Here is a 57,671-nt window from a genome sequence, read left to right on the forward strand (position 1 = left end):
GTGCTAAGTGCCCATTGTTTACTTGCCGAATAATAACCAGACACCGCTTCGATCCACACATAAATTTTCTTCATTTCATACCCTTTTACTGGTACGCTTACTCCATTTGGCAAATCCCTTGATACCGCTCGGTCATGAAGCCCTTCTTTTAAATATCGTTCTGTTAATTGGATAGCATTCGAACGCCAGCATCCGCTCATTTTAGCAAAATCAAGATATTCCTTTAGCTCATCTTGTAACTTGCTCAATGAAAAATAAAAGTGCTCTGTATTTTTTACGGATGGAGGATTTCCACATAGCTTACATGTTTTATTTAATAAATCTAAAGGATCTAAAATAGCAGAGCAATAATCACACTGATCTCCACGCGCGTGTTGACCGCAATTTGGACAATTCCCTTCTACATAACGATCAGGTAGAAATTGTTCAATTTCTTCACAATAGCATTGTTCAATTTCTTTTTTATAAATTAAGCCATTTTGTAATAAAGTTAAGAAAATTTCTTGTACAGTATGATGATGATGCTCTGCGTCTGTCCTTGTATAAAAATCATAGGTAAATCCTAATTTCCTAAAGTTATCCTCGAATTCAAAATGGTAACGATCTGCAATTTCTTTATAAGTTAAATTTTCTTGTTTTGCTTTAATAGCAATAGGTGTGCCATTACAATCACTTCCTGAAACGTATAATACATTCGCTTTTTTTAAACGAAAATAACGAGCTAGAATATCGCCTGGTAGTAAAGCTGCAATATGCCCCAAATGTAATGAACCATTTGCATAAGGCCAAGCTCCTCCAATAAAAATATCCATTCCAATTCCTCCTTATTATTAAATGCAAAAAACCTCGCCCCTATCTATAAAAGATAAGGACGAGGTTTCATATCCACGTGGTACCACCTTAGTTCACAAAGTATTTGCATACATTTGTCTTTGCAAGTACGAAAAGCATAAAAATGCTCATATACTGTGACTTTGATAACAAGTGCCAACTCTTGTCGTAGCCTACTAATATGAAATATACGTTCAGTACGAAGCTCCGAGGCCATTGTTCAATTGAGTATTTATGCTTCTTTTCAGCTACCAAAGCTCTCTGTAAAAAATAACATCAATCTACTTTTCCTCTTCATTGCCTTTATTCAAATGTTAAAAAAATTTTATAAAAAAGATATTGAAAAGTCAATCTATTTCAAAAAAATTATTAGTTCTTTTTATATAGTATAAATTACAAAATAAAAGTTGATTCATTTATAAAGTTATTTTGTCGAAAATAAAAATGATTAAGAGTGAAGGGATTCTCACGAAAAAAGTTAAATATATTCAATTATCAAAGCTTTAGGGGGAGAAAAAATGTCTAATTGGAAGACTGCATTATTTGAGTTACAAAAAACGGATATGTCTTTTTCAACATTTAATGAAGTAAGAGCCGAAAACTTAGACTTTAATAATGTAAGCTTGGCGAATTCGAAATTTACAAATGCAAACATGAGAAATCTTGAATTAAATGACGTGAATTTATTTGGAGCTCGAATTTCAGATGTTAACTTATCTAATACTAAAATAACAAATGGTAATTTAAGAGATTTAATAATTGATCATGTTCATTTAGCAGGTACAAGCATCCGAAATATTGTCATTCCGGAAGATCTAAATCTTGAAGATCATTCAAATTCTATTAAATTTGAGAAAAGCAATTTAACAAATACTCAGTTCACGGACTGTGATTTAAGTCATGTCGAAATCAATAATTGCAATTTATCAGGATTGAAAATTAATGGCATTTTAATTGAGGATTTGTTAAAGAGCTATAGCCAGAGAAAATAATTCATGAGTAACCTATACATTTCAACGCACAGTAAAAAAAGAATCTTTAATGAGATTCTTTTTTCGTGTCTATTTTGTTAGCATGCGTTGTTCTTAATGGTCGTCCAGTACAATATTTCTGTTTCCATTCCCTGTTAACTGTGCTTCGAACGCGTCAATTATATGCAAAAATCGATCTGCTTCTCTAAATACATGGTCTGCTAGCAATGGGTGAATGATACTTTTAATTCTACAAGCTTCTATTAGATCTCTAGCTGTTTTCTTAAAATCTCTAAGGGATTTTACGGATACACGGTTTTCATCAAGGAATTGGTCAAGTATAGGAACTGTTTCCGATTGTGGTCTCATTGATTCTAAATCTACGGCTTGGTATAAAAGTTGATCAAAATCATGACTAAATTCCCTCGCTTGATCTACTAATTTTCTTTCTGATGGATCTAATAGATGTCCAATAAATTTTGCATGGTCTGCCATAATTCTTAAAAAGAAAACATTTTCCTGGATAATTGCAGCAGGTAGCGGTTGGAGTTGACCATTATTTAGTTCAGTCAAGCGGTTTGCAAAATAAGCTGCTTCCCTACTTGTATGGTCAACTAATAAAGGAAAGTTATTGCCTGTTATTTTACACGTAAGGAGTAAATTAAGAATTTTCCGCTTATAAGCCCATATCATGGAAGCTGCTTGATGAACCTCATTATTAAACTGTTTAATTTGCTGAGGATCCGTTTGAGGCGAAAATGATTGAGCCTTATTTCCAATTGCTTCAAATACTTGATAAAATTGATCTGCTTCTTGAATTAATTCAGTATCATCACAATTAAATCCTAATTTCAGGAATAGGGAATGCTCTTTCATGATCCTAGACCAAAACAGAATCTCATCTAAAGAACGTGCTATAAATGCATCCGACAATCGGACCCCTCCTAACATAATTCATTTCACTTTCTAATATATTGATGAAAAAATGAATTATTACAGATACATCTTTATTAAGTAGAATAGCTATTAGGCTACTAAAATTTTAGTTAATTAAAAAAGCATTACTTCAATAGAAGTAATGCTAAAGTATTTATTTAAACATAGCTTATGATTTCAAAACATCATGATCAACATATCGTTTACCATCTAATTGACTAATGACATTAATCGCAACTTTTGCTCCGTCACCTGCTGTAATAATCGTATGAACACTTGTTCCTGCAACAGTTCCCGCTGCCCATACTCCATCAATATTTGTTTTACCAGTCGAATCTACATCAAGTACGGTCTTTATGCGAGGTTCTGTTCCAGCTTTTGTGTTTAGCCCTACTTTTTCAGCTAATTCCACACTTAAGCCTGTAGCTAAAATCACTTGATTTGCTTCATAAGTTGCTGTTTCAGTTTCAATATTGAAGCCATTTTCTGTACTCACAATGTTACCTACAGTACCTTGGATTATTTCAGCGCCAAATTTTCTAACTTGATTTTTTCCCGTTTCTATTAAATCTGGGCCTGTAATTTCTGAAACCCCATAATGATTTTCAATCCATGCTTTTTTCGTTATACTCTTGTCATTATCAAGAACTAAAGTTTTTTTACCAGCTTTTGCTGCAAATAAAGCAGCACTTGCTCCCGCCGGTCCGGCGCCGATAATTACGATATCATACATTATTAAAATCGCTCCTTTTTACATATAAGATTGATTTAAGTACTGTAATTATTATTCTGTCGACGCCTTATTAATCCCTGCATAAATTGATCGCAAATTAATTAAATCCCGGGAAACTTGAAAGATCAGAATAATTAATCCATAAAAGTACAAACGCAATAATACCTAATAATAATATTGTAAAAGTTTGTTTAAACGAATCCTTGACACGGATATGTGCTATTATTCCACCGATTGCCACAACTCCTAATAATAAACCACCCGCTGGAACCCAACTTTCTTCCCAAAATCCAATAATCAGTGAAGCTACCCCAATCAATTCTACTAATCCAGTAATTACTCTGAACCATTGTGCTAATTTCAAGTGATTAAAACTTTCAACACTCGTTTTTGAACCAAAAACTTTACCTAACCCAGCAATTAAAAACATAAGAGCTAATAAAATTTGCAAGATAATTGATAAAATATCCATTTTTTATCACCCCTTTACTAATATATATGCAATTGAAAAAAGCACATATTACTCCAAAAGTAACTATTCAATGTAAAATTTTGATTAGAATATTTACTTATATCAGTAAAAATAGTTAGAGGTTTTTTAATTAGTTCATTATTCATCTTTTTTATTAGTAATCAATTTAAAATAATAATTTAGACAAAATAAAAAAGCAGTCTTACCTGCTATATTATTTAGCACTTATCAAGCTATTAAACTGCATTTTAATCCTTAAAAAAGTCAATTCGATTCATAACATCTTCAATTGTAAATTGCTTTAAATAATCTAAAGCCTGGCGTTCGGCTTCAAATAATATTCTTTCTATTTCTAAATCTAACTGCTCTCCAGCTTCACCACAGTCAACTGCCATTTCTTGTTCTATGGGACCCTTATTAACAGCAGTATAGATTTCACCTAATGTAATTAAATCAATCGCCTTTTTTAAAATATAACCGCCTTCACGGCCACCTTTGGATTCTACAATACCTGCTGAGGATAAAGATTGCATTACTCTTCGCATGAATGTCGCATGAGAATCCACTTGCTCTGCGATCATTGCACTTGATAACATACCACCACTATTTGCCAACCAAACTATTGCATGAACTGCTATTTTAAAACGAGGAGGGCCAATATTGACACCTCTGTTTACACTACTCATTGCTTTTCACTCCTATAATTACTTGGTTGAATACTTATTAAGCAAATGATAGAACATTAAATTTTCATAGGCAATAGAATGGTTAGAAGAAAGTTATTAACAATTTTTACCATTAATCACTCAACCATTTTTTCAAAGGAGACGTACTACTACAAAATCGTAAATCGATTAATTTTAAAGCCCAAAATGTTGCTTTGCTAATTCCTTATATCTCATTTCATCAATATCCTCTTTCGTGACTACACCGTTAATCCATTGTGTAAAAGAAGTATTCGTTAAAGTTTTATTCCCCTCATTTGTCAGTTGAGTTATTAAAGGATTTTTATTAAATGGTGATTCCTTGTGCTCAGCAATAATTGTTTGAATCTCATTAAATTCGGACACATCCGAAATCACATCGTGTGAATCAAATGCATATCCAATTCTCCAATTAGGATCTTTATGTTTTAGTTTTAACATCAATACATAGTCCCCGAATTCTGTGTCCTCTTTTTTAATTCGAAACTCACCATTACTAGAAGTTATCTTCTCACCGGAAAAGGAAACTGCTTTTAAAGGAAGATTCGCTCCAAATCCCGTATCAATTAAGTATGTTTCTTCATTTTGTGTTAATAGGATTGTGACGTGTGTTCTTCCAAAAGTAGGATATTTTTGAGCTATATTATCATAAACAACCCCTCTTGCTAATCTCACGTTAAACCCATTTTCAAGAAGAAATAAATAAAGCAGTGAATTCAATTCATAGCAGAGACCACCTTCACTTTTTACTAATAATTTACTAATTAAATTTTCTCGGGTGATCTCATTCGTTTTATTTCCTATAATACAAAGATTTTCAAAAGGTATATTTTTAGCTGTTTTTTCAAGAACGTCATTTAAATTATTAAAGTTAATCACTTCATTATCACGTAATCCGATTCTTTTTCGAAACAATAAATTAAGTTCGCTCATTAACGATTCCTCCTGTCTCATCAAACTTTTAATTAATCATATCATTTAAGTTTATAAGCTAAAAAAAATAAGCTGCAAAAGCAACTTCATGTAGTCACAAAAATTAGTTTGTCTTTTATAATCTTTTTTCAAAATAATATTGATTATACCCTTTTGGATGATTCTCAATTACTCCAAATACTTTAAAACCATGCTTCTTATAAAATTTTGGAGCTTGAAAACTAAAAGTATCTACTTTAATTAGGCGACATCCACTTTCGATTGCAAATTCTTCCATTCGATTGATTAGTTGACTACCAAAGCCTTCATGTCTATACTCCTCAGACACCCACAAGAAGTCTATCGATAAATGGTGCCAAAACATCCTTCCTGTAATTCCACCTACTATTTCCTCTTGATCATTTCTAACGACAAAGCTTATTTCTTCAGACGGTGCTCTTTTCTCATCTGGAAGGTTTTTAGCATTATATTCAATTACTTTTTTTCTAATAAAATCACTATCTTCTTGTACCCATTGTTTTACTATTTTCATTTTTTTCTCCCATTATTATATTCGACTTATAGCAACTAAATTTACTTATTGAATAGTAAATTCTCTAAATAACGTTATTTTCCTTTTAAAACCATTCTTAACCAAGAACTCTACTGAATAAGATATAAACAAAAAAACCTTCAAAAATTAGAAGGTTTCAATCTAAATGTTATGGTATAATCTTCCAAAAGGAGTGAAATTATTATGCATAACGTGTTTTTTCCTCTATTTTCAATCATACCGATTTTGTTTTACATAGCACCTTTTGTTTTTATGATTTGGTTCCTTTTAAAATTCCTAAAAATTCAACAAGAAAAAAATCAAATTCTCAAAAGTATTTCAGATAAACTAGATCACTTAAATAACAATCATTCAGAAACTTGAAAGAGCGTATGTCTCTTTCTTTTTTTATTTTTTAGAGATTGGTATCCATATTTCGCCCTTAAAATTTGGTGATGTGATGTCTTTCTGTTCATTCCATAAAATTTCAGGACCTTCTACTTGATGGTAATTTGAAGATGGAAACCATTCAGAATAAATTCGTCCCCACACTTCTTGCAATGCATCTGGAAATTTTCCAATTGCTTCGAATACTGCCCATCTAGATGCAGGAACTTCAAGTTGAATTAACTCATTTGGACAGTCATTTGTAGTGGCAACACCAATATAATGATCAAGCTCTCCTCTTTCTTCCATTCTACCTTCAGAAAAATTGGTTGATGCACTTATTATGCCAATCGGCTCAACATTGGAGAGTTCTTTTAATTTCGTTATTTTTTCCATCGTTAAAGTTTTCCACATGGATGCAATTTCCGGATTAACTCCATTAAAAATAATCGGAACTCTCTTTTTTATACCTACGATTCGAAATGCTTCTTTTTCTTCAATACGATAGTTCATTTCATTTTCCCCTTTAATTGATAATTGGAAGGTCATTCGTGGAAATGCTTTAAGCGAATTACCGTTATTTCTAGCTTCTGACGGAGTAATTCCATGTAAATTTTGAAAGGCTCTCGTAAAGGAATCTGGAGAATTGTATCCGTATTTTAAAGCAATATCAATTATTTTCTTGTTATGATCCTTAATTTCAAACGCTGCAACGGTAAGACGGCGACGACGAACATACTCTGAAAGAGAAATTCCAGCTAGAAACGAAAACATTCTTTTAAAGTGATACTCAGAACAATAAGCCCGTCTAGAAAGTTCTTTATAGTCAATTTCACTTGTCAGATTTTCTTCAATATATACTAAAGCATCATTCATATTCTTTAACAAATCCATTTTATAACCTCCTTCATCAATAGAATAACAGGAACGAAATTAACCAATCCGACATTTCATGCTAAGTTATGTAGGGTGTTCTCATGTACTATTTTTAAAGGGAGCCACATTAAGCAGCTCCCAAAATTTAAAACTTTTTACATCGATAATTTAAAATCTTCTTTTACATTCAATTTCTTATTAACTTTAACATAAACCAAAATTGCATTAAGTAGCAATAATGCACTTGTAACAAAAAATACGTATTTCACACCTAAATATGCTCCAATTTGCCCACCTAAAATGGAACCGACAAATACACCTAAATATCCAGCTGACATATTAAATCCAAATACTCGACCGGTAATGGCGTCTGGTGTAATTCGTTTAACTAATGTATTAACAGACGGAGTTAGACCCGCCGTTGCCAAACCTAAAATAAATCGTAGTCCCATCAATTCCCAAGCGTTTTTTACAAATGCTTGGGGAATAACCATCAGACCTGAAACAATCAGTGCAACGAATATAACTTTATGTGGACCAATTCGATCTGAAATCTTACCTAATTTCGGAGCAGCAATAATGCTTGCCAAGCCTGATGCTGAAAATGCCATACCCGCTAACAATGCAACATGTGTAGAATGAGCAGATAGCTGAGAAATATAGACAGTAATAACAGGTTCAATTGAATAAAGAGCTATTGTTAAAACAAAAAAAGTAATGAACATTGTGATCATTAAGCTTTTATCCGGAATAATACTCCATATTTCCTTAAACTTAAGCACTTTTTTATCTTGACGAGTAAATGATTCTTTTACAAATAATGCTGTCGTAATAAACGCAACCATCATGAGTCCACCTGTTACAAAAAACACATTTTGTAATCCTACAGTCTCACCAATATAGCCTCCAATCATAGGACCAAGTAATGAACCTGCTATACTCGCAGTTGAAAGTGTACCTAATGCCGATCCCGCATGCTCTTTATCTGTTTGCGTTGCGATTAAAGTTGTACAAGCTGTACCGTAACCGGTAATAACACCTTGTAAAAGTCTTAAACCTATTAAAACATAGACATTATGTGCGAAACCCATACAAAAAATAATAATTGACATACCAAGACTTGCTCTTAGCAGCATTGGTTTTCGTCCAAACTTATCCGCTGCCAAACCCCAAATAGGAGAAAAAATTGCTGAAATAATAAAAGTTACCCCAAAAGCAATCCCTGAAAATTGACTAATTAATGCAGAATTATGAACACCAAGTTTATCAATATATAGGGGTAATACCGGACCAAGTTGGCTCATCCCAATACTCGTTACAAACATTCCAAACCAGCAGACAATTAAATTTCTTTTCCACAATAACATCTTATCCCCCCTCCTTTTTGATAAAAATAAAATCAAAATAACAATAAGTTTTTATATAAACATAAGACTAAACTATATTTTATAGTTTGTAAATTATATTATATAGTTTACTGATTATCATCAGAAGTGTTAAACTATTTTCAGTAATATAGTCTCTCTTTAAAAATACTTTGTATTTAGGTATTGTATCTTTAAGGGCATAAGTTGATTGGCAGTGGAAATCAACCTAAATAATCTTAAAAAAACAATCTATACGTAAAACAACCTAAACATGAGACGGGAGCAAAAAAATGGTTCAAAAAAGAAATTTAACAAAAGAAAAAATTATTGAAGTAGCTTTTTCATTGGCTAATGAAATCGGACTTAATCAAGTTACTTTTCCAAAAATTGCAGAGAAGTTAGATATTAAATATCCATCTTTATATAACCATTTTGCGAATATGGATGATTTAAAATTGAAAATGACGATTTCTCTTTTAAATAAATTAAATTCGACTTTAATGCAAAGATTAGTCGGTAAAAGTGGTGAACAAGCGATTAGAGAAATTGCTTATGTATACCGTGATTTTGCATTTGATAATAGAACTGGTTATGGACTTTTTATGAATATCCCGAGTACAGAAAATGATGATGTTAAACGACTTGCTAGGGAAACAACTGGAATTATTCATCAAATTCTAAAGTTTTATATTACGGATCCTACTTTATTAATTCATCAAGGCCGAGCATTGAGAAGCATTTTACATGGATTTGTCTCCATGAATTTCCTTGGATATTTCCAACATCCAGTAAATGTAGATGATAGCTTTGACGTAATGATTGATGACTTTATTTCTTCTGTTTCTAAAACACAAAAGTAGAGTAAATTTTTAACCAAAAAAAATGTGAACACTAAACTAGGCAACTTTCTTTAGATGTCTAGTTTAGTGCTCACATAAAACAAAGGGAGGTGTGGTAAAAGCAATAAATGCTTTTACCATTTAAATGAAAATAGATAAAGGTATTGAAACAATTGAATTAGTAATGAACTTTATGGGACAAGAAAGAATTATTCATCCAACTTTGCTATGGGATGATCATGAAGTAATCTTAGTAGATACAGGAATGCCAGGACAAACTGGAGAAATTCGTGAAGCGATTGAGAAAGCCGGTCTAGAATGTAATAAACTGTCTAAAATCATCCTTACACATCAAGACATCGATCATATCGGAAGCCTTACTGAAATCTTAAAAACTGCTGATCAAAAAATTGAAGTACTAGCCCATAATGAAGACAAACCTTATATTGAAGGCGACAAAACTTTTATTAAAATGAATCCTGAACGAATCGCAAAAATGATCGAATCTCTTCCTGAAGAACATAGTCAAAAAATAAAAGCGATGTTCAATATACCACTTAATACTAAGGTCAATACTACAGTAACTGATGAAGAAGTATTACCATATACTGGAGGAATTACTGTCATCTTTACTCCTGGGCATACTCCTGGTCACATTAGTTTATATCATCATCAAAGTAAAACTCTTATTTCAGGAGATGCTCTAACTTCAGAGAATGGTGTAATCATGAGGCCAAGTCCAAGTAATACACCTGATATGGATACTGCTCTTACGTCCATTAAGAAATTCACAAAATATGATATCGAAACAGTCATTTGTTACCATGGTGGAGTAGTAACTGAAAATGTAAATGAACAGCTTTTAACATTAGCAAATTCAATTTAATATATGTCTAATAAATAAGGGCACCCAACAAGGCGCCCTTTATTTTTTGTTTAATGTTTTTGTTTTTTGCCTTTCATAAATGAACATAAAATTAATACAATTAGCATTCCTAAACATACAAAAATACTTAACCTGTTCTGTTCACTGAATGCAAAAGCTACACAACTTACACCTAAAGCAATTACTGTAAATGATGTTACGTATGGAAATCCCCATACTTTATAGTTTGGCATCTTAGTATAAGTTTTACGAAGCTTTAATTGCGCTAAACAAATGCTAATCCATACTATAGATACTGTAAATCCAGGAATCGCCATTAAATATCCGAATACGCGATCTGGAGAAAAATAAGCTACAAAAGTGCCCCCAATTAAAATAATTGCACTTACAATAACAGTATAAACTGGTACACCATTTTTAGAAATTTTTGCAAACACCTTTGGCGCTTCTCCTTCAGATGCTAATGAATACATCATTCGTGTACAACCATAAATCCCTGAATTTGCAGCAGATAAAACCGCCGTAATTAGTACAAAGTTCATAATATGAGCGGCACCTTGGAAACCTACTGTTGATAAAACTTGAACAAATGGACTTTCTTGATTACCAATCTCATTCCATGGAATTAATCCGCAAATAATCAGAATTGGTAGTGTGTAGAATAAAACAATTCTCCAAATAACGCCTTTTATAACTTTTGGTATTACTTTTTCTGCATCTTTTGTTTCTGTTAAAGTCAATCCAATTAATTCTGAACCACCGTAAGAAAAAATGACTATTAATAAAGCAGAAAATACGCCTGACCAACCGTGTGGGAAAAATCCCTTATGCTGAACATAATTATGTACATATCCACTATGATCACTTGGAATAATTCCAAATAAAATTCCAGCTCCTAACGCAATAAATAAAACAATCATTGTAATCTTAATTCCTGCAAACCAGAATTCTATTTCACCATATCGTTTCACATTCATAAAATTTACAGCCACAATAAAAATTGCACTAATAAAACTTAAAGACCATAAAGACATTGAAGGAAACCAATATTGTAGAAAGCTACCTGCTGCGATTACTTCAATAACACAAACAACTAACCACATAAAACAGTACAACCAACCAATTACGAAAGAAACTCTTGTACCAAATGCTTTACGAATAAATCCTTTCATATTCAAACCTGGGAACGCAATTGCCATTTCCGCAATCGCACTCATCACAACAAGAAGTAATAATCCAGCAAACAAATATGAAAAAATAACTGCTGGCCCTGCAATCGATACAGTTTCTGATGTTCCTTTAAAAATACCCGTGCCAATTGCTCCACCGAGTGCCATGAAACGGATATGTCTTGGTAGTAAATTTTTTTGTAATTCCATTTTCTATCTCCTCTTTCTAGCTTGTAATGTTATAAAAAAAAATCGCCCCTGCCACTAACGACAGGGACGATTTTCACCGTGGTACCACCCTAATTGCAGAATTAAATCTGCCACTTGTTTTATTTAACGATCAATGACCGTCTTTTTCAAAATAAATGTCGACCTTTACTTCGAAAAAGATGCTCCAGGATTGTAATTCATGCTTGTTTTTGTACTGATTCACACCATCCACCAGCTCTCTTAAACAGTGAAACAAACATTACTGTTTTCCCTTCATTGCATTTTCTATATTCAGTTTTAAATTAATAAAAAAGTCCCTACTGATTGTATCAGTAGGGACGAATTGTTCGCGGTACCACCCTAGTTGCAGAACAAAGTCTGCCTCTTAAAATTTGATAACGATCATATATGACCGTTTTCTCCTCAGGTAAAGATTAATCTTTCCTTCGAAAAAAAATAGCTCCAGGACCGTAATTCATGCTTATCTTTGTACTGATTTCCACCAACCATCAGCTCTCTATTACATTGAGATAAGCACTACTTAAATTCCCTTCATTGCTTAAAACTATATTAATCTAACATTAGTAACTTAATTCTTTTTTTAATATGTTTTGTATTATAGGGGTTATTTCACAATTCTGTCAACATCTTTTTATTTCATATTGTTCAACTACTATACAAAATGCTAGTTTAACTAGTTTGTAAGCTATGAAAATAATATAATATAATTAAGAAAAATGGAGGGAATAAAATCATGCTAAACATACGAAATGTAAGATTGGAAGATTTAACTGAACTTGTAGAAATTGAGCATCTTTGTTTTTCAAAAGAAGAGGCAGCAACAAAACAGGCATTCGAAAAACGCATTAAATTAATTCCCGATAGTTTTTTTGTAGCTGAGGAGAATGGTAAATTAGTTGGTTTAGTAAACGGTCCTATTATTAATGAAACTTTCATTACAGATGATTTATTTAGCGAAATTAAAAAAAATCCATCTACTGGTGGTCATCAAAGTATCTTAGGCATAGCAGTTGCTCCACAAAACCAAAATAAAGGAATCGCATCAAAATTGCTTTCTCATATCGAAAATGTTTCAAAAGAAAATAAGCGTGATTCAATCACTCTTACATGTAAAGAAAACTTAATTCATTTTTACGAAAACCATGGCTTTATCAATAACGGTATTTCAAGCTCAACACATGGTGGAGTAAAATGGTATAACATGAGTAAAAAACTGTAATAAGGCTTTAGCTTTATTACAGTTTTTTCTTTGAATATTTATATAAGACTTTATGACTCTATTTTATACCACTCCATTACTTCAGAAAGCTTCTCCCTTATACTTTGGATTAGCTCGGCCGGTTCCTTTACCGTTGCATCTTTTCCAATTGCAATGAATATTTGGGCTAAAAAAGGTAGTTCATTTTGTCTAATCCAATCCTCTATCCATCCAGTTCCGTCCTCCCGCGTTTGTACCTTAAACCTTGGATCAATTACCGTTTCACATCTTTGTACCCCTTGCCTACTAAGCTCTACGTAAAACTTAATTAATTTCTCATCTCTCATACTTTTTAATTTTTTTCCAAGCGGTATTAACGGCAAATCGAGCGGCTCATTATCCACTTCATGACCGATCGAAACAATTTTATCGCATCTAAATAACCGATAATCATGACTATTAAAACAATATGCAGGACAATACCATAGCCCATTGCTTGCATATATTCCGAGTGGTTGAATTTCTCGATTCGACTTACCTTTATACGACTCATAGTCAATACTAATTACATTTTGACGAATTGAGGTTTCTAATAGTATTGAGAGAAATGGGGATTTTGCTTGTTTTGTTGGAATGAAAAAATCAAACCGATTTTTCATTTCATCAATCTGATCTTTTACATCAGTAGGTAAATAAGCATAAAATTTCTTCAAAGCAGATTTAGATTGCGCTTCAAACGGAAGAGTGGAAAAGTGCCGTAATGCATGACTAGCAAAAAATATCGAAACTGCTTCTTCTTCTGTAAATGTAATTGGAGGTAAAACTCTCTCGTTCAACACTTGATATCCACCATGAGGACCAACTTCAGAATATAAAGGCACCCCTAATTCACTTAACTCCATTAAATCTCTTAAGATTGTTCTAGTAGAAACGTTAAATTCATAAGCTAATTCCTTAACTGTAAACTTACGCTTCCGATTGACGAGCATCATTAATTCAATTAATCGTTTTGACTTCGCAGACATATTTTCACCTTATTTACTAACTATGACAGTTTTTGTCACTATTATAATTTAACATATGTATTAAGCCAAACAAAAAGGAGAATCAAGTTATGCAATCAATCGAACAAAATAATAAAAAATTAGTAAAAGAATTTATTGAGATTTTCTGGAATCAGAATAAACTAGACAGCACCAACAATTTTTTATCACCTGATTACAAAGATTACTCTTATGGTTCAACAGAAGGATTAAAGCAATTCGCTAACGTAATTTTCACAGGTTTCCCAGATAGCCATTACACGATTGAAGAAATTGTCTCCCAAGGAGAAACTGTTATCACAAGACTGGAATTCACAGGGACAAACTCTGGATTTTTTAGAGGGAGCGCCCCAACCGGAAATTCGGTAAATGTATCTTTATTTAGAGAATTCAAAGTTGAAAATGGAAAAATTTTATCTCATCGTGGATTATTTGATACACAAACTCTTATGAGTCAATTAGGGCCTAAATAATATAAAAACTACCAACTATTCTTATTGAATAATTGGTAGTTTTTATTTTGTTTTGTTCAATAATAAAATTCGATTTGATTACAATTTAGCTAATACTTCATTTATATTTTTCCACTGATAAATTAGTAGATTCAATTCAGATCCTGAAAATGTAATCTTATCTGATTTCATTAACTCAGCACCATAATATTCATAGAAATAGCGTGTTTTATTGTCTTCTAAAACCTCGACGAATACCCGATTATAACCCCATTTTTGAAACTGTAGAAACAGCTGTTTCATTAACTGTTTTCCGATTCCTTTACCTTGATATTCTTCAAGAAGATAAATAGATGTTAAGTCACCAGAGTGATCAACTTGATTCCTCTCTCTTTTTCCACAATCTGCAAAACCGATAATTTCCCCATTATCATTTTCCGCAACAACCACATAATCCACTACTTTTGAAAGATTATGCTCCCATAATTTTTCTCTTTGTACATAAGATAACTTCTCTAAAAACTCATTAGGAATTATATTTCGATAAGTAGTTTTCCAACTATCAACGTGAACTTTAGCGATGCCTTTTGCATCTGTCATTGTAGCTTTCCTTATAATCAACTCTTCCACCTCGCACCACTCTTTTAAGAAATATATACCTTCAAAGTGACAATAAGTCCTTCAATTTTTCTTAAATTTTCCTTGTAGTGATGTAAAAAGTAGTAATTTCCTAATCAAACTAATTAAAATAGCTGCATTTAAGAGCGTTTCAGGGATTTAATTGCAATAATTTTTCCAATTTTAATTGCGATTCTCAGTTTTTATTTGCGATTACCCTTCTTTAATTGCGATTCTCTCTTTTTATTTCCGATTTCCCTCCTTTAACTGTGATTCACCTTTTTGAGATTTTCAATTCTTACAACAAAAAAAGCACCTCCACAAGTGCTCATTACTACCTTTTCCGATTATACTTCTCAAAAGAAACTGACTGAACCTCATATTTCTTTCCATTCCAATCATATAAAAGCTTCAAATTTCCAATCGCTCCTCCGCCGTCGGTTGAAATCATTACGACAGCATCTGCAACTAGTTTTTTCTTATCAACAATATAGTCCACTGGCACGTGGGTATATACACTATCGTCAGAAGAGGTATCTTTAAACCCTAACGATTTTAAATTAACTTTATACGTTTTTTGTTTAGTTGATATAGTTACAATATCCCCTTTTTTCTCCATTTCCACAAGACGTTTAACTGCTTCAGACACCGATTCAATTGGAACTTCCTTATATTCTTCACTTTGGTCATCGTTCGTACTAATTTGCAATAAATGAATCGGATCATTGAAATTATCCAATGCGATAATGACTTCATTTTGTTTATCTTTATTTAAGTCTTCACTAAACATTTTGGTGCCATATTTCCCACTTTTCCATGTTGGAAAATGATATAGCAATCCTTCATTACCAATTTGAACGTCAAAATTTCTGTATTCTTTCCAATCAATTCGATCAGCAATTAGATAAATATTTTTCTGCCACACATCACTCGGGATCCCATTCATAACCACTCGCTCCTCTTGTCTTGCACTTACGGATGAAGAAGTAAAAAATGTAAAAGTACTGATTAAAACAGCGATTATACGTCGGTTCATCGAAACACCACCTTTACCATTAAGGTGTCCTAATATGGAAAACATAACCTCAATCTAAAGGATTTGCCTATTCACCTTATCCACACAAAAAAAAGAGAGCTGCAAAAAGCAACTCCCTGTAAATTAAGAATTTATTCCAGCTGTCTGTCCCTGCTCCTGCAATATTTCTCCCTTAATTCTTCTTTCCAGTGCAGGAGTAATTCGTACAAATATAAGAATACCGATTACACCTAAACTCGTTAAAAAGAAAGATGTAACGAAATTTGATAAGTATGCACTTAGTGAAACAGTTATTGAGCAGATAAACATCGCTAAATTAAATGTTAAACCTGCAACCGCCATATAGGAACTCCTTGTTTCGTCAGCTGGTAAGTTAGCCATATAGTTTTGTTGAACGGGTACTCTTAATACTTCTGCAACTGTTGCAATGAACATTGCTATAAATAATAGCCAAATAGAGTTACTATATGAAATCACTGCATATCCACCAACAAATGCAATACAACTCCAAATTAACGTTTTACGATCATCCAACTTTCCTACAATTTTAGAAGCGAAAAGTGCCATTACGACTACTAGTATCGTATTTTCTGTACGCAGGAAACCATTCATTTCAATTCCACCAAATGTCCAGTTCAATAAATGTTGTGTATGAAAATCATTCGCTAATCGAATACTTATATAATTTGTTAATTGAAATTCCATTGAAAGCACTAGCAAACCTGCCAATACATAAAGAATAAAGAGCTTATCTTGAAAAACATCACGGTAATTTGAAATCATTTTTTGAGCGTGATGAGAAATCGTCTTTGTTTCCGTCTTTTCAGTAACTAAACTTTCTTCAACAAAGAACGTAATTAAGATCCATGTAACAAGTGACGCAACTGATAGCGCTAATAATAATTCAAATAAATATGATTTAAATAAAAATCCTCCAAGCATTCCACCAATTGCAATTGATAAATTGTTCGACCAGTACATGATTGAGTACATCAGCTTTCGTTCTTCTGGCTTACTCACATCTATTAACATTGCCTGATTAGCTGGCCCTGCAAGTCCCCAACAAATACTATTTAAAGTCATCATAAAGAATGTAATAAGAGGTGATGAATACCAAGGTGAATTACAAAACATCATCGTAATAAACGCAAGTAACCGAATTGTTTCGGCAAACACCATCGTCTTTTTTCGGCCAAACTGATCCGAAAAATATCCACCAAAAAAGTTCATAATAATTCCTATAAATACATTTACAAGCAAAAGTAATCCTGCTTGTTTTACCCCAAAATGCTTAGATAAATAAATCGCCATAAATGGAAAAATCATACTTCCAATTGACGAACTTAAGAACGATTCGAGTAATCGAATTTTTATATTTTTGTGAAACTTAAGTATCCCCATGTTGTTTCAACCTTTCTTTATCTATTGAATCCCCTTCGTTTTAAACTAGTACCAGATAAACTGATTATTTGCATGAAAATTCCCCCTTTTTAAATTTTTCACTCAATTAGCATAGCAGTTATTTTCGATTATGCCAATATGCAATCACCATACTTTTCTCCTATAAAAATGAGAAAAATTGGAATATCTAAAACAAACCAATTTGACTTGATTAAAAAACTGTATGAGTTTTGTTTTGTAAGGCTCCCAGTTCATATAAAATAGCAGCGTCACTATTTTCACACCACATTTCTTTAACCTCCTGAGCCTTCGAAGTAAAATATTAATATTCTGGTTTCTTTCACACGTTGATCTTCAGATGGTATATTGAACCATCCACCTTTATATGTCATCCAACCCGTATAACGTATAACTAATTTATCATCCTGCTCTATTAAGTCATCTATAATCCATTCATCATCATGAAATATAGAACGATACCATATCATAAACTCCTTCATCTTTACTTTTGAATTCTCACCATTTCTAGAGTGATACACAAAATCTTCAGTAGTAAATTCGTCTAATACTTTAAGATTTCAAACTGTGAAATATTCTTTAAACCACCTATTAGCAACTTTCAATTTATCAATACTAATCACCTATTCTGCCTCCTTCTAAACTACTTTTTTACTAGTGGATTTTTAAACATTCGATACATTCTTATAGTTATCCTATCTAATTCGCTAAATAAAAATATTTAGTATATATGAACTAAATTTACATTCTTTTAAAGCTAAATATTGAAACAAAAATCTAATTAGATTATTATCTAATTAGATGAATATAAAAGTAGGTGTTTATTAAATGCAATTAAATAAAATTGTAGATTTCCATAAAGCTTTAGGTGATCTTACCCGTGTACGAATTATTGCTTTACTGCAAAAAGGTCAATTAAGTGGGCAAGATATTGCATGTAAATTAGGTCTTAAACCACCAACGATTACTCATCATATGACAAAGCTCAGAGATGTTGGTCTGATTAAAGAGCGCCGTGATAAAAATACAATCTATTTCTCTCTAAATACAAAAATTTTAGAAATGAGTTCAAAGGCAATTATGACTGTAGGTACAGGAGGAGATTCCACTATGGAAATGTCAGTAACTGAAAATGAACGCTCAAGCATTATCAATAACTTCTTTACGAAAGAAGGTAAACTTAAAATTTATCCTGCACAGAGAAAAAAGAAATTAGTTGTATTAGCGCATATGATTAAAGGTCTAGAATTTGGAAGAGTTTATCAAGAGAAAGAGATCAATGAATATTTGAAGGAATTTCATGAGGATTACGCTACATTGAGACGTGAGCTTATTATGTGTCAATATATGTATCGCGAAAATAATCAGTATGAATTAAATCCTGTTGAATTATGGTGGTTGAAGTAAATCGATAGGAAATAAATGTACAATAAAATAGAAAAAGAGATACTTTAAAATATCTCTTTTTCTATTTAAAGTATTATTTACTTGGATTTGTAGAAATATATTTTTTAACTACTTCCATAACATACTCCTGACAAGCATCAGCTGTAGTTGGATCATATTTACCGCCATTTGTTTTATTGTTTGATAATACACGAATTCCTAAGAAAGCTACATTATACGCTTGAGAGATTTGAGCTGCAGCAGCGCCTTCCATTTCTTCTACTGAAGTTCCATATTTAGTATGGAACCATTTAATGCGATCAACTTCATTGTTCCAAACATCTGCAGATCCGATTGTACCTTCTACAACCTTACCTTTAGTGTATTTATTTTTTACTGCATTTGCAGCTGCTAATAAATCTTTATTACCTTCGTAAAAACGTGGTTTTTCAGCGTTTGGATCTTCACCTGCACTACCTTCTGAAGCCATTAAGTCCATTGGTTTCCATTGAGTTGCATCTATTCCTTGGTTTTCGTCTTTCGTTTCTGTTTTTAAAGAACCAATATTAGTTGTATTTTTACCTAATACGATATCAAAAACATTTAAATTTGGGTCATGACCACCAGAAGTTCCTTGGTTAATAATTGCGATTGGTTTATATTTTTCAATTGCAATCGCTGTAGCAGCAGCAGTATTTTCCATACCTTTACCTGTTTTTGCTACGATAACTGGATAATGATCTAAAGTACCTTTGTAAAATACGAAACTACCTGATTTTTCTACTTTTACGTTTTTTAACTTACTTGCAAATTTCTCAGCCTCTATTGGCATTGGCCCCTCAATCACGATTGGTTTTAATTGTTTTGATTTTGCTTCTACAGTATTCGTTTTAACGTTATAACCTACAAATGCTGAAACTAATAGTGCAGATGCTACTCCTACTAAACCGTACTTCTTTAACATGTCTTTTCCCCCTGTTGTTTATCACACTCGATGTTTTAGTCAAAAAAAATGATCTAGAAAATGTAGAACAATTTCTACCTTCTAGACCTACGAAAGTTAAAGTATAGATCAGCAATAAATCGAGTTTAATGCTAGAACTTAAGTATTGGCTACTTAAAATAACAGCCGATAACTACTTTAACTCGTAGTCTAGTTCTTTCATCGGGAACCAGGTAGAAACGCTCAGACCATATTACTGAGCATATACGAGTAATGTTTATGAATGATTACACTGCTAATATATCAAACTAAAAATATATTTTCAATACAAAATATGAACTTTTTTTACATAACAAGTAAAATCGTTCGTGTTTTATTTAAATTTTAGGTTAAAACAGTATGAAAAGTTAGAGAAAATAAAATGTTTAACCATTCAACATGAAATAACCGAAATAAAATTTCATCTTATTAAAATTCAAATTTTAGTGGTCTTAAAAATAATTCCTCTAAAGTTTCTTTCGCATTTTTATGCTCATAAATGATTTCAAACAACGCGTTACAAATCGGTAGTTCAACATCATACTGATTAGAAAGTTCCTTTAAAGCCTTAATTGTAGAAACTCCTTCCGCTAATTTATCAAATGGTTTTCCTTCAACAAATGCTTGTCCAAATTTTCGATTATGACTATGCATTGAAAAGAGTGTTGCCTCGTAGTCTCCTAAATGACTTAAACCGTAAATTGTTACATCATTTCCGCCAATTGCTCTTATTAAGCGAGAGATTTCTCTTGTCCCTCTTGCCATCAAGGAACCTTTTAAACTACTATAGTTTAATCCATCAAGCATACCAGCTGCTATTCCCATGACATTTTTTGTTGCTGCTCCAATTTCATTACCAATCAAATCTTGACCATAATAAAAACGAATTAATTCACTATTAAATTCTTTCGCAATCTTTTTTGTTACCTCAATATTTTCCGAACCAATAACCATGCAATTTGGAATATTTCTAACAAAGTCTTGTACATGACCAGGTCCTACCCAAACGGCTACATTGCTATTTTTCCCAACTTCTTCACGAAAGACTTGTGTCAGTCTTTTTCCAGTAGTAGATTCGATCCCTTTCATACAGAGGATAAAAGTTTTACCTTGTATTTCATTATATTGACTTAAGCGGTTTGCAAATGCTCTTAGCTCTTGGGCACTAATTGATATAATAATGACTTCTGCAAAAGATAATGCACTTTCTAAAGAGTTCGTTAACTCAATTCCATCTGGTAGGCTTAAATAGTCATTTTTTCTTGTCTGATTTAAGCCAATAAAATTTCTAGAGTTTTCTCTTCCCCATAAAACAACATTGTGGCTAACTCGATTAGCGTACCAAGCTAAAAAAGTTCCCCATCTACCGCAGCCTAAGACAGATACATTCATACATTGCTCTTCCTTCCAAAAATTATTATTGACTAACTAAACTGACCATTAAATCAAAAAAGAAGTCTAACTAAGTAACCTATTAGACTTCTTCTAACTGATGAAAAATGAGCTTGTCACTTAGTCTTTTTAGTAAAGTTGGTTGTGACTACAGCTTTTTATGAGTATGGTATTTTGTTCTTGCCTTTTTACTAACTCATGAAACTTTTATGAGTAACCTTTTTTCTTCTTTTTGCTTTTTTTCTTACTCATGAACCTCTCATGAGTAACCTATTTTCTTATTTTTGCTTTTTTACTTACTCATGAACCTCTCATAAGTAACCTTTTTTCATTTTCTTGCTGTTTTACTTACTCATGAACCACCCATGAGTAACCTTTTTTCATTTTTTTGCTGTTTTACTTACTCATGACCCCTTCTTCCTCATGCTGTTTTACAAAGTCCAATTAATAAGTAACCCGGCATGCGTTAATCCACCACCAAAACCATACAATAAAACCTTATCACCATATTTAAGTTTTCCTTCCTTCGCTCCCTTTGTTAGAGATAAAGGAATTGTGGCAGATGATGTATTTCCACAATCGACTAAACTATATAATGTCTTATCAATTGGAAATTCACTTCTTTCACAAATTGATTCAATCATTCTTAAATTTGCACTATGAGGGACAAACCAATCAACTTCATTTAACGAAGTCGCCCCTTTATCTAGTACAGCTTGCATACCTTTTGGAACTGTAGTGACTGCCCATTTATATACCTCACGACCATTTTGAATAATGTTACTGTTATAAATTATTTCTTCTCCAAACATTTGGTTTGATAAATTTGAACAATATAAATGTTTCCCTTTTTCGCCTTCTGATCCTAAGTAAGAGGAAATGAAGCTAGGCTGTTCCTCATCATACTCTACTAAAGCTGCACCAGCGCCATCACCAAATAAAATGCAAGTAGTGCGATCTTCATAATCGGTAATTTTAGACAAGGTTTCTGCACCAACTACTAAAATTTTACGATTTAATCCGGATGTAACTAATCCATTTGCCATATACAATCCATAAGTAAAACCTGCGCAAGCAGCATTTAAATCAATTGCCCCAGCATTTTTTATCCCAAGCTTTGCCTGAATAATTGAAGCAACACTTGGCGTTTTGAAGTCTGGCGTTAAAGTACAAACGATAATCATATCAACATCTTCAACAGTCTTATTGTATTTTTCCATTAAGTCTTTTATTGCCTTAAAACTTAAGTCACTTGTGTATTCATTTTCAGTTGCAATTCTTCTTTCTTTAATCCCTGTTCGTTTTACAATCCATTCATCATTTGTTTCAACTATTTTTTCTAAATCCTTATTTGTTAATACTTTTTCTGGTACATATGAACCTATTGCAGTGATACGTGCTTTCGAATTTTGCATTATGGTCACCTCAGTCATATTTATTAATCTCTTTTCAATATTATATCACCAGATATTAATACTAGGTACTAATTTTATTTTAAATTTTTTTGATTCTTTTAATTTATCGAAGGGGATTGATTAGTTAGGCGTGTATATAAAAGGTATTAAACTAAATAAAGTTGCTACAATAGCAACTCTACATTCAAAAATTTTACAATTCTAGTGTCATAAAAACACTATTAGGATCATCTTTATAATCTGCAAAAGGCTTACAATACTTAAAACCAAAAAGTTCATATAGTTTTTTTGCTGGATTAAATGCTTCCATTGAACCGGTTTCTAAACTAATTCTTTTGTAGCCTCTATTTTTTGCCTCTTTGATAATGTGCTGGAGCATGCACCTTGCCACACCTTTTCTTAAATGAGCTGAAGAAGTTCTCATTGATTTTACTTCTCCTTGTAAAGAGTCAAGTTCTTTTAGTGCCCCACATCCAACTAATTCACTTTGTTCCCATACACTCCAAAACGTTATTTCCGGTTTCTTTAATCCTTCAAGATTTAAAGCATGTATGCTTTCAAGTGGAGAATGCTGTGTCATACCTTGTAAATGCTCACTAATTAGGTTAGCAACTTCAGTTCCAGTTAAATCATCAACCTTAATTTCCACGCAATAATCACCTCAGTCTTCTTTTTTATGATTGCAATTATTATACTAAATTTTGACAAACTTCTAACTTTTTTTTGTCACAAAAAATAACTTCATTAACTCTTAAATAAAATAGAATTTTATGGAAAAAATAATGATCTAGAAGAAAAATTAGAAGTCAAAAGAAGGAATTCAAATGAATCGTAAATTAAATATAAGTGGTTTTCAATTCTTTTCTATGATTTTTATGTTTGGGGTCGGTGCTTCTCCACCAGTCGAAATATTTGCTAGGGCTAAACAAGATGGATGGATTAGTTTAATCATAGGACTCATAACAGCTTGTTTAATTTTTGCAGTGTATATTAAATTATATTCATTATTTCCTGATCTCCCTTTAACAAAATATATTCAAATTATTTTAGGAAAATATATTGGGAAAATATTTGCATTAATATATATCTTATATTTTCTTTATATCGCTGCACGTGCTTTACGTGATTTTGAGGATTTATTAACAATCACTCTATATAATGCTTCTTCTCTAATTTCAATCGGTTTAATCATGATGTTATTAATCATGTATGCAATGTCTAAAGGACTCGAAACATTCGCTCGTTCATGCGAATTTATTCTTATCATGATTATGTTTCTTATTTTTATATTTATAGGATTTGAAATCATTTCAAAATTAATAAAAATTGATAATTTAAGACCCGTTTTAGAACATGGATGGACACCTGTATTTAAGGCTTTCCCAATTTCTTTAACCATTCCTTTTGGCGAAATCCTTACATTTACAATGATTATGCCACATTTAACTAAACAAGATTTAGCAATAAAAGTAGGAATACCTGCCTTATTATTTTCGGGACTTATATTAACCTTATTTGCAGTTTTAAATACTGCAATATTAGGTCCATCTGTTATTGAAAGAGCAACCTACCCACTTCTAACATCTGTTAGTTATATTAATATTGCCGATTTCATCCAAAGATTGGATACTTTCATTGTTGTCATTGCAGTATGCAATGCCTTTGTAAAAATTACAATTTACTTTTATTGTGCGGTATCTGGGGCTGCAGATTTATTTAATGTAAAGAAAACTGAGCAGCTAGTCTACCCAATTGGCATTATTACTGTTTTAACTTCCTTATGGGTAGCTTCTAGTTTTCTTGAGCACCATTTAGAAGGGATCCATTTAGTACCGTATTTGCTTCACATTCCACTTCAAATAATTATTCCGGTTAGTTTATTGCTAGTTCTCCTAATCCAAGGAAAACTAAAAAGTAATAAAGAAGACTTGAATTACAATTAAGGAATATTAAAAAGACAAAACAAAAGGCTTCAGTTTTCACTGAGCCTTGTTTATTATTTTTTAATTTAATATTATTGAGTAACCGTAATAGTTTTAGGTGTTGTTGTTACTTTAAAACCATCTTTCGTAACAACATCTACTGTAACTGTATATGTGCCACTTGGAAGATTTTTTTCTGGCGCCCATTGTGTACTAAAAGTATGCTCATTTTCGAATGTAGACGAATCTACAAGATTTCCTTTAGCATCTTTAATATTAATCGTCCAGTCTACTCTGCTATAACCATATAGTGAAATTCTTGCCGGCTTAGATGCGCTTACACCAGTAGATGGAGAAATACCCCAAGTTACCATCGCCATACTTTGTTTATTATAGCTTTGGTCTCCCCATGTTGTCCAAGCATTGTTTCCTGCATAATCATTATATCTGAATACCATACCTTTTGGTTCTGTATTAACCGTTAGTTTCGTTTCGCCTGGTTTAAGTTCATAAAATGTTCCATTTACATAAATATCCGCATAGTTAAAGTCAGTTGCATTATCAGTCGCTTTAAATGTAATATCATATTTACCGTTGTTTGGTGTTACCTTAATATCAGAAATTTTTGGTGCAACTGAATCCACGATCATCGGCATTTTAACCGTTTGTGGTCTAGCGTTTGGATATGCTAACGTCGTTTTAATTACGTAATAGTACGTACCATCTGGAACAAAATTTCCAGATTCGTCTTTCATATCCCATTGATATAAATTAACATTATAATCGCCATTAAACATAATGTTTTTATTAAATTTCCAAGGCTCTCCAGTTCCAGTATACTCACTGAAGTCACCTAAGTATCTTAGTTGTTTTCCAGCAGAATCTTCAATAGAGACCTCAGCTTTATCTAAGTTACGTAAAACCGCCATTCCTCCAAAGATACCTTTGTCAATAGCGTTTGGCGAGAAAGCAATATGGTTCATATCAAAGCCTACTCCATTGTATCCTAATGGTGCCCCGCCCTCTGTATTATCATTCCAAAGTGCTGTATGACCTGCAAAAGAATCTTTTTCCCAAGCTGGAGCATCGATGTTACGCGGCTCATCCCATTTTCCATAAAATCCCATATAAGGCATAGTGATCGGTACAGCTTTATCTTGGTCTTTTGCTACTGGTACAAGACGAACATATCCTTCTACAAAACTATTTTTCTTTAATGAATCTGGTAATGATACATTAACCGTTAACATTTTTGTTTGACCTGGTTTGATTTTCAATGTAGATCCTGTTTTATCTGTTACGATATTATCATTTACAGTGACTTTTGCACCCTTAATTTGTTCACTTGATAAAGTTAAATAATCTTTTGAATCTAATTGTCCATCATGATCAAAATCAAATTGCTTTGTTTCTGTCTTATCTTTTAATAAATCAACATATACATTGTATTCAATATCAGCACTATTATTTTTCCCTTTAGGTGCATCAAAAGCTTGTACGTTTAATTTAAAGCTTGTATTTTGTCCGATTTCCTTTAATGCTACCGAACCAGCCTGTTCTAAAGGTGCGTTTCGATTTGTCACAACAACTGGTGTATTAATCGCATTTTGAATTTGCATTAAACCAGACCCTTGAATACGTGGTGAATATGGAACTTCACTATTAGTTCTTGGATCCATAACGATTTTAGATGTATTCATTAATGCAATTTTCGCTTTTAAAACTGTATCTTCTGAGTGTTTTAATCCCTTTTCATAAAGTGACTGTAATACTAATGCTGAGCCACCTGCAACGTGCGGTGTCGCCATCGATGTACCACTCATTACTTGATAAGCATTTCCAGGGATTGTTGAGTAAATATTTCCACCCGGAGCCGAAATTTCAGGTTTAAAATCTAATGTTGGAGTTGTACCCATTGATGAAAAATAAGACATCGTATCTTTATCAGGATTATCTACCCAATAATCGCCGATATTTTTCATACTTAAATATTGACCACTAGGCATTTTACTCATTTTATCTAGTAATGCTTGTCCGATTGATTTACTTGTTGAAGCAGTTGGTGTTGCAGATGCAGTTACTGGTAGCGTTACATAATCAGGCCAGTTTGAAGGTGGGATCATTATAATAGCCTTCGCTCCTGCAGATTTTGCAGTAAATTGAATACTCGAAACAGTACTATATGAATTTAAAAGTTTAACTACGGCAATATAATTCGTTTTTCCTTTTGGATAATTAGCCGCCGTTTTTCCTTCATTAACGTATACCAAATCATAGTTAGTATTTGGTAATAGATTATTAGATACATTGAAAGCTTGTCCATATTGAGAATGGTCTTTGAATGGTACTGCTAAGCTTCCATCTGAAATTGCGTTCATATGAATTTTAGAATTTTCAAAGGAAGCAACTGATATAGCAAATGGACTTACACCAGGTGAGCCAACCGTTCCAATATCAGGATTTTCCGCAAATGGTTTTATTGTTGCAGGTGTTAGAAAAGCTTCCGAACTGAATGCTGAATTTCCTGCTGCTACTACAACTAGCGTACCTTTTTCTGTCGCATTTCTGATTGCTTTTTGAATTGGATCATAGTTTTCGTCTACATAGCCTGCATCACTACCTAAGCTCATGTTGATTACATCTGCGCCCATTGTAACCGCATGCTCGATTCCTGCGATAATATCGTCTTCCATAGCCCCGCCGCCATTATCAGAAAATACTTTCTCTGCTAATAGTTGTACACCTGGTGCGATTCCAGCAACTCCGCCATTCGCATCATCACCATTTGCTCCAATCGTTCCAGATACGTGTGTTCCGTGTGAGCTACCTTTTGGTCCAGGAATAACATTCGTATCGTTGTCTGCCCAGTCATATCCAGATGGTACTTTATCTGAATACCAAGTTTCATTTACAGCTGTTGTTGTTGCAAACTGGTCAAATTTATCCTTTGTCCATTTTTCTTTTGCTTTAGCTGCATCTGATAGTGTCAGATCTTTATGTTTCCAATCAATACCAGAATCGACAACTCCTACTACTAGGCCTTCCCCTTTATAACCATATTGTTCCCAAACCTTTTGAGCTTGTACTAATTCTTTACTTGCTGCCATTGTTTCGTGGAATGTTCTAGCAACTGATACGTGCTTAACGCCAGGGATTGACTGGATATCTTTTAAATTTTTATATTCTGTTTCAACACTAAATCCGTTAAAACCTTCAAAATAGCGATGTTTTACCTTAAAATCAACATTTGATTTAGAATTTTTTTCTTTTGAGATTTCATCAATTACATTGTCTTGCTTTTCTTTAAACATTGCTTTTTTATGTTCAGGTGTAGCTTGCTCACTATCCGTAGGTTGTTCCACTTCAACGATTAAATGAACTTCTTCATCTGGTTTATACGTTTTTGTAACATCTTGTTTTGTAGCTTCTTGATTGTTGCTTTCTTTATACAATGAGTTTTCTTGAGATATATCTAAATTATTCTTAGTAAATGTTCCTTGTTCAACCATTCCTTCAGTTGAATCAGTTTGAGGTGTAACGTTATCGTTGTCTGCAAAAGCTAATGATGTAAAAAGTAATGATACTAAGGCAGTTGTAGACATAACTTTAAACGCTTTAAATTTTCCGTTTTTCATAACAACACTCCTACAATTATATTCTGTATTTATTTAAATCCACATTGGATCTATAGAGTAATAGTTAAATATAATAACAAACTTAAGTTTTCCTATTCATCTGATTTTCGTGGTTGTTAATTAAATACAGTTAAATTGTACATCTGACATAAACGAACGTATATTGGGGGAATCTACTTAGTTCTTTTACAAAATTTTTCATCATATTTATACATAGAAATGTCAGATATATGCAAAAAACATGTTATTTCATGGAAAAAAAGATATTTTTTTGTCGGATTTTTTATATTTTGACCGAAAAAATAAAACTGAAAATTGGGAAAAATAAAACAAAATAAATAATTTTTTAGCAAGAATTCGATAACCTTGACGAAAAAACAGGAGAAATTACCTACTATATTACAAGAGAAACATCGATAAATTATGAATTTTATTATCTTATTAAGTAAGTTTAATAGTTTAATGTAAGTATTAGCTTATAAATCTTTCCAAAATAAAAAGAGTCATAAATATGACCCCTATTACTTAACATGCATACGATTGAATTACAAAGCTACATTTTTCCTAAAGAAAAACCTTCAAATATCTGCCCTCCATATGGCTGCAAAACTTCATTCACTAATTTGATAACCTGTTTCTTTTCGCCTGTCGTATAAAATAAATCAAAAGCTTCTACAAAACAGTTAGCAAATTCTTCGTTATAATTTCTCAATGAACGTACGACCCATTTTGATGAACCAATCCATTTACAATTTGTTCTTAAAACGAATTCGCTTACTAGTTCGGCTAGCGTATTGGCTATAAATATTTCTTCCGCTCTTTTAGAGGAACCCTTAAAATCATTTAGTGCATCTGTAATAAAATATCGCTTTATTTTGTTTGTATCCTCTGACCATTTTTCTGGACCTTTTTCTAACAAATCATTTGCTTCTTTTTTAATATCCTCAATTATTCCTTCATCCTTTAAGATTACACCCTCTGAAACCATCCTCGGTAGTGAAGGCCTAGCTCTCTCATAATCACTTTTAAAAAATTGTTTATAGGATGATAGATTATGTACAAAAACTTCTATGTCCCAACTAAACTCATTTAATGACTCTCTATATGAAGAGCTAAGACTTTTATCAAAAATAACGATATCAAGATCAGATGTTTCTGTTGCCTCCCCGCGTACTACGCTACCCGCTAATAATGCTCCCTGACAGTTTGGAAAGTACTTTTCAATAAAATGTTGTGCTGCTTCAATTGGGTTTAACTTATTTATATGCTTCATTATCGTATCCTCTTTTCCTAAGAAAACCTTTTAATTAAAGAATACATAAGTTTCCAAGGAGAACATAGTCTCTATTAAATTTATAAACTCGGATAAGAAATTTTATATTTTATTGACACCTCGATCAATTTCTGAAGTTTTTCAGCTGAAGGAGGACCTTCAGGCTTTTTGAATCCTTTATAAAATGGAACAGATAGCTCTTTTACAAATTGATCAAAACCTGATGGATAAGCAGTAACAAGGAATTGAGTATTTTCAGAGCGCACTTTAAACGTATGAGGAATTCCCCGAGGAGCAAATACATAATCTCCAGCCTTTGCTAAAATTTTATGATCACCAATAAAAAAAGTCATTTCTCCTTCTAATACATAAAACGTTTCATCTTCTAATTCGTGTATATGAAGAGGAGGTCCACCATCTTTTTTACCATTGCAGTGCAAGACGCAAAAAGCTCCGTTTGTATCTTCTCCACTTACTAATATGGAAGTAAAGTCATTCAAAAAGAAGTAAGTATTATCTTCTGTTATACCTCGGTGCATAAAGTTAGCTATACTCTTTTGTTCGAATGTCATTTTTATCCCTCCTCTACTTAGACATATGCAGTTTGAAATTGAACTTATAACGTACTAATTAATGCTATTCATAAAAATTTAACATATAACTGAAATTTGGTTAAATGCACAAAGAAAGGCTAGCATTGCTAACCCTTCTTCTCTGAAAAATTTAAGTTAATTATTAGGATACAGAATCTCATCAATGATTCCATACTCTTTCGCTTCTTCTGCACTCATAAAATAATCTCGATCTGTATCCTTTGCCACTTTTTCAACTGACTGGCCTGTTCGGTCGGCAATTATTTGATTAATATGTTCACGTAATTTTAAAATACGACGTGCTGATATTTCAATTTCTGTTGCCTGGCCTTTCGCTCCACCTAATGGTTGATGAATCATGATTTCGCTGTTTGGAAGTGCAAAACGCTTCCCCTTTGTTCCTGCTAATAAAAGCATTGCGCCAAAAGATGCTGCCATTCCGGTACATATTGTTCTAACATCGGGTTTAATATATTGCATCGTATCGTAAATAGCAAATCCTGCTGAGGTTGATCCACCAGGACTATTTATATAGAGTGAAATTTCTTTATCAGGTGCATCCGCAGCCAAAAATAGTAATTGTGCAACTACACTGTTTGCTACATGATCATTTATTTCATCACCAATAATAATAATTCGATCTTTTAACAAACGGGAATAAATATCATATGAACGTTCACCACGATTAGATTGTTCAATTACATAAGGAATTGTCGTCATTTTAAAATCCTCCTTAAAAGCGTTAATTGGCTATGCAGCCATGCAGAGAGTGCTTGAAGGAGTTTGAGTTCGAGCTGATTGGAAATTACCGAATAGCATTTTAGGACTTTCAATAATTCGATCAAAGGAAGGGATAGCTTGAATTAAGACGGTAGGGTCTTGAACTTCTAAAGCTATATGAAAAAGTTCTTCAAGCTTCTCCCGTTCTTCTTCATTCCAAAAATTTTCAACGAAAAGTGATTCTTCTTCTTTGTCAGTTTTATCTAGACGCTTTTTCGCTCGATGCAGGCTAGATTTTATGGCTATTTCTGTTGTTCCTAAAATGCCTGCAATTTCCTTAGATTTATATTGAAATGCTTCTTTTAGGAAAAAGATAACTGCTTGTTTTGGAGTAAAATGTTTTAGTAAGAGCTCAACACTATTCATTTTATGATCAACCGGATGATTGACTGCATATTGGGAAAGTTCTAAATCAGGATTAATCGTTTCTTCTTTTCTTTTTCGTAAAGTATCGATCCAATGATTGTAAGCAATTTTATTTAATAAAGCCGAATTCATTTTTTCTTTACTATAGTATTTTATTGCTTTAAAAATGGATTCCTGAGCAATATCGTCACCGTCCCATTCATTCTGGGCTAGAAACCGACAATATCGTTGCAATTTAGGATAGAACTCCTTCCAATAGAATTTATCCGTCTCTTCATCCTGTTTTTCCTTTTCTATGCTGTGAAGACTAAACTTACTAGACATTAATGTTCACTCCTTTATTCACACTCTCTACCTTATAAACGGAATAGAAGTATAAAAAGATACGGGGGTAAAAAGTTTTTTATTTAGTTTAATTTATGTAATTTTAATTAAAACTCTTCTATCTTTATTTTTTTCTACTTTTAATGCATTTTAACATTAGAATGATAACTAACAACAAAAAAAGCGTGAAAAATTTATCCACACTTCTGTCCATATTTTATTGTATTGATTTTAGGATTAAGTGTTTAGCCTACGGAGCATGAGAAACTTCGATAAATGAAAGTATAAGTTCTACTTTCTCTCCACTTAATTGGTCCCTGCTACTTCTTTTACTGCTCCAATTACTGAAATAACAGAACCAATTGCTTGGATCCAACTTCCTGTTGCTACCAATACTTCGGACTCGGATTGTCCATTACTTTTTTTTAGATATTCCTCATAATAGCTAAGCTTTTTTTCATCCTCTTTAATATCATATAGTGCTTCTGACCAACCTATTGCTTGCAATAAGTTACCTATAAATTGTGTTAAGCTACCTACAATGTTTTCGGCCTGACCCGGGAAAGGAGTAAGTTCAATTGCCTCTCCAATATTAGCTCCTAATCCTAAAGCTTGTAACAAGTTGCCTGCAATGAATAATTTATAGGATGCTTCTTTTCGTATATCAAATACTAGTCCTGAGAAAACAATAACATTACCACTTGCTGTTATTTCTTTTCCAATCCCTCTAAATAGAGTGCCCTTTGCTTCAGCATCAATACCGTTTCCTGTAGCCTGCAAAACATTTCCGACTATCGATAAGTCATCCCGAACACTACTTTTTATATAATTGGACGGCGTAGAGCCAATTGCTGCTGTTATTGTTCCAATCGATACAATCACAGAGCCCACTACTGCTTTTGATTCGCCTCCCATTTTAACCACCAACCTGCTAAATGTAACCTTTATCGTAGTATTATGAATGAGGGTCCGATTATGTGCCTATTTTAATGTAACAGTTTCTTCTAACCCCCCCTTTAAAAATGTGATTTAAAAGTAATCGTGTGTTTCTCAAACCTCAGCCTACACATATTTTGGTTAAAAAACTTTAACATTTTTAATCGAATCATTAAAAAATAATTGATTTTGACAAAATTTCCCCAAATCAATATTCCAACAAATAATGATTTTTCACCAAATTCTAACAGGTTCCCTAAAAATAATTGTCTTGGAATATTTAACCAAGTTCGAAAATTGTCTATTTTTGTCATTGTAGTCAGAAAATTCGCATATTAAAACGATGGAATTTCCCCAATTTACTTAAAATATAGAGGGATATATATTAATTATTGTATTTATTTAGTCACTCAATGTAAGAGTTAGTTTAACATTTCAAACACTCATCTTTAAAAACCTACTATTCTCTTAAAAGCGTGTTGAAGAAATACAATTATTGACTAATTTACATAATGAAAAGGAGAGTTTTAATGAAAATCAGTAAAATGAATGCATTTAAAGTAATGACTACCGCAGCTTTATCATCTTTAATTTTTTCATCTTATACTGCACTCGCATCCGGAAAAGACTCAACACCACTATCTAAACCACTTAACTTTCAAGAACCGCATAAACTAGATCAAAACGGGAAAGAAAACCTATATAAAGATGGTCAAAATGCAGAAAAGGATTATAAACCAACTGACAAAGTTCGTTTTATCGTTGAAGTTGCACAGCCGTCTACTACTAATCTAACACCGACTAACAAAAGATCATTATTTAAAGAAAAGCAAGACAAAGCAATGGACGTAATCAAAAAAAATAATAAAGCTAAATCAAATTCTCCAATATTAAAACAGCGCTTCTATGAAGGATTTAATGGATTCAGCGTTGAGACTGAATACAAAAACCTAAATGAGATTAAGAAAGCTCCAGGTGTAACTAGCGTACACGTTGCTAGAACATTCCACGAAACGATGGCGGCAAGCAAAGAATTAGTACAAGCCCAAAAAGTTTGGAGTCAATATGGTTACCAAGGTGAGGGATTACTTGTAGCAATTATCGATTCAGGTATTGATTACTCACATAAAGATATGACCATCACGGAAAAGGGAAAACAAAAAGAAAAATTAACGAAAAGTGGAATACAAAGTAAATTAGATGCTACAGCAGTAGGGGATATTTGGTACACAGATAAAGTACCAACTGGTTATGACTGGGCTGATCATGACACCGATGTTATCCCACGAGGTGATGGTAGTCCACATGGTACACATGTTTCAGGTATCGTCGGTGCAAATGGCGATGACTCAACTGGTGGCGTTCAAGGTATAGCTCCAGGTACACAATTATTGGCTGAGAAAGTATTCTCGGACAATGATGAAGCTGCTTACGAGGACGATATTATTGCTGGTATTGAACATGCTGTAACAATGGGCGCAGATGTAATCAATATGAGTTTAGGTGTAGATGCAGGATATGTTAGCGAAGATGATGACCCTATTCAAAAAGCAATTCGAGTTGCGACTGAACAAGGAAGTCTTGTAGTTGTTGCAGCTGGTAATTCAGCGTACAGTACAAATCATAGTCTCCTCTTCCCTTCTGCTATGCAACCATATGCAGAAGATCCTGATATTGGGACGGTAAGTGCACCAGGTGTCAGTCCATTCGCTTTATCCGTTGCATCCTATGAAAATACTAAAATGCATCTAAATACATTAGGTGACGCAAACGGTTTTAAACTTCCTTTCCAAGATCAAACAATGTTTGCTCCTAGTGTTAATTTTAAGCTTTCTAAAAACTTAATACCAGGTCAAGAGTATGAGTTGGTATATGCAGGAGAAGGTTCGAAAGCTACTGATTTTACTAATAAAGATGTAGCAGGAAAAATTGTCTTAGTAAAAATGAATAATCAATATACGTCATATTCTTTCGCTCAATTTAATGCAGCAAAATATAAAGCAAAAGCAGTCATTGTTATTCCACCTGATGTTTTGAATGATTATTCGTACTTAAGCTTTAGTCCATATACAATACCAGCCGCTACAACCGGTAAAGCAGTCGGTCAAGAGTTAATTAACAAATTAACAAGTGGTCAAATTGTCAAAATGAAATTAGCAGGCGATACTTGGATTGATAATGTTAACAAAAACAAATTGTCTAGCTTCTCATCATACGGTTCTCCTTCAACATTAGATTTCAAACCAGAAATTTCTGCTCCTGGAGGAAATATTTATTCCACTGTACCAGGTAATGATTATGAAGTGATGAGTGGCACATCGATGGCAACACCGCATGTAGTAGGTGGTTCAGCGTTAGTATTACAATCGCTTTACGAGAAAGGACTAAAACACTCAGAAGACACAGCTCTTAAAGCTAAGCTTGCTTTAATGAATACATCTAATATTGTAATGGATCCTAGAACAAATGGGGAAGTTCCATATTCTCCTCGCTTACAAGGCGCTGGTTTAATGCAAATTCAAAATGCAATCAACACTCCGATTATTATCACAAGTAGAAACACACCTTTAGAACAAGCTGGAGCAGTAGCGCTAAAAGAGATCGGCAAAAATACAAGTTTTAAATTAAATGTAGAAGCATTTGATCAACCGAAAGGTAAAAATAATAGTGCTGATATTGAATACAATGTTTATGTTGACCTGCTTAAGGATAAAACTGAAACGAAGCAATTTGACTTAGATAACGATGGAACGATGGATTCAAAAGATTATCTAACATTAACTAGTGAACGAATTCAAGGTGCATCGATCACAGTAAATGATAAAAAAGTAACAGATAAAACTGGAGCATTACTAAAAATTAAACCTGGCCAATCAAAAATGTTAACTGTGAATATTTCTTTACCTGATTCAATAAAGAATAATAGTTTCGTAGAAGGATTTGTACGTCTAGTTCCTGTTGACAAGGATAAAGCAGTTCCTATATCAGTTCCATATATGGGCTTTTACGGAAAATGGGATGAACCACGTAATATAGATGCTCCAGCATGGGATAAAGATGCATTTTTAGGCTATACGGCACTATGGGATGAATATTCTGGAAGTGCACCAAAGGGGTATGATGGTAAAACTGGAACTTTCAATTTAAATAAAATTGCTATCTCTCCGAACTATCATTTACAAGGTATATATGCTGGATTTACAGCATTACGAAATTTACAAAAAACTGAAATGTATATCAAAGACCAGTCAGGCAAAATCGTTAATTACTTAGGAGACTTTAGTGAATTTACAGGAACACCTTGGAAATTCAGAAAAAATATTATGTCATACGGTGATTATTCTTATGCTGACGGCTACTATTGGAATATGACTGATGAGTTAGGCAATCTTGTACCTGATGGAACTTATCAATATGTAATCAGAACAACTCTAGACTATCCAGGTGCTAGACCACAAGAAGTAAAAATGCCAGTAAAAGTAGATTCTACTCTACCAAAGGTTACAGATATTAAAGTAACACCGACTAATGGCAAATATGAAATTTCATGGAAAGGTACAGATAACGAAAACGGAAGTGGTTATGTTGCTTCATCTGTTTGGGTTGACGGTAATAACTATATGCCAGGCACAGCACAAACATTAGTAGTAAATACAGAACCGAAAAGTATTGTCGTTATTGGAGCTGACAATGCATTTAATCACTCATACACAGTCTGGGGAGATCAAAGTACAAAATATATGAGTGATTGGATGGTTCTTTCAAATGCTAGTGTATATCCTACAACTAAAATAAATAAAGATAGACAAGCACAAATCGATTATTTTGCTCAAAATAGAAGTGACTGGACATTCAATGTAAAAGATGCAAATGGTAATGTCGTCGATACGATTGCATTTAAAAATGAAAAAGAAGTCCATACAACGTGGGTACCAAAGTCTGACCTTCCGAATGGCACGTACTATATCTCTGCTGAGGTAGTTACGAAGGATGGATTTAAAATTACGACTACGCCTAAAAAAATAACAGTAGTACAATAATCAAAAAAGCTATCATTCCTGTTTTTAGGGATTGATAGCTTTTTTGATTAATATTTCAATAACTTAAATTAGAGGTCCTTACTCTATTAGCTTAATTAAGAAATCCGTAAGAAAAAGCCCCAACCTTACGGAAAACTATAAAAGGTTGAGGCCAAATCTTATACTATCGAATATGTCGGTTTTACGACCGTCATATATCGCTCTTTTGCAGAGATTTTTAGACCTGTTTCATCTTCCATCACACACGTCACTTTATATTTACCAGCAGGCATATCCGGAGTTGGAGCCCATACTTTATCCGTATAGCAAAACGCTAATCCCATTCTTGCAATTTATTTCCTTATAGTTAATTATAGAAAACATAGATTACAAAAAAATCGGCAATGACATTTCATCATCGCCGATTTTTCTATAAAACTATCATTAAATTACTCTAATCCAAGATCCGTTAAAACGTCATCTAAAGTTTCACCTTTGGATTTCTTAACTGCCTTTGGTGAATTGTCAACAAATGGGTTTTGCATTAAGTAGTTATTAATTACGTACTGCATATCTTTCTCATCAACTACACCATCATAGTTGATATCTGCATCACGTTTATTTGTTCCCCAATAAGTTTGGATGTACAGAGCATCTTTCACGTCAATTACATTATCTTTATTAACATCTCCACCTGGGATATAGCTATAATCAACTGGTTTAGATCCAGCTGTCACTTTACCGTCTTCTTTCAAACCAACTGTAAAGTCTTTCTTGAATGTGAAATGTCCCGGTACATCGATTGATAATGTAAATGGTTTATCTGTAATTGGTAATCTAGATGTAAAACCTTGTGGAGCTGTTGAACTATATCCTAAAGGATCAGCTACTCCGTATTCTTTACCATCGGAATCTTTCACACTAATTTTTGAACCAGCTTTATTATAGTCAATCTTAGTGTTCATATTAATATCCCCTTGAACAAATCCTGAAGCCAATCCTTCTGCCTGAACCGCACTCCTCATAAGAGAATAAGTAGGAGTAATATAGAAATAAGGTTGAATGCCTTGCGTTGTTACGGTAGTATTATCCACATTTGTATAAACAGCTTTAAAGAATCTACTTGTTCCAGTTGGATCTTCAAACTGCATTCCGCCTTTGTAGTATATATCTTTTGCTTTGAATGTTAGATCTACTAAAGAAGTATCTCCAGTAATCCCCGTCGTCGCAAGGTCGCCAAGAGCTGTTGCAGTGATTGTCATAACATTGTACGTACCATTAAAAGGTGCAGTTGTGTATTTAACATCTAATTTTCCATCGTATGTTCCATGTGGCTTTACATTTGTAACGTCTAGGAACTTAGTTGGGTATATGAATGAGTATTCAGCTTTTTTCACAGGAGTTGCTACATTTTTCGTTGAGAACGTTACTGTTGTTGAATCTCCCATGTTGATTCTTTGTTTTTCAGAAATTGCTGAAGTATAGGCAGTTCCTTTTTTTACAAAGTAGATGTCTTTAAAACTTCCATAATTTTCTACAGTTGATTTATCTCGATCATAGAAATCATATTCTGTAATTGGCAATGAGACTGGGCCTGCTGTTGACAATGGTATTGTTGAATTAAAGTTTCCATTTCCATCTACAGGAATATTAATTTCATTCGAATTATTCGGATTGTAATAATACATTTTATTTTCGCCTTGTGAAGCATCAATTCCTGCTGCTTGCATTTCAGCTATGTTTTTATCAAATGCATTACCTGTTACTGTAACTGTTTTGTCAGTTGCATTAGCCGTTTCAACGATTTGTCCTGCTTCATAATTCATTGTAACCTTTGGCTCTTTTATTCCATAATAAACAGGAGCGTCACTAGTGAAGGTTGCACCTTTATCATTTGTACCAACCATTCGTATTTTCCATAATCCTGGATCAACTTCTTTATAATCAAATGTAACTGGGCTATCCGGGTTTCCTGTTAATGGATAATATTGTCCACCGTTCAATACACCGCGGAAATAATACTGTATCCCCTCTTCTGCACCCATTCCATCCGATGTGCCTAGGTAACCAATTTCTTCGTTTGTTTTTGGATCGACAAGGAAGAAATCAAACGTACGCATGTGAGATTTTAGTTTAAAGTCCACGCCAATTGACCACTTTGTTGCATTACTACCCGATTCATAAGGTATAGTGAAAGCAGCTGGATCTCCTTTTACATAATCAATTCCTTCATCAACTGTATGAATGGCAAACGGTACTTTATACGTTTCATCAGGGTTCTTTTGATTTGTGTACACTACATACCCTTCATAAGTACCAAGTTTTGCCGTTTTAGGAACATTGATTGTCGCATCCATATTTGCACTGCTGTATCTTTTTACTTTTACAGATGACTTAACATCTAAAGTAACCCCGTTTGTAGCAGCATCTTGATCTGCTCTGGAGTCATTTGTAAAACGTGCATCTAATGTTTGGAATTGAACTTTTATATCATATGTTTTATCTTCAGAACTCTTATTGAATAAAGTCATTGAACGAGAATCTGATAGCTCCTTACCATCAACAGCTTGTTCACCAAAGCTTAAAGCTCCAGTAATATTTTTAATTGTTTTAATTCCTTTACTTGCAAGAGTAGCACTACCCGCATCTTTAGCATCACTGCTTAATGTTTTCGTCTTGTCTTTCACTTGAATTTCCGTCCCAGCATGCACAGCTTTGTACGGATTTACTAAACCTGCACCTACTTCATATACACTATACTTATCATTTAATGGATCTGCTGTATTCATTAGTGTCGCCTTAATATCTGCAGGCGTCATATCTGGATGAGCTTGTTTTAATAATGCTGCTACTCCTGATACGTTTGGTGTAGCCATCGATGTACCAGATAAGCGTTCATATGCATATTGATAATCAGTTAATGGATTTCCATTATCATCCTTATGCATATAAGAAGGTACAGTTGAGAATACCGAGACACCAGGTGCTGTTACTTCTGGTTTAATATCATATAATACACGTGATGGACCTCTTGAACTAAAATCTGCTAATTTATTACCTGTTGTTACTGATTGGCTCATATTTCCGAATGTAAAGTCAACTGTTTTCCCTTTCATTGCTTCACTTGTAGGAATTTTAATTTGAATATTTAAACCTTGTGAACTATTTATTAAAAATGTTGGAATATATCCATATACGTTACCTAAGTATACATCTGGTAATGTATTTCCAGATGTATTCACTAAAACAACAGCCTTTGCTCCATGTGATTTAGCTCGTTTAACAATTTCTTCTATACCTAAGCTACCACGTTGAGCCAGGACAATTTTTCCAGTTACATCGATTGGTATTGTGTAGTTACCGTCAGAATCTCTTTTATTATAAGAAGTTTCCGCTCCTGTACCCACATTTACCATTTGATACGTTTTCCCTTGAAATTCCGCTACATTATCCGAAAGTCCTTGAGCAGCTACTTTCAAATCAGCCGGTAAATCACCAGTTGAAGATTTTGCAGTTGCTGAAAATTGTTGAATCGTACTAGGAGTATCACTTGCTCCAACTGTAATTGCCAAAGGAGAATTTCCTGGAGTACCTAATGTATACATTTTATTGCCAGAATTTCCTGCTGCAACAACTGCTGTTGCCCCTGAAAGTACAGCGTTATTAACCGCAATTGCTGTAGGGAATAACGGGTCATTGTAGTTTGCTCCAAGGGACATACTAATGATATCCATTCCGTCTGTTACTGCTTTGTCAATCCCCGCTAATATTGCTGAAGTTGAACCAGAACCATATGGACCAAGAACTCGATAAGCGTAAATATCAGCATCTGGTGCAACGCCTGTTACCGAATAGTCAGCATTGTTTTTACCTTGTCCAGCAATGATTCCAGCTACATGCGTTCCATGCTCTGTATAATATGCTTCACCATTTGATTCAGGTAGTCCCGATTTCTTCCAATCCGCATATGTTGTTTCCATTGGGTCATTGTCATTATCAACGAAATCGTATCCACCTTTAAAAGCACCTTTTAAATCTGGATGATTATAATCGATACCAGTATCAATAATACCCACTTTTACGCCTTTTCCTGTATAGCCTTCTTGATGAAGTTTTTCAACACCAGGGAATGTTACCATCGTATGAGTTGAAGATTGTTGTTCAGTAGTCGTTAGATTTTTAGTAGATGGATCATCTAACTGAACTTGTAAATCACTCCATACTGCTTGTACCGCACTAGATTTAAGCAAACCTTTTACTTTATTAGCAGGGAGTGTCATCGCAACTCCATTAAATGCTTTTTTGTAAGCACGCTTAATTTTGTAAGGATTTTTCTTCTCTTTTAACTCTTTACTAAAAATCGTTTTTAAATCTTGTTGGAACGTGTCATGTGAAGCATCTACTTTTGCTTGTGCATCTGTTTCAGAAAGGGTTGTTCCATCTGCTTCTGCTACCATGACTGCTGTATTTGCTGGTTTGTCTTTAAATTCAACAATGACAGAAGTTGTCGCTGTACTTGTTAAATCCACATCAGCAGATACTTGAAGTCCTTCTTTATCACTGATTTTTAATTGTTTAATCGCCTCACGTTGAGCTGGTGTAAGAGCTGATAAAACTTGTTCAACTTTTGATGTTGATTGTGCATGAACACTGTGTTGAATAGAAATTGGATTGAATACGCTAGTTACAAGACCCGTTGTTACCGCTAGGGTCGTAACATTTTTTTTGATTCTCTTTTTCATTTCCCCCATCTTCCTCTCTCTCTTTTGATAGTTTTATTATATTGAGATTTGACAGGATTTTCGTTTTTACAAATTTTATCAAATATAAATTTTTTTATAATTCGAACATTTTCAACAAAAAAAGATAGGGAAACAAAAATAAAATCAGTAATCCTGTCGATTTTTAGAGCAAATGATTTTCTATCCTACTACAACATCCTAATAATCTAGAAAATAAAAACGGACCAGCCTTAAACTGATCCGTTTGCTTTTCTTATGTTATCTTAAAGCTAAAAAATAGTTTTTAGAGGATTGGTCTTACAGATCCCCTAACAATTTTTTAAGCTCGTCGCCCATTCTTACCCAACCAAATTTCGCACCATTGAACGCTTGAAATTCTTTTTCAAATCCTGTTTGCTCAAGATGTAAATAAGTTGTTCCATCCTCATGCTTCAATGTCCAAGTAACTGTCGTGTTTGTTCCACCACCGACCCATGTGTAAGAAAGCTTATTTGGTTCGTCTACTTCAAGAACCTCACAATCAAGAATTAAATTGTACTGCTCTAATCTAATGTTAAATTTATGTCCAACGACAGGTTTGATATCATTAGGCATTACCCATTTCGAAAGAGTTTCCACATCCGTAAGTGCATGCCGTACTTTTAGTCCTCCTATAATACTTTGTTTAAAAGGAATATTCTTACATTCCAGAACTTTTATCAACAAAATACACATTTTGTTCGGTTCAAATTCAACATTTTCACCTAATTTTTTTAATAACCTTTTCAACTCGTTTTCTTTTTGTTTCTTTTTCAATTTCATCCAACCTAGAGGTTAATGTTTCAATAAATAAATTTTTATTTTCTTCATTAATAATAGACATCGATCTTTCCGCATACATCGGGAGTTGGTTTGTTGGACTTTTAACTAATTGATTAATAAGCAAATTAAATGACTCTTCAGCATATGTCTTAACCGAACATAATTTTATAAGAATATTTACAACTTGATCTTTTGTAATAACTGAACCATTGTCACCTGCAACAATGATTTTTTTGATATTCGAAAAGATTATTTCAGGAAAATCACTTGTAATACTGTTTAAAGCAGTCATTGCTCCCCATTGAAGTCTATTATTTTTACTTTCTAAAAGCGAAAAAAATTCCTTCGTATAATCGGATATTAAAGATGGTCTGCGTTCACCAATTTCATATAAAACTTTTATGCAATCATTCTGGATGTTTTTATTTTTGTTGGTAAGATTTTCGATCAGTTCTTTTACGGCACTTTCATCATTTTGATCCGCAACTTGAATCGCTAATTCGATGTTAGGCTCTTCATCTCTACGGTTTAAAGAACTTGCTAATTTCTCTATTACTGTCATTCATAATTCCACCTTTTTCATTGAATATCTCTTAATTATTTTGCTAATCAGTATGTACATTGGCAAAAGCTAATACACTCCACTTTATTCTAATTTAAGACTTATTCGAATCTAAATACATAATTTTTCTTGAAGAAACCATCCTATTGTAAGGAGGTGTGTAAATATGACTGAACCATTACAACCAGGGAATAAAAAACTACCTGATTTTAATGAATTAAATGATCGGATTATTGCAGAGCATGGTACAACAGGACCTACATTAGTAATTAAAACAAACTTGGATCCTAAAGATTCTACTGAAGATAATCCTTATTATCGTAACGAAACACATACACCTAAAAAACCATTTAAAAATTATTTCGAAGAGTGATCCAAAAATGAGCACGGTTTACACCGGCTCTTTTTTTTATAAAAACCGTCGATTGAATGATTTTAACGCTTAAGTACATACTAAGAAAAATATGGCAATTTCTAAAAGGAAAATGTTTATACTTTTCAATGTACTAGGAGGTATAGGATTTTGAGTCCAACAAAAAGTATGCTATCAGTCTTTGCCTTAGGTGGAATTAATGAAATTGGAAAAAATATGTATGCTATTCAATTTTTAAAAGAAATCATTCTAATAGACTGTGGTTCGAAGTTTCCAGATGAAAGTTTATTAGGAGTTGATTTAATCATTCCAGATATTACATATCTAAAGGAAAATCAAGAAAAGATTAAAGGTTTATTTGTTACGCACGGTCATGAAGATCATATTGGTGGAATCCCTTATCTTTTGAAGCAATTGAACATTCCAGTCTATGCATCGAGATTAACGCTTGGATTAATTGAGCTTAAATTAAAAGAGCACGGATTATTAGGAGAAACTGAACTAATTTTAATAGACTCTGATTCGATTATTAAATTTGAACATTTTTCAATTTCATTTTTTAAAACAAATCATAGTATTCCTGATTGCTTAGGCATCGTATTTGAAACGCCTGAAGGAACTGTAGTACATACCGGGGATTTTAAATTCGATTTAACTCCTGTTAACAATCAATATCCAGATATTCATAAAATGGCCGAAATAGGTAGTAAAGGTGTTTTATTACTTTTATCAGAGAGTACAAACGCTGAACGACCTGGCTCGACCCCTTCCGAACGGATTGTTGGAGAGCATATTGTAGATGCTTTTATGAAAGCAAAACGTAGAGTTATTATTTCAACATTTGCTTCTAATGTACATCGAGTACAACAAATCGTTGATGCTTCCATTATCACAAATCGAAAGATAGCTCTACTTGGAAGAAGCATGGTTAATGTTGTTCAAGTTGCGATGGAACAAGGTTACTTATCAATTCCAGAGGGGATGTTGATTGATACTGATGAAATTAATAATTTTGCACCAGAATCAATTACAATTTTATGCACAGGTAGTCAAGGAGAACCCCTTGCTGCTCTTGCTCGTCTAGCTAACTCCAGCTTTAGAGGCGTTGACATTTATCCTGGTGATACTGTGATTTTAGCTGCTTCACCAATTCCTGGTAATGAGCGCAGCGTTTCTCGAATTATCGATAATTTTTACAATCTTGGAGCAAATGTCATTTATGGTTCTGGAAGCTCGACCGGAATGCATGTTTCTGGTCATGCTTATCAAGAGGAACTTAAGCTCATGCTTACATTAATGAAGCCAAAATATTTTATTCCGATTCATGGTGAGTACAGAATGCTACACCATCATCGTTCTCTTGCTGAATCTGTTGGTGTCAAACGAAATAATATTTTTATTATTAAAAACGGTGATGTTGTCGATATTCTACAATCAGAAGCAATTCAAAGCCGAAGAATCCCAGCAGGAAATATTTACGTTGATGGAATGGGCATTGGAGATGTCGGTAATATTGTCCTTAGAGATCGAAAACAGCTTGCCGAAGATGGTATGCTTGTAATCGTCATCACCATTAATAAAATGGAAAGAAAGATTATCTCAGGCCCTGATACCATTTCAAGAGGATTTGTCTATGCACGTGACTCTGAAAGTTTATTAAAGGAAGTAAATCAAATCGTCACGTCATCTATAAATGAATTACTTGATGAAAACAAACTCCAATGGGGAGTTATGAAGCAAAATATTAAAAAGTCTCTTGGACAATTTTTATTTACGAAAACGAAGAGAAAACCGATGATTTTACCAATAATCATTGAAATATAGAATTAGGAAAACTCCCTTTTAATTATAATTAGGGAGTTTTTAATTTAATCCGTTTTCTTTAATTTTAGAAATTAAATCGATCAAAGAATCGTTTTCTTGATCAAAATAGTCGTTCATTGGACAAGAACTATTTTCTAACCGATTTAGAACAAACGGGATTGTAAAAGTCTCGATTTTTAATTGATCATTTACCTCATCCCAAAGTAGTGGCGTTGCAACAGTTGGTTTTTCCTTTCCCCTTGTAGAGTACGGAGAAATAATGGTTTTTCCTTTTGCATGCTGTACATAATCAATATAAAGACGATTCCCGCGATTTTTTTTAAATCTTTCAATCGTAAAATCATCTGGAAATTTTTCAATTAAATAATGTGCAATAAAAGATGTAAATACTCTTGTTTCATCATAAGTAAGAGAATTTTCTTTAATTGGAATATGAATTTGAATTCCTTTGCTTCCAGACACCTTTGGATAACTTTTTATTTGAAAAGAATCAAAAATTAATTTCATTTCTAATGCAGCTTTTATTGCTAAAGAAAACGCCTCTGTATTAGGTGGATCCAAATCGAATACGATTTCAATCGGGTTTTTTGCCTCATATGTTTGAAAAGGGATATGGTATTCAATAGCTAATTGATTTCCTAACCATAGCAATGTTGATACATCATTACAAATAATAAAATTATTCCCCTCATGTTCTTCAGTTTTAATAAAATTCGGAGCATAATCTGGTCGGTTTTTTTGAAAAAAAGATTCACCGTCTATTCCATTCGGAAAACGAATCGTTGTTAATAAACGATTTTTTAGAAATGGAAGCATATAAGTGGATATTTGAGCTAAATACGAAACAAAGCTCTCTTTATTTATATAGGGATCCTTCCATATTACTTTTTCTGGACTAGTAAGTGTTAATTCTTCCTCTAAATTAAGATTACCCAATAGTAAGCCATCCCAAGTACATTCATTCCATGCATGCTGTAATTGAAAAGATCTAAATTTTGCATTTGTTAATTGGTTATTTTCTATGCTCTGAAACTCAAGTTCTATACAGATTCCAGGCTCAACAAATTTTATATTACCTTTTTTGCTTTTTTTATTTGCTTCGATTGCTTTAATCAAAATTTCCTTCTCGTCCTCGCTAAGTCCATTTGAGAAGGACCCCATTTGCAAAATATCATTTTCTTTTTTAAGTCCCACTAGAAAGGTTTCCTCTTTTAAATTAAAACCTAAAATAAAGAAAAAGCCGGTATAAATTTTATTGCGTTTATGAAAAAAGTGATTCATATCATAATCCCCTAATCTATCAGAGTACATTCTTTAGGATCTTTTTCGACAAACGCTTGGATACTTGGTTGTCTTAATGAATGACCTTCAGTCCATTCAATGAATTGAACTTTAACAGTTAACAATGGTTGAATCCATTGAATTTCTTTTATTCTTTTCGGTTGGCTACTGAATGGATTTTTTTCTATTTTTATCGTATTAATGACTGTAGTAAGGTCTTTCCATTCTGATTTCGTTAATTTCCCTGTTCCAACATGTCCAATAAACACGAGTTGATTCTCTTCGTCATAAAGTCCTACTAAAATAGAATTAACTATTCCAGAGCGATACGTTACCCCACCGATTACAGCAATAGTGTCTTTATAATTTTTTACTTTTTGCCACGCATTGTGCTTTCCATTGATCAAATATTTGCTATTTAAATTTTTACATACGATCCCTTCTAAATTATGTTGTTTCGCAACCTCAAATAAAGCAACTCCGTCCGTATTATTTGGAACTAATTGAATTTGCGTACTAGGTTGAACCGCTTCTATTAATAAATTTTGCCGCTGTTGTAGAGGTAATTGAGTAACCCATTCTCCATTGTAAAAGAGAATATCAAAAATCATATAGAAAATAGGCACAGCTTCTATAGCTGAATCAACCCGATCCATGCGCCTGATCCCATCCCTTCGCATTACCTCATGAAACGATGGATTGCCATTTTGATCGAGAGCAATGACCTCCCCGTCTAAAATGATTGATTGAGCATTCGTATAGGATTTTATATTTGTTAGCTCTGGAAAAATATTTGTACGATCATTTAATTTGCGGTTAAATAATTTAACTTCTTTCCCATCAAAATAGGTAAGGATTCTAACACCGTCCCATTTAATTTGCGAAATCCACTCAGGACCAATTGGTACAATATCTGAAGAAATAGGCTCAAAAGGAAAAATTGGATTTAGCTTCATTACTACCTCCTATTTAACTCGTTGCTTTTTTAGGTGCTTTTGTTTTAGGCTTTTTCGGAGGTGTTGCTTGTCCTTTTGTTCGATCGATACTAGCTTGTAATGCAGACATTAAATCAACCACATTTTTTTGTTCGGCCGGTTTCTCCTGCCCTGTAGCGATATAATCATTTTTATTAACTTTTTCCGTAATTAATTGTTCTAAAGCTGTACGGTATGTATCAGTATAGTTTTCTGGATTAAACTCTGTCGTTAATTGTTCAACTAGCATCATACCAGCCTGTAATTCACGCTCCGCCAACCCAGCCTTTTCAGGAACACCACCAGGTAGATTTTCAATTGCTCTAATCTCATCAGGAAAATGTAATGTTTCAAGAATAATCGCGTTTTTATATGGACGAATAGCAGCCAAACGCTGTTTACTACGAATTGTAATTTTTGCAAGACCGATTTTCTTACTTTTCTTCAATATTTCCGAAAGTAAAGCATATGCCTTTGTTCCACCAGAATCGGGGCCAATATAATATGTTCGATCAAAATAAACTGGATCAATTTCTGAAAGTTTGACAAAATCAATGATTGATACAGTTTTCAGTTCAAATTCTTCTTTTAATTTATTCATTTCCTCTTCAGTTATTTCGACAACTCTACCATTTGGTGTTTCAAATACTTTAATAATTTCTTCGGGAGTAACTTCATCGTCACAACTAGCTACCTTTTTATAGTTGATCGGTGTTTTACAATCCTTATGATATTGACGAAACTTTATATCCTTATCCTCAACTGCTGAAAACAATTTTACAGGGATTGTAACTAATCCCATACTGATTGTCCCTTTCCAAACTGTATGCATCTATTCACTACCTTTATTATTTTTTACGAATAGCTTTTGTTAAATGAAAGGGTTTAATTCAATTTGCTTTATTAGTTATCTCCGTCAGAATAAAATATAGTGTTGGTTGGTTTGCTAGTAATGATAGGTAAAATTAAAACTCCATACTATTGTAAGGAGTTTTTTTAAATTTAATTATTTAAATCATTCGGCATATCAGGAGTTTCTCGAACAGGAATACCTTTGGAGGTTCAGTTACGTTTAAATCTCTACCATTTCTACTTGCTGTTTTACTTTCAAATATTTCTCCCAAAAGTGTCTCATCAGATCCTGGTTGGCCTAGCTTGTCTTATTAATTAATTCTTATAACTCCTCTTTTCAGACTTGTTTTAATTAGATTTAGCGGTTTCTGTATCTTGGTTAGGCTTAATATATTTGATTGACAAAATAAGACCAAGCACTGCTAAAATTATAGAACAATACAACATATAATTATCTGGTTTACTCATTAAATAGGCAAAAGCAGGAGGTCCTGCGGCTACCCCTACAAAGCGTAAAGAACTATAAAGAGAAGTAATAGTCCCTCTTTGTTCCTTCTCAATCCCCTCTGTGATTAATGCATCTAAGCTCGGTAATGACATTCCGATTCCAATCCCGCTGATCAATAAACTCGTGATAATCATATAGATATTCTTGTTGATAATCGGCATTATAAATGAAAGACTTATTAAGATAAATCCGATGACAATGTATTTTTTCATGGCACCTTTTTGATTTCCAATTTTTTTACCTGTTTTATAAGAAGTGTAGGATAATGCAGCAAGCGGGATTGCCAGCACACAACCTTTCCATATTCCAATTATGTGATAACGCTTTTCTAATATTTTTGATAAATAAAAAAGCATACCAAATAAAATAAACATGATAATGGCACCTAAAATAAATATCGTATAAAGCCATTTTCCATTATTTCGAAATATTTTTCGAATTGATTTGATAAACAGTTTAAACTTTTTCTTTCTTTTATCTTTTCTTTTTGCTCTCATAGGTTGTTTTGGAGGTTTTACAAAAATTAAAATTAAAATAATTGATAGTAAGCAAAGGAATGGTATTGATAAAAATGGTAAATACCAAACAACCGCTGCTAATGCAGAACCGAGTATTGGGCTTAGTACTTTTCCAAAAGTATTCGATGTCTCAACTAAGCCTAATCCTTTACTAACTTCATTTTCATCTTTAAACATGTCTCCCACACACGGAATAACAACAGGCATTGCCCCAGCAGAACCAATCCCCTGAATGATTCTCCCAACAATTAACCACGCGTATGGATTTTCTAGTTTCCAACAAACAAAGCCGGCTAAGGCCCCTCCAATTCCCGCAATAATTAAACTTGGAATGATTACTTTTTTTCTTCCAAATAAGTCAGATAGATAACCTGCTATAGGGATAAGAATGATTGCAAAAACTGAATACACAGTTATAATCATTGAAACTTTAAGGCCAGATATATTTAATTGTTGTTCTAATTTTGGAAGAACGGGAATTAACATTGAATTACCTAAAGTCATTACTAGAGGTACTGTAGATAGCGCCCATAAACTTCGCGTTTGTTTTTTATCCATATTACCTCCGCGTTTTGTGTAACTAAAAACAATCACCAGTCTTTATAATTCCCAAGTATCTTTTTAGATTGAATTGTAATTTTTACTAATTACGATTTATAGGTAAAATTCGGGGCAAAATGAAACATATACCATTTTCGAAAGGAAGAGTATTTATGACTACCCAAGAGAATTCAGCTAATTATTTACATTTAAATTTATGGTCTGGAATTTTATTTGGACTTGGATTGGTGGCATTTTTTGACGAAGCAGTTTTTCATCAACTACTTCATTGGCATCATTTTTACGATAAATCTACAACAAGTATAGGACTTATCTCTGATGGTCTTTTTCATGCCTTTAGTTGGTTTTCGACAATTGGCTCTTTATTTATGCTTGCGAATTTAAGGAGAAAAAAATCACTCTATATTAAAAGATGGGTAGGTGGAGTATTACTCGGAGCAGGTTTGTTTCAACTTTATGATGGAACAGTTCAGCATAAATGGATGAAGCTTCATCAAATTAGATATAACGTCGATATTATGCCCTATGATTTAACTTGGAATATCACTGCTTCTATTATGACATTAATAGGTTGCATTCTAATTCTTAAAACTCGAAATAAAGGTGGTCAATTTGAGAGATAACTTCAATTCGTTTGATTCACTCATTATTTTATTAATTTTACTTTTTATTGTTGGATATTTAGTTGCTGCGATGAAACATAAAAAAAAGCCATGGCCAAAGTTTCGCTCTATATTATGGGTAATTGGTTTTGTTTGTATATTAATTTCCGTTATTGGACCAATTGCAAAACTTAGTCACCATCTTTTTGTTTTCCATATGATTATGCATTTGTTCCTTGGTATGCTTGCTCCATTTTTTATCGCTTTATCAAGACCGATTACATTATTATTAACATCATTAAATACACAAAATGCAAGGCGTGTGTCACGTCTTTTAAGAAGCGCTCCTGTTCAACTATTAACTCATCCTATTAGTACATTACTTTTAAATATCGGAGGACTTTGGTTACTGTATACCTCCACTGTATTTAATTTAATTCATAAGAGTACTTTTTTGTTCAATTTTGTACATATCCATTTGTTTTTTTCGGGTTATCTTTTTACCATCTCAATCATTGCCATTGAACCGATTTCTCATAAATTCAGTTTTTTGTTTCGCTCATCAATTATGATTCTTGCAATAGCAGGTCATGATATTTTATCGAAATTGCTTTTTTCAAATCCATTAGACAGTTTTGGTCTTAATGATGTTCAATTTGGTGCGGTCTTAATGTATTATGGAGGCGACTTTGTTGATTTGTTAATCATTACTGCACTTTGTTATTTCTGGTACAATTCATCAAATTCTAAAACAAGAGCCTTTATTTAATGGACTTTTTTGCCACATATAATCCTTTAGAAGATGCACAAAATATTAATGCATAAAGAAGGAGGGTTAAAGATGAATAAAATTTGTCTTACATTATGCACTGTATCATTATCGTTTATAATTTCAGCCAATGTTCATGCTGCTTCACCTGGACCTGATGCTACACAATTAGAACCAAGCTATGATCATAACGGTAAACATATCAAAAGAGATTTTAACAATGATTTTAATGATCCAAACCATGTTGTAAATAATACGAAAAATACAGTTAAAGAAGGGTATTATGATACTAAAAATACGGTTAAAGAAGGGTATTATAATACTAAAAATAATATAAAAAATACAACAAATGACATGTTAAATACCAATAATAATGGAGTAAATAATCCAGTAAATAATGATGGAAATTATTATCGACGAAATGTAAATGTAACGCCTACTCCTGTTACTAACACGTTAAATACTACTGACAATACCAATAATAATCATTTCAATTATGGATGGCTTGGGCTTCTTGGATTATTAGGATTCGCGGGTCTTAGAAAAAAGGAAAGAGTCGAATAAAAATAATAACCTTATTGGATTTTCCCAATAAGGTTTTATTTATGGACAATGTTTTTATTATGAATTGTCTCTTTATAAAAATTGATTTTTTGCTCTAACATTTTATTCGTTTCTTCTAATGTTTTTAGCTGTTGCTCAATAGACTGTTTATGCTCAACTAATAGATCCAACCTAGCCAAAGATGTGTGCTCACCTTCTGTATATAAATGTGCATACTCTTTAATCTTATTAACAGGCATTTGTGTTTCTTTTAGCTTTAGAACAAATCTTAACCACTGAATATGTGATTCAGAATACAGTCTTTCACCATTTTCATTTCGATCTGGAAGAATGATCTGTTCTTTTTCATAATAACGTAATGTATGTGTGCTTATTCCTAACATTTGAGCGACTTCACCAATTGAATACATAAGTACCTCCAGTTTAAGTCAAAAATAAAAACAGTTTGACTTAGAGTTTACTCTAACCAGTATAATGAATCCGTAACTGTTACACAATTAATTTAATTTTAGTATAAACCAAATTATTGGGAGGAATTTAGATGAAAAAATATACTGTCATTACAGGTGCTAGCTCAGGAATTGGTTATGAATCAGCTCTTGCGTTTGCCGCACGTGGAAAAAACCTAATCATCGTTGCTCGTAGAACGGAAGAACTTGAAAAATTAAAATCAGAAATCGCTAAATTGAATTCAGATCTTGATGTAGTCATAAAAACAGCTGATTTATCTGTTGTTAAAAATGCTTTTAATTTATATGAAGGACTTAAAGAATATGATATTGAAACTTGGATTAATAATGCAGGTTTTGGTAATTTCGCTTCAGTTGGTGAACAAAATTTAGCAAAGATTGAAACTATGCTTAATTTGAATATTGAAGCTTTAACGATTTTAACCTCACTATACGTAAGCGATTATTCAACTGTCGAAGGTACACAAGTTATCAATGTTTCATCTGGTGGAGGATATACAATTATTGGTAATGCCATCACATATTGTGCGACTAAATTCTATGTGAGTGCCTTTACTGAAGGACTAGCTCATGAATTAAAAGAGAAAGGTGCAAAAATGCAAGCAAAAGTATTAGCACCGGCTGCAACTGAAACAGAATTTGCAAAAGTATCATATGATTTAGAGGAAAACATTAAATTTGAAGGCGTTCTACCTAAATATCATACTGCAAAAGAAATGGCCGGTTTTATGTTGGAGCTTTATGACAGTGAAAAGGTAGTAGGAAAAGTTGATGGAATTACTTATGAATTCCAATTATTAGATCCACTTTACCCTTATGCAACAAGATTAGAAAGGCAGGCTTAAGGGTAAAAAAAGTCTATTAAAGTCTTTTCCTTTACCTTAAACTCTGCATCCTAATTTTAATTTTCTAACACTAAATTTAAATGTGGATATTTAGTAGCCCTATATTCAGAAGGGCTACTTTTTATGTATTTTTTAAATATACGACTAAAGTAATTCGAATCTTGAAAACCAATTCGTGTAGCAATTTCTTGCATGGTTAAATCAGTCATTTCTAAATAAAACATTGATTTTTCAATCCTTATTCTATTTAAAAAATCGATCACACTTGTGCCAATTTCTTTTTTGAATAGGTGACTGAAATGATATTTACTTACACAACAATATTGAGCAATTTCTTCCAGTGTTATACTAGTTTGATGATTTTCTCGAATATACTTAGTGGCTTTACGAATAACAGGACTCATCTGATTATTAAATGAATTGGCTATTTGAACCGTTAGCCAGTAAGCATATTCGCAAACCTTTTTTACAAATTTATCATAGCGAATAATATGATATAGTTCCTGAATCATTTGAGCGTTTTTTGACATGATGAGTGTTGCATTCACGCCTGACTCTACTACAACCCTAGAAATTAACATGATTAAATCGACTACTTCAGTCTTAAATACGTCTTCATTTAATCGGCATGCATTTGCTACCTTTTCAAGGAAACTATTTAATTGATTGACTACACCTTCTTCATCACCAATTCGTACAAGTGCTAATAATTCAATACGATCCTCAGTTGAGAGTGCTCTTAGTGTATTTTCTTCCACTGGTTTAATCCCACTATGAAATATCAGTTTGTTCCCTTGAAAAAAACGACCTGACATTGACTTTCTAGCCTCTTCAAAAGAGTGGTATAACAAATAAGGATCACTATATTTTTTACCTATTCCAATTGAAACTGTAATCTGAACCCTATCCAATGAATTTTGAATTTCTTCTGCCATTCTATAAATCTTTTTATTGAACTCGATTTCACGATCTTGATCATCTAGCTCAATTAGAAGTGCAAGCACACCTTCTTCTACCCAGTTCCATAAATAAGAAACTCCGATCGTCTGATCAATTTGATTTATTAGTTCATGGCCAATTTCTTTTTTCCACTGCTTTGGGTTTTCTATTGCTAAATCGGGATAGCGATCGATGGAAATCACCATTACAACATTTGGATAAGTATTAATGCCACATCTTTTTTGAACTTCATCAAAAGTTCCTATATGGACGAGCGTACCAGAGAGTAACAAATTTGAAAAAGCTGATTGAGTAGCATTTCGATTCATCTTTATATCTCCTTTTTAGCCTATGATTTTTCTTAGTTGAACATTTGGTAGTAAGTATCGAAAATGGTTGAGCCATAAAAAAAGAAGCTGTCGTACTCTTAGAGTATAACTGCTCCCTTACAATTTTCATAATTCCATAGCGCCTATTTTCTCTTCAACAAGATTAATAATGACTCCATCATGAATTTGATTACGAATTGTTTCAACATCATGATAAAAATAGCGATCCTCTTCAACTGCTGGAACTTGATTTCTAATTAGCTGATGTACACTTGCCGTTACCGGTGACGGTTTTAGTGAATCATGGAATTCTAGTGCTTGAGTGGCAACCATTAGTTCGATTGCTAATATATGTTCAAGTTTTTTTGAAATCTGATAGGCTTTCTTTGTAGCGAAATAAGCAAAGCTAACAACATCCTCTTGATTTGCACATGTAGATGTATTATCAATCGTTGCTGGATGCGACAGAACCCTTATTTCATTTAGTAATCCTGCCGCAGTATATTGTGGAATCATATAGCCGCTATTTAAACCAGGATTGACAACTAAGAAACTAGGAAGCTCACTTACATGATAATTTACTAATCGATCAATACGACGTTCTGCTATTTTTGCTAAGTTTGCCATACCTATACAAATAGTGTCCGCATCAATCCCCACATAAGAAGCATCAAAATTGCCACCCATTAATGCAATTCCGTCTTCTTCCTCCGGCCATATAATCGGATTATCACTTGAAGACATCATTTCATTATGAATATTTTCCAATGCATTTTTAAATACCTTCTTAACTGCCCCATGAACTTGCGGTATACATCTAAGACTAAGTGCATCTTGTAATCGATAGTCTTTATACTGTTCGGCAATCTCACTTCCATCTAGAATTTTTGAAACGATTTGAGCTGTCTTTGCTTGCTCCACATGTTTTTTTACCGAGTGCAGACGAGGATCTAAGGCTTTTATCGTTCCCTTTAGTGCTTCTAATGACATAGCACCAGTGACATCAGCTGTTTTAACGGCTTGAATTGCATTGTAAATCGAGAGTATAGCGAATGCTGTTACAGATGTTGTACCACTTAATAGTGCTAGTCCTTCTTTACATTCGAAGGTCACTGGCTTTAGACCAGCCCTCTCCAATGCTTCGTGGCCGCTTAATAACTCATTCTTATACCAAGCTTTTCCCTCGCCCATTAACACTAGCGCCATATGAGCTTCAGGTGATAAATATGCTACAGATCCCTCTCCAGGTACAAACGGCAATATATCATGATTAAGTATGGCTGCTATTAGCTCTAACACTTCAATTCTAACGCCTGAATAACCTTGACCTATATTATTTAAAACCATTAATTGAATGGCTCTGACCACTTCTTTTTCAAGTGGTTCACCAACAGAAACAGCATGAGAACGGACAATATTTCGTTGAAGAGTATGAGCATCTTCCTTTGAAATCACTTCGGTTACATTACTTCCAAATCCTGTAGTTACACCATAAACCGCTCTTTCTTCTTCAAGAAACTTTTCAATTAGATTACGAGACATATTTATTCTAAGATAATAGTTTTCTGTAAATGATACTTTTGCACCATATCTTGCAACAGCAATTACTTCATTAATTGATAACTCATGGTCTCCAAGAATAACCTCTTTAATATTTTTTGGATGAATAAAATTGTTCTTGGTCATCAAAACACCTCTTACTTTGAATATCTTAAGTTTAGTGACTTGAAACTGATTGTTTATTTAGCTCAGGCTGATCCTCTTCAAGTAATGGATTACTAGCTTCATTTAATGAAAGTGATTTTGTTTCTGGGGCCCAAGCGATCGAAACAATTGTACCAATGAATAGAATAATAGACATTCCAATCATAGAAGGTGCCATTCCCATTGAGCTAACGCTTATAGGTAAAAGGAATGTTCCAATAGCTGATCCAATTCGACTAACTGCTGTTGTCAAGCCAACCCCAGTTCCACGAACCTCAGTCGGAAATAGTTCAGCAGGATACACTAATGTTAAATTAGAAGCTGCCGACATGACAAATGTAAAGATTGCAAACACAATAATTGCGATTGTATGTAGACCTTGTGGTAAGACTGTTAATGCGAATAATGAAATCGTTAAAATAATAAATGTATTAATTGTAAACCCTCTACGAGTTAACTTTTCAGTACACCATACACCAGCTAACGCTCCTACTAAAAGGAACAAATTTAGAACCATATCTACACCAAATGTTTCTTCAAATCCCAATTTCCTTAAAATAGTTGGTAAGAATGTGTAAATTGCGAAATATGGAACTACCTGACACATATAAAAAAGTGATCCGAATGTTGTTCGTTTCCAAAGCTGCTTATTGAATAAATCTGTAAACTTGTATGCATGTTTAGAATTAGCATCAACTGATTCATCCATTACAGCATTTTCACCAATATACTTTCTTACAATAGCACGTGCTTCTTCAACACGGCCCATCTTTAATAACCAACGTGGAGACTCTGGAGTTCCGAAACGTAAAAGCAAGACAACTAGACCTGGAACAGCTGCACTCACTAACATCCAACGCCAAGCGTCTGGACCTGTTTTTTCTAAATAATAACCAACTAGATTTGAAGCTACATATCCGACTGTCCATAAAACGTTTAATGATGATAATAACATTCCTCTATACTTTCTAGGTGCAAACTCAGCTAGTAAAGTAGATCCTACGGCATAATCTCCTCCAAGAGCAACACCGATTAAAATCCTTAATGCAAAAAGCGTATATGGATCATGAACAAAAAACTGCAGGGCAGATGCGATTGTAATAATAACAAAGTTTGCTAAATAGATTTTCTGCCTACCAATGCGATCTGATAATCCACCAAGAAACAAGCTACCGAAAAAAAGTCCGATTAATGCGGAACTACCAATTAGTCCTTCCCATACAGAATTTAATTTCATCTGTGGACCAAGAAGCGAAAGTGCCATACCTATAATTCCTAAAGCATAGCCATCTGAAAAATTCGATCCAAAAGTAAGTCCAGTAATTCGAATATGGAATTTATTAAGCGGTGCATCGTCCATCATAAATTTTTTTTCTTTCAAAAGAATACCCCCTTTTTTTACTTTTCAGATAAAATAAATTATAAAAAATAGTATGTAATAAAATAACCCTTTACTTAACCGTTCTTAAAGCGCTTCCAAAATTTTCAGTATTTTTAATAAATTATAATTATTACGCTTTAAATTATCTCTAGATAAAGTTTCGGATTACTAGCACAATATTGCTGAAATGTTAAGTCCAGGTGATAAGGGAATGGTAACTAAGATGGAAATAGGAGGAAAAGAATTTAAAAGAATAAGAGATAGCTTATTGGCTATCTCTCAGAAATCTGCGAACTATTTTTTGAAGATTATTTTAGGAGTTTTTTATCGTTTTAATCAATCTTCATTCGATTTAACTGTATCTTAATCTGTTTTACTGTTATTCCTTCTATTTTTTGATTCATTCACACCGTATC

At 33.1% G+C, this 57,671-nt stretch carries 51 protein-coding genes, 1 pseudogene, 1 riboswitch and 3 other annotated features (1 of these 56 only partly in view); of the genes and pseudogenes, 15 read left to right on the forward strand and 37 right to left on the reverse strand.

The window, feature by feature from the left end; translation table 11 throughout:
• Positions 1–812, reverse strand: partial view of a methionine--tRNA ligase gene (gene metG / locus ACFVR2_RS21370; RefSeq protein WP_387366485.1) — the start only. The gene continues 826 nt to the left of window position 1, outside the view; 812 of the gene's 1,638 nt are visible here — the first part of the coding sequence; the start codon lies at positions 810–812; its stop codon lies beyond the left edge, outside the window.
• 52 nt (positions 813–864) lie between these two features.
• Positions 865–1,138, reverse strand: a binding site (T-box leader).
• A gap of 211 nt (positions 1,139–1,349) precedes the next feature.
• Here metG and ACFVR2_RS21375 point away from each other — a divergent pair.
• Positions 1,350–1,823: a pentapeptide repeat-containing protein gene (locus tag ACFVR2_RS21375; protein WP_387366488.1), complete on the forward strand. Its 474-nt coding sequence runs from the start codon at positions 1,350–1,352 to the stop codon at positions 1,821–1,823.
• A gap of 93 nt (positions 1,824–1,916) precedes the next feature.
• On the opposite strand, the gene ACFVR2_RS21380 is transcribed toward ACFVR2_RS21375, so the two are convergent.
• From ACFVR2_RS21380 to ACFVR2_RS21415, 8 genes are all read right to left on the reverse strand, one after another.
• On the reverse strand, positions 1,917–2,735 hold the full coding sequence (locus tag ACFVR2_RS21380; RefSeq protein ID WP_387366491.1) for a DUF2935 domain-containing protein: 819 nt from the start codon (positions 2,733–2,735) through the stop codon (positions 1,917–1,919).
• A 172-nt stretch (positions 2,736–2,907) separates the two neighbouring features.
• Entirely contained in the window at positions 2,908–3,471 is a 564-nt protein-coding gene (locus ACFVR2_RS21385) for an FAD-dependent oxidoreductase (protein WP_387366494.1), read from the reverse strand.
• A 97-nt stretch (positions 3,472–3,568) separates the two neighbouring features.
• Positions 3,569–3,943, reverse strand: a complete 375-nt coding sequence (locus ACFVR2_RS21390; RefSeq protein ID WP_335407989.1) for a DoxX family protein — start codon at positions 3,941–3,943, stop codon at positions 3,569–3,571.
• A 248-nt stretch (positions 3,944–4,191) separates the two neighbouring features.
• Positions 4,192–4,629, reverse strand: a complete 438-nt coding sequence (locus tag ACFVR2_RS21395; protein WP_387366497.1) for an RrF2 family transcriptional regulator — start codon at positions 4,627–4,629, stop codon at positions 4,192–4,194.
• A 174-nt stretch (positions 4,630–4,803) separates the two neighbouring features.
• Positions 4,804–5,580 carry an arylamine N-acetyltransferase family protein gene (locus tag ACFVR2_RS21400; protein WP_387366500.1) on the reverse strand — a complete coding sequence of 259 codons (777 nt, stop codon included), beginning with the start codon at positions 5,578–5,580 and terminating at the stop codon, positions 4,804–4,806.
• Positions 5,581–5,695: 115 nt separating this feature from the next.
• Entirely contained in the window at positions 5,696–6,112 is a 417-nt protein-coding gene (locus ACFVR2_RS21405) for a GNAT family N-acetyltransferase (RefSeq protein ID WP_387366503.1), read from the reverse strand.
• Between the two features lie 408 nt (positions 6,113–6,520).
• Entirely contained in the window at positions 6,521–7,393 is an 873-nt protein-coding gene (locus tag ACFVR2_RS21410; protein ID WP_387366506.1) for an AraC family transcriptional regulator, read from the reverse strand.
• A gap of 137 nt (positions 7,394–7,530) precedes the next feature.
• Positions 7,531–8,742, reverse strand: coding sequence for a multidrug efflux MFS transporter (locus tag ACFVR2_RS21415; RefSeq protein WP_387366509.1), 1,212 nt, complete (start codon positions 8,740–8,742; stop codon positions 7,531–7,533).
• 290 nt (positions 8,743–9,032) lie between these two features.
• On the opposite strand from ACFVR2_RS21415, the gene ACFVR2_RS21420 reads away from it, so the two are divergent.
• Positions 9,033–9,602: a TetR/AcrR family transcriptional regulator gene (locus ACFVR2_RS21420; RefSeq protein ID WP_097979166.1), complete on the forward strand. Its 570-nt coding sequence runs from the start codon at positions 9,033–9,035 to the stop codon at positions 9,600–9,602.
• Between the two features lie 124 nt (positions 9,603–9,726).
• A complete protein-coding gene (locus ACFVR2_RS21425; RefSeq protein WP_387366512.1) occupies positions 9,727–10,467 on the forward strand; it encodes an MBL fold metallo-hydrolase in 741 nt (246 codons plus the stop codon).
• A 50-nt stretch (positions 10,468–10,517) separates the two neighbouring features.
• Here ACFVR2_RS21425 and ACFVR2_RS21430 read toward each other — a convergent pair whose 3' ends face one another.
• Positions 10,518–11,846 (reverse strand): amino acid permease, encoded by a 1,329-nt coding sequence (locus tag ACFVR2_RS21430; protein WP_387366515.1) that lies wholly within the window; start codon positions 11,844–11,846, stop codon positions 10,518–10,520.
• A 59-nt stretch (positions 11,847–11,905) separates the two neighbouring features.
• Positions 11,906–12,132 (reverse strand) — a binding site (T-box leader).
• 45 nt (positions 12,133–12,177) lie between these two features.
• Positions 12,178–12,411 (reverse strand) — a binding site (T-box leader).
• A gap of 189 nt (positions 12,412–12,600) precedes the next feature.
• On the opposite strand from ACFVR2_RS21430, the gene ACFVR2_RS21435 reads away from it, so the two are divergent.
• The gene (locus ACFVR2_RS21435; protein ID WP_387366518.1) at positions 12,601–13,086 is read left to right on the forward strand and encodes a GNAT family N-acetyltransferase; all 486 of its coding nucleotides are present in this window, start codon (positions 12,601–12,603) and stop codon (positions 13,084–13,086) included.
• Between the two features lie 50 nt (positions 13,087–13,136).
• Here the strand turns inward: ACFVR2_RS21435 and ACFVR2_RS21440 are convergent, their stop codons facing one another.
• The gene (locus tag ACFVR2_RS21440) at positions 13,137–14,090 is read right to left on the reverse strand and encodes a helix-turn-helix transcriptional regulator (protein WP_387366521.1); all 954 of its coding nucleotides are present in this window, start codon (positions 14,088–14,090) and stop codon (positions 13,137–13,139) included.
• Positions 14,091–14,179: 89 nt separating this feature from the next.
• Here ACFVR2_RS21440 and ACFVR2_RS21445 point away from each other — a divergent pair, with 89 nt between their 5' ends.
• Positions 14,180–14,581: an ester cyclase gene (locus tag ACFVR2_RS21445; protein ID WP_387366524.1), complete on the forward strand. Its 402-nt coding sequence runs from the start codon at positions 14,180–14,182 to the stop codon at positions 14,579–14,581.
• A 78-nt stretch (positions 14,582–14,659) separates the two neighbouring features.
• Here the strand turns inward: ACFVR2_RS21445 and ACFVR2_RS21450 are convergent, their stop codons facing one another.
• The 4 genes and pseudogenes from ACFVR2_RS21450 to ACFVR2_RS21465 form a co-directional block, all read right to left on the reverse strand.
• Positions 14,660–15,181 carry a GNAT family N-acetyltransferase gene (locus ACFVR2_RS21450; protein WP_387366527.1) on the reverse strand — a complete coding sequence of 174 codons (522 nt, stop codon included), beginning with the start codon at positions 15,179–15,181 and terminating at the stop codon, positions 14,660–14,662.
• Between the two features lie 331 nt (positions 15,182–15,512).
• Complete coding sequence (locus ACFVR2_RS21455; RefSeq protein WP_387366530.1) at positions 15,513–16,214, reverse strand: hypothetical protein; 702 nt, start codon at positions 16,212–16,214, stop codon at positions 15,513–15,515.
• A gap of 123 nt (positions 16,215–16,337) precedes the next feature.
• On the reverse strand, positions 16,338–17,615 hold the full coding sequence (locus ACFVR2_RS21460) for an MDR family MFS transporter (protein WP_387366533.1): 1,278 nt from the start codon (positions 17,613–17,615) through the stop codon (positions 16,338–16,340).
• 293 nt (positions 17,616–17,908) lie between these two features.
• Positions 17,909–18,178: pseudogene (locus ACFVR2_RS21465) on the reverse strand (ester cyclase); the annotation flags it as partial.
• A 283-nt stretch (positions 18,179–18,461) separates the two neighbouring features.
• On the opposite strand from ACFVR2_RS21465, the gene ACFVR2_RS21470 reads away from it, so the two are divergent.
• Positions 18,462–19,040, forward strand: a complete 579-nt coding sequence (locus ACFVR2_RS21470) for a DUF2087 domain-containing protein (protein WP_387366536.1) — start codon at positions 18,462–18,464, stop codon at positions 19,038–19,040.
• A gap of 73 nt (positions 19,041–19,113) precedes the next feature.
• Here ACFVR2_RS21470 and ACFVR2_RS21475 read toward each other — a convergent pair whose 3' ends face one another.
• The 4 genes from ACFVR2_RS21475 to ACFVR2_RS21490 all read right to left on the reverse strand — a co-directional run bounded on the left by ACFVR2_RS21475 (position 19,114) and on the right by ACFVR2_RS21490 (position 23,457).
• On the reverse strand, positions 19,114–19,983 hold the full coding sequence (locus ACFVR2_RS21475) for a 5'-methylthioadenosine/S-adenosylhomocysteine nucleosidase (RefSeq protein WP_387366539.1): 870 nt from the start codon (positions 19,981–19,983) through the stop codon (positions 19,114–19,116).
• Positions 19,984–20,148: 165 nt separating this feature from the next.
• A riboswitch (purine riboswitch) is annotated at positions 20,149–20,252 on the reverse strand.
• 178 nt (positions 20,253–20,430) lie between these two features.
• Positions 20,431–21,393: an NAD(P)H-dependent glycerol-3-phosphate dehydrogenase gene (locus ACFVR2_RS21480; protein WP_387366542.1), complete on the reverse strand. Its 963-nt coding sequence runs from the start codon at positions 21,391–21,393 to the stop codon at positions 20,431–20,433.
• A 431-nt stretch (positions 21,394–21,824) separates the two neighbouring features.
• Positions 21,825–22,808, reverse strand: coding sequence for a ketoacyl-ACP synthase III (locus ACFVR2_RS21485; RefSeq protein ID WP_387366545.1), 984 nt, complete (start codon positions 22,806–22,808; stop codon positions 21,825–21,827).
• Between the two features lie 193 nt (positions 22,809–23,001).
• The gene (locus ACFVR2_RS21490) at positions 23,002–23,457 is read right to left on the reverse strand and encodes a GNAT family N-acetyltransferase (RefSeq protein ID WP_387366548.1); all 456 of its coding nucleotides are present in this window, start codon (positions 23,455–23,457) and stop codon (positions 23,002–23,004) included.
• A 175-nt stretch (positions 23,458–23,632) separates the two neighbouring features.
• Here ACFVR2_RS21490 and ACFVR2_RS21495 point away from each other — a divergent pair, with 175 nt between their 5' ends.
• Positions 23,633–24,751, forward strand: a complete 1,119-nt coding sequence (locus ACFVR2_RS21495; RefSeq protein ID WP_387366551.1) for a GerAB/ArcD/ProY family transporter — start codon at positions 23,633–23,635, stop codon at positions 24,749–24,751.
• A 71-nt stretch (positions 24,752–24,822) separates the two neighbouring features.
• On the opposite strand, the gene ACFVR2_RS21500 is transcribed toward ACFVR2_RS21495, so the two are convergent.
• The 6 genes from ACFVR2_RS21500 to ACFVR2_RS21525 all read right to left on the reverse strand — a co-directional run bounded on the left by ACFVR2_RS21500 (position 24,823) and on the right by ACFVR2_RS21525 (position 32,616).
• Complete coding sequence (locus tag ACFVR2_RS21500; protein ID WP_387366554.1) at positions 24,823–28,365, reverse strand: S8 family serine peptidase; 3,543 nt, start codon at positions 28,363–28,365, stop codon at positions 24,823–24,825.
• A gap of 553 nt (positions 28,366–28,918) precedes the next feature.
• Positions 28,919–29,638: a nucleotidyltransferase domain-containing protein gene (locus tag ACFVR2_RS21505; protein ID WP_387366557.1), complete on the reverse strand. Its 720-nt coding sequence runs from the start codon at positions 29,636–29,638 to the stop codon at positions 28,919–28,921.
• Positions 29,639–29,718: 80 nt separating this feature from the next.
• Positions 29,719–30,210, reverse strand: coding sequence for a quercetin 2,3-dioxygenase (locus ACFVR2_RS21510; RefSeq protein WP_387366560.1), 492 nt, complete (start codon positions 30,208–30,210; stop codon positions 29,719–29,721).
• A 156-nt stretch (positions 30,211–30,366) separates the two neighbouring features.
• A complete protein-coding gene (clpP, locus tag ACFVR2_RS21515; protein ID WP_335407964.1) occupies positions 30,367–30,951 on the reverse strand; it encodes an ATP-dependent Clp endopeptidase proteolytic subunit ClpP in 585 nt (194 codons plus the stop codon).
• Positions 30,952–30,981: 30 nt separating this feature from the next.
• The gene (locus ACFVR2_RS21520; protein WP_387366563.1) at positions 30,982–31,701 is read right to left on the reverse strand and encodes a sigma factor-like helix-turn-helix DNA-binding protein; all 720 of its coding nucleotides are present in this window, start codon (positions 31,699–31,701) and stop codon (positions 30,982–30,984) included.
• Positions 31,702–32,007: 306 nt separating this feature from the next.
• Positions 32,008–32,616 carry a DUF6944 family repetitive protein gene (locus tag ACFVR2_RS21525; RefSeq protein ID WP_387366566.1) on the reverse strand — a complete coding sequence of 203 codons (609 nt, stop codon included), beginning with the start codon at positions 32,614–32,616 and terminating at the stop codon, positions 32,008–32,010.
• A gap of 551 nt (positions 32,617–33,167) precedes the next feature.
• Between ACFVR2_RS21525 and ACFVR2_RS21530 the strand changes: the two genes are divergently transcribed.
• A complete protein-coding gene (locus ACFVR2_RS21530; protein ID WP_387366569.1) occupies positions 33,168–36,677 on the forward strand; it encodes a S8 family serine peptidase in 3,510 nt (1,169 codons plus the stop codon).
• Between the two features lie 158 nt (positions 36,678–36,835).
• Here ACFVR2_RS21530 and ACFVR2_RS21535 read toward each other — a convergent pair whose 3' ends face one another.
• From ACFVR2_RS21535 to ACFVR2_RS21550, 4 genes are all read right to left on the reverse strand, one after another.
• Positions 36,836–37,000 carry a hypothetical protein gene (locus ACFVR2_RS21535; RefSeq protein WP_387366572.1) on the reverse strand — a complete coding sequence of 55 codons (165 nt, stop codon included), beginning with the start codon at positions 36,998–37,000 and terminating at the stop codon, positions 36,836–36,838.
• 105 nt (positions 37,001–37,105) lie between these two features.
• Positions 37,106–41,398 carry a S8 family serine peptidase gene (locus ACFVR2_RS21540; protein ID WP_387366575.1) on the reverse strand — a complete coding sequence of 1,431 codons (4,293 nt, stop codon included), beginning with the start codon at positions 41,396–41,398 and terminating at the stop codon, positions 37,106–37,108.
• 297 nt (positions 41,399–41,695) lie between these two features.
• A complete protein-coding gene (locus tag ACFVR2_RS21545; RefSeq protein WP_387366578.1) occupies positions 41,696–42,193 on the reverse strand; it encodes an SRPBCC family protein in 498 nt (165 codons plus the stop codon).
• Entirely contained in the window at positions 42,138–42,761 is a 624-nt protein-coding gene (locus ACFVR2_RS21550) for a HEAT repeat domain-containing protein (RefSeq protein ID WP_387366581.1), read from the reverse strand. Before ACFVR2_RS21550 ends, ACFVR2_RS21545 begins: the two co-directional genes overlap by 56 nt.
• 166 nt (positions 42,762–42,927) lie before the next feature.
• Here ACFVR2_RS21550 and ACFVR2_RS21555 point away from each other — a divergent pair, with 166 nt between their 5' ends.
• Positions 42,928–43,134, forward strand: a complete 207-nt coding sequence (locus tag ACFVR2_RS21555; protein WP_387366584.1) for a hypothetical protein — start codon at positions 42,928–42,930, stop codon at positions 43,132–43,134.
• Between the two features lie 150 nt (positions 43,135–43,284).
• Positions 43,285–44,958, forward strand: coding sequence for a ribonuclease J (locus ACFVR2_RS21560; RefSeq protein ID WP_387366587.1), 1,674 nt, complete (start codon positions 43,285–43,287; stop codon positions 44,956–44,958).
• Between the two features lie 39 nt (positions 44,959–44,997).
• Here ACFVR2_RS21560 and ligD (ACFVR2_RS21565) read toward each other — a convergent pair whose 3' ends face one another.
• From ligD (ACFVR2_RS21565) to ACFVR2_RS21580, 4 genes are all read right to left on the reverse strand, one after another.
• The gene (gene ligD, locus ACFVR2_RS21565) at positions 44,998–46,239 is read right to left on the reverse strand and encodes a DNA ligase D (RefSeq protein ID WP_387366590.1); all 1,242 of its coding nucleotides are present in this window, start codon (positions 46,237–46,239) and stop codon (positions 44,998–45,000) included.
• 11 nt (positions 46,240–46,250) lie between these two features.
• The gene (gene ligD, locus ACFVR2_RS21570) at positions 46,251–47,195 is read right to left on the reverse strand and encodes a non-homologous end-joining DNA ligase (protein ID WP_387366593.1); all 945 of its coding nucleotides are present in this window, start codon (positions 47,193–47,195) and stop codon (positions 46,251–46,253) included.
• A gap of 13 nt (positions 47,196–47,208) precedes the next feature.
• Positions 47,209–48,045, reverse strand: a complete 837-nt coding sequence (gene ku / locus ACFVR2_RS21575; protein WP_387366596.1) for a non-homologous end joining protein Ku — start codon at positions 48,043–48,045, stop codon at positions 47,209–47,211.
• Positions 48,046–48,413: 368 nt separating this feature from the next.
• Positions 48,414–49,649: an MFS transporter gene (locus ACFVR2_RS21580; RefSeq protein WP_387366599.1), complete on the reverse strand. Its 1,236-nt coding sequence runs from the start codon at positions 49,647–49,649 to the stop codon at positions 48,414–48,416.
• A gap of 155 nt (positions 49,650–49,804) precedes the next feature.
• Here ACFVR2_RS21580 and ACFVR2_RS21585 point away from each other — a divergent pair, with 155 nt between their 5' ends.
• The 3 genes from ACFVR2_RS21585 to ACFVR2_RS21595 all read left to right on the forward strand — a co-directional run bounded on the left by ACFVR2_RS21585 (position 49,805) and on the right by ACFVR2_RS21595 (position 51,587).
• Positions 49,805–50,275 carry a DUF2243 domain-containing protein gene (locus ACFVR2_RS21585; RefSeq protein ID WP_387366602.1) on the forward strand — a complete coding sequence of 157 codons (471 nt, stop codon included), beginning with the start codon at positions 49,805–49,807 and terminating at the stop codon, positions 50,273–50,275.
• Complete coding sequence (locus ACFVR2_RS21590; RefSeq protein WP_387366605.1) at positions 50,265–51,023, forward strand: cytochrome c oxidase assembly protein; 759 nt, start codon at positions 50,265–50,267, stop codon at positions 51,021–51,023. The genes ACFVR2_RS21585 and ACFVR2_RS21590 overlap by 11 nt, the downstream gene beginning before the upstream one ends.
• A gap of 72 nt (positions 51,024–51,095) precedes the next feature.
• Positions 51,096–51,587, forward strand: a complete 492-nt coding sequence (locus ACFVR2_RS21595) for a WGxxGxxG family protein (RefSeq protein WP_387366608.1) — start codon at positions 51,096–51,098, stop codon at positions 51,585–51,587.
• 35 nt (positions 51,588–51,622) lie between these two features.
• Here the strand turns inward: ACFVR2_RS21595 and ACFVR2_RS21600 are convergent, their stop codons facing one another.
• Positions 51,623–51,997 (reverse strand): MerR family transcriptional regulator, encoded by a 375-nt coding sequence (locus ACFVR2_RS21600; protein WP_387366611.1) that lies wholly within the window; start codon positions 51,995–51,997, stop codon positions 51,623–51,625.
• A 131-nt stretch (positions 51,998–52,128) separates the two neighbouring features.
• Between ACFVR2_RS21600 and ACFVR2_RS21605 the strand changes: the two genes are divergently transcribed.
• Entirely contained in the window at positions 52,129–52,902 is a 774-nt protein-coding gene (locus ACFVR2_RS21605) for an SDR family NAD(P)-dependent oxidoreductase (RefSeq protein WP_387366614.1), read from the forward strand.
• Between the two features lie 56 nt (positions 52,903–52,958).
• On the opposite strand, the gene ACFVR2_RS21610 is transcribed toward ACFVR2_RS21605, so the two are convergent.
• The 3 genes from ACFVR2_RS21610 to ACFVR2_RS21620 form a co-directional block, all read right to left on the reverse strand.
• On the reverse strand, positions 52,959–54,170 hold the full coding sequence (locus ACFVR2_RS21610) for a helix-turn-helix domain-containing protein (protein WP_387366617.1): 1,212 nt from the start codon (positions 54,168–54,170) through the stop codon (positions 52,959–52,961).
• A 126-nt stretch (positions 54,171–54,296) separates the two neighbouring features.
• Positions 54,297–55,856 carry a histidine ammonia-lyase gene (gene hutH / locus ACFVR2_RS21615; protein WP_387366620.1) on the reverse strand — a complete coding sequence of 520 codons (1,560 nt, stop codon included), beginning with the start codon at positions 55,854–55,856 and terminating at the stop codon, positions 54,297–54,299.
• 31 nt (positions 55,857–55,887) lie between these two features.
• Entirely contained in the window at positions 55,888–57,255 is a 1,368-nt protein-coding gene (locus tag ACFVR2_RS21620; RefSeq protein ID WP_387366623.1) for an MFS transporter, read from the reverse strand.
• Between the two features lie 211 nt (positions 57,256–57,466).
• On the opposite strand from ACFVR2_RS21620, the gene ACFVR2_RS21625 reads away from it, so the two are divergent.
• On the forward strand, positions 57,467–57,622 hold the full coding sequence (locus tag ACFVR2_RS21625; RefSeq protein WP_387366626.1) for a hypothetical protein: 156 nt from the start codon (positions 57,467–57,469) through the stop codon (positions 57,620–57,622).
• The last annotated feature ends 49 nt before the right edge of the window (positions 57,623–57,671 follow it).

Origin of the sequence: Gottfriedia sp. NPDC057991 (assembly GCF_042886615.1) — a bacterium.
Taxonomy (GTDB): Bacteria; Bacillota; Bacilli; order Bacillales; family Bacillaceae_G; genus Gottfriedia.

Excerpts from the sequence above, each read along its gene's own strand:
- ACFVR2_RS21375 (WP_387366488.1), top strand. The coding sequence starts at position 1,350 with ATGTCTAATTGGAAGACTGCATTATTTGAGTTACAAAAAACGGATATG.
- ACFVR2_RS21385 (WP_387366494.1), bottom strand. The coding sequence starts at position 3,471 with ATGTATGATATCGTAATTATCGGCGCCGGACCGGCGGGAGCAAGTGCT.
- ACFVR2_RS21390 (WP_335407989.1), bottom strand. The coding sequence starts at position 3,943 with ATGGATATTTTATCAATTATCTTGCAAATTTTATTAGCTCTTATGTTT.
- ACFVR2_RS21395 (WP_387366497.1), bottom strand. The coding sequence starts at position 4,629 with ATGAGTAGTGTAAACAGAGGTGTCAATATTGGCCCTCCTCGTTTTAAA.
- ACFVR2_RS21400 (WP_387366500.1), bottom strand. The coding sequence starts at position 5,580 with ATGAGCGAACTTAATTTATTGTTTCGAAAAAGAATCGGATTACGTGAT.
- ACFVR2_RS21405 (WP_387366503.1), bottom strand. The coding sequence starts at position 6,112 with ATGAAAATAGTAAAACAATGGGTACAAGAAGATAGTGATTTTATTAGA.
- ACFVR2_RS21410 (WP_387366506.1), bottom strand. The coding sequence starts at position 7,393 with ATGGATTTGTTAAAGAATATGAATGATGCTTTAGTATATATTGAAGAA.
- ACFVR2_RS21415 (WP_387366509.1), bottom strand. The coding sequence starts at position 8,742 with ATGTTATTGTGGAAAAGAAATTTAATTGTCTGCTGGTTTGGAATGTTT.
- ACFVR2_RS21420 (WP_097979166.1), top strand. The coding sequence starts at position 9,033 with ATGGTTCAAAAAAGAAATTTAACAAAAGAAAAAATTATTGAAGTAGCT.
- ACFVR2_RS21425 (WP_387366512.1), top strand. The coding sequence starts at position 9,727 with ATGAAAATAGATAAAGGTATTGAAACAATTGAATTAGTAATGAACTTT.
- ACFVR2_RS21430 (WP_387366515.1), bottom strand. The coding sequence starts at position 11,846 with ATGGAATTACAAAAAAATTTACTACCAAGACATATCCGTTTCATGGCA.
- ACFVR2_RS21435 (WP_387366518.1), top strand. The coding sequence starts at position 12,601 with ATGCTAAACATACGAAATGTAAGATTGGAAGATTTAACTGAACTTGTA.
- ACFVR2_RS21440 (WP_387366521.1), bottom strand. The coding sequence starts at position 14,090 with ATGTCTGCGAAGTCAAAACGATTAATTGAATTAATGATGCTCGTCAAT.
- ACFVR2_RS21445 (WP_387366524.1), top strand. The coding sequence starts at position 14,180 with ATGCAATCAATCGAACAAAATAATAAAAAATTAGTAAAAGAATTTATT.
- ACFVR2_RS21455 (WP_387366530.1), bottom strand. The coding sequence starts at position 16,214 with ATGAACCGACGTATAATCGCTGTTTTAATCAGTACTTTTACATTTTTT.
- ACFVR2_RS21460 (WP_387366533.1), bottom strand. The coding sequence starts at position 17,615 with ATGGGGATACTTAAGTTTCACAAAAATATAAAAATTCGATTACTCGAA.
- ACFVR2_RS21470 (WP_387366536.1), top strand. The coding sequence starts at position 18,462 with ATGCAATTAAATAAAATTGTAGATTTCCATAAAGCTTTAGGTGATCTT.
- ACFVR2_RS21475 (WP_387366539.1), bottom strand. The coding sequence starts at position 19,983 with ATGTTAAAGAAGTACGGTTTAGTAGGAGTAGCATCTGCACTATTAGTT.
- ACFVR2_RS21480 (WP_387366542.1), bottom strand. The coding sequence starts at position 21,393 with ATGAATGTATCTGTCTTAGGCTGCGGTAGATGGGGAACTTTTTTAGCT.
- ACFVR2_RS21485 (WP_387366545.1), bottom strand. The coding sequence starts at position 22,808 with ATGCAAAATTCGAAAGCACGTATCACTGCAATAGGTTCATATGTACCA.
- ACFVR2_RS21495 (WP_387366551.1), top strand. The coding sequence starts at position 23,633 with ATGAATCGTAAATTAAATATAAGTGGTTTTCAATTCTTTTCTATGATT.
- ACFVR2_RS21500 (WP_387366554.1), bottom strand. The coding sequence starts at position 28,365 with ATGAAAAACGGAAAATTTAAAGCGTTTAAAGTTATGTCTACAACTGCC.
- ACFVR2_RS21505 (WP_387366557.1), bottom strand. The coding sequence starts at position 29,638 with ATGAAGCATATAAATAAGTTAAACCCAATTGAAGCAGCACAACATTTT.
- ACFVR2_RS21510 (WP_387366560.1), bottom strand. The coding sequence starts at position 30,210 with ATGACATTCGAACAAAAGAGTATAGCTAACTTTATGCACCGAGGTATA.
- clpP (WP_335407964.1), bottom strand. The coding sequence starts at position 30,951 with ATGACGACAATTCCTTATGTAATTGAACAATCTAATCGTGGTGAACGT.
- ACFVR2_RS21520 (WP_387366563.1), bottom strand. The coding sequence starts at position 31,701 with ATGTCTAGTAAGTTTAGTCTTCACAGCATAGAAAAGGAAAAACAGGAT.
- ACFVR2_RS21525 (WP_387366566.1), bottom strand. The coding sequence starts at position 32,616 with ATGGGAGGCGAATCAAAAGCAGTAGTGGGCTCTGTGATTGTATCGATT.
- ACFVR2_RS21530 (WP_387366569.1), top strand. The coding sequence starts at position 33,168 with ATGAAAATCAGTAAAATGAATGCATTTAAAGTAATGACTACCGCAGCT.
- ACFVR2_RS21535 (WP_387366572.1), bottom strand. The coding sequence starts at position 37,000 with ATGGGATTAGCGTTTTGCTATACGGATAAAGTATGGGCTCCAACTCCG.
- ACFVR2_RS21540 (WP_387366575.1), bottom strand. The coding sequence starts at position 41,398 with ATGAAAAAGAGAATCAAAAAAAATGTTACGACCCTAGCGGTAACAACG.
- ACFVR2_RS21550 (WP_387366581.1), bottom strand. The coding sequence starts at position 42,761 with ATGACAGTAATAGAGAAATTAGCAAGTTCTTTAAACCGTAGAGATGAA.
- ACFVR2_RS21555 (WP_387366584.1), top strand. The coding sequence starts at position 42,928 with ATGACTGAACCATTACAACCAGGGAATAAAAAACTACCTGATTTTAAT.
- ligD (WP_387366590.1), bottom strand. The coding sequence starts at position 46,239 with ATGAATCACTTTTTTCATAAACGCAATAAAATTTATACCGGCTTTTTC.
- ligD (WP_387366593.1), bottom strand. The coding sequence starts at position 47,195 with ATGAAGCTAAATCCAATTTTTCCTTTTGAGCCTATTTCTTCAGATATT.
- ku (WP_387366596.1), bottom strand. The coding sequence starts at position 48,045 with ATGCATACAGTTTGGAAAGGGACAATCAGTATGGGATTAGTTACAATC.
- ACFVR2_RS21580 (WP_387366599.1), bottom strand. The coding sequence starts at position 49,649 with ATGGATAAAAAACAAACGCGAAGTTTATGGGCGCTATCTACAGTACCT.
- ACFVR2_RS21585 (WP_387366602.1), top strand. The coding sequence starts at position 49,805 with ATGACTACCCAAGAGAATTCAGCTAATTATTTACATTTAAATTTATGG.
- ACFVR2_RS21595 (WP_387366608.1), top strand. The coding sequence starts at position 51,096 with ATGAATAAAATTTGTCTTACATTATGCACTGTATCATTATCGTTTATA.
- ACFVR2_RS21600 (WP_387366611.1), bottom strand. The coding sequence starts at position 51,997 with ATGTATTCAATTGGTGAAGTCGCTCAAATGTTAGGAATAAGCACACAT.
- ACFVR2_RS21605 (WP_387366614.1), top strand. The coding sequence starts at position 52,129 with ATGAAAAAATATACTGTCATTACAGGTGCTAGCTCAGGAATTGGTTAT.
- ACFVR2_RS21610 (WP_387366617.1), bottom strand. The coding sequence starts at position 54,170 with ATGAATCGAAATGCTACTCAATCAGCTTTTTCAAATTTGTTACTCTCT.
- hutH (WP_387366620.1), bottom strand. The coding sequence starts at position 55,856 with ATGACCAAGAACAATTTTATTCATCCAAAAAATATTAAAGAGGTTATT.
- ACFVR2_RS21625 (WP_387366626.1), top strand. The coding sequence starts at position 57,467 with ATGGTAACTAAGATGGAAATAGGAGGAAAAGAATTTAAAAGAATAAGA.